The organism is Sporosarcina sp. 179-K 3D1 HS, assembly GCF_047228905.1.
Classification (GTDB): Bacteria; Bacillota; Bacilli; order Bacillales_A; family Planococcaceae; genus Sporosarcina.
The window spans coordinates 1-55509 of record NZ_JBFEGI010000017.1 but is presented as its reverse complement, the minus strand read 5'-3'; the positions used below and the strand labels follow the sequence as shown (position 1 = coordinate 55509).

Genomic DNA, 55509 nt, shown 5'->3' with positions numbered 1-55509 from the left:
ATCGGGAGACGTTATTTTAAGCGGAAAGTGTCCAAATTTAACGAGCAAAAAGTGTCCAAAACTACTTGACGGTTACAGTCGTTGGTAGGTTTACCTTTTATGATGTTCGATATATCCTCTTTCTCAAATGCTTTACCATCATTCGAATAACCCATTTCATTTACTTTTATTGCGACCTTTTCAATACTACCTATGTATGCGTATTCCTTGATAATTTGTTCTTCCAGTGTTTTAGGTTGGAAGGATTCAACTAAATCAACAAATCCCTGTAGAATCTCAATTTCTTTTTTTGCTTGATCTACAGTTTTTAAGTTCTTCATCATCTCTCGCCCCCCTTATTCGAGATATTCTATAAGTACCACTAAAAACCTCTTTATTAACTAACTGGGCAGTTATGTATACAATCGACGCAGTCAAACGAAGGAATCTTCCGACTTTTTTAATAGGATTCTGACTAGAGTAAGAAGAGCCCCAGTATAAACAACAATAATAAAATAAGGGAAAGGAAAGCAACCTCTTCCCTTAATTATTGGCATACACAATTTGACATTAGGGTATTTTCTTGATTGAGCAAACGTTAAGAAGAAGAACCATCTGGATATCCATGCTTAAAAAACAGGGAGCATCCATTCAATTTTTTCCGTTCTGAGCTCCATGAGTAGATACAAACTGCTTAATGAAATTGTTCACTGCCACGGGCGCCTTTGTTGGAAGCTGATGTTTTACGTCTCCTATGAGTATGCACTCGTTGACAGGGAGCTTTTCGTGTAATAATTGGGCATAGCGATGAAACGCCTTATTTTTTTCTCCATACAGCAACAAAACAGGGAATTTAATTTGATCTAAACGGTCCGTACAGTTATAGTGCAAACTGTATCGATAATATTGTTCAATATTTTGGGCTTTTCCTTTTTTTGCGTTGATATATAAATCTTTAAACAATTGTCCAGTATTGGAGTTAGTAAAGGAAACGGATAAAGCAAGAGCTTTATATGCCTTCCATTCCGCTAGCTTTACCCCTAAACTAATTTTATTTTTTAATGATGGATCTTTTACTTCTGACAGGGCTCCTATAAGAATGCCTCCTAAAGAGCGTTCGGGGTATGTCAGCAAAAAATCAAGAGCAATGGTCCCTCCAGTTGAGTAGCCGCATATAAAAGCTTTATCTACTTTTAAATGGTCCAATAGTTGTTTGATATCATGTGAAATTAATGGATAAGTCAATGCTTTTTCTGAAAAAGAGCTGTTTCCATGACCACGAATGTCAAAGACAATAACTTTGAAGCGATTTGATAATTCATTCACTTGGTAGATAAAATTCATGCTTGTGAGTAAGGGAGGATGGATAAACACGATAGGTATCCCTTTGCCTTGAACGTGATAATACAGGTCTATCCCATCAATTCTTGTAACTGGCAACGCATTTCACCTCCGATCTTAGGGGGTTATTTTTTGACAATTTTTCAGTCCCAGATTCTCCTTACAAAATAGGTATCCTTTTTTACTTTCACTTCGTAGACATCCGGGCGAGAAAACCCCGACCATTCTTTGAGCCCCTGCATGCCATCAATTTGCATCAATAAAAGCGCCATCGTATTACGATGAGTAACCAGCACGGTGCCGTCGGTTGCTGATTCAAGCACTTCCATTCCCCTTTTTGCTATTTCGCGGCTTGATTCTCCACCCGCCATTTTCAAATCCCTGTCCCGAACGGATTCTTCGAGGCGTTCTATCCAGTCTTTTAGGTTTTTTGAAATCAGCTTGTGCTCAGCCAGCCGACCATCAATTTCCACCTGCAGTCCTTGGCTTTCTGCTGTTGGCTGGATGGATTGTATCGCCCTCGTAAAAGGGCTGGAAATAATGTGTTTAATATTCCGCTTCTCAAAAAAGCGGTGCAATTCTTTAGCTTGTTCTTTTCCCTCTTCAGTCAGTTCTGCCTCCGGCTGTTGTCCTGTAGCTTGACAATGCTTGACCAGATATACTGTTTTTTCCATTTGTTTCGCTCCTAGTTTAACATTATTACTTTATTCGCATTTCCAATAAATGAGGAATTATTCAAACTCAGGACGCTCTGTATCAGAATACCTTCCTTTTACAGCTCATCATAGCCATTTTTTGACTTGCCTACACCGCTAAGGTTTCCTTTGTTAATCTCTCCTTCATCAATTAAATCTATACCTTTTTCATCTGTACCTGATTTCTATTAGGGATTCTTCCGCAAACCGCCAAGCTAAGTCTTTTTAAATGCACACTCCACAAAATTTGAACAATCGAAGCGTGCTCTTTGTTGAGCATACGGGTGCTTTGTGATTGATCATGAAGTCTACAAGACGGACTGCAAATGGTTTTTTGGTGAATTATATAATTTTTAAAAAAGCTGCCTCAAAGTTGGAATTGACTTTGAGGCAGCCCTTTATATTTCAAATGCAGCATAACTTCCCTTGTCTTCAAGATCTTTAACCATGACGACTTTATCGGAAAACTGTTCCACAGTATTTGTGCTATTACCTATAATAAAGGATAGGACATTAAAGGCTTTCTCTTTTTTCTTCTTATCGAACTCTTCAAGAAAGGAATCTTTTATCCTGTCCTCACCGTCTGTAACAAATACAACATCCGATTGTTTAAAGCGACTTTCGTTAATCATGCTTAATGATTTACTTAGTGGTAAAGAAAAATTTGTTCCTCCACTTAGGAAGGTTTGTGCCAGATTCATCATATCCGAGCCCTTAATTTTCCCTTTCTCATATTTAAAGACTTGTGTACGATTAGAGAACAGGATCAAGCAAAAATCCCTTCTCTGTCTTCTAGCAATTAACATAAGGGCTAAAGTGAAACCTTTGGATTGAGTATCAAGGTTTCGCATACTGCCCGACTGGTCCAAGCAAAGTATAATTGGACCTTTTCCTAACACCTCTTGCCCCTTCTGTTCATACATCATCGTCTGACCTTCTACAAACCGACGGAGAAAGTCGTTCTTGGTTGTTGAATTCGTGTACAATCCTAGCTCTATCGGCAGCAACCGTTCAATATCGTTGCCTATTGTGACTCCACTTCTTTCCATTGCATTATTATATTTAGTTTTCTGCTTTTTACATGCTACCTGTTTGAATCGACCAGCCCAGTCCGCGATTTCTTTCATTTTTTTATCAGAAGCAATTTTCTCTGCTAAAGAAATTTGGTCTCTTAAAGGAACCTTTTTAAGTTCTGCATCCCCACTGCCAGTTCGGGTACCAACAAGTAACGATTTCAGATCATCCTTCACCTGTTTTGTTTCTTGCCTGGCTTGTGCCATTGCTTCAGAAAAGCTGTAGCTATTGTTTTGTAGTGTCTGTTGTATATGACCATTCATGACTGCCATTGCTTTTCTAAGATCAGCTTGCAACTGCTCATTGCCATTTCCAACCCAGTCTTGCCGCTCTTGCTTTTGGAGTTGCCTCTGCATACCTTTGACTTCCTGCATCTTCTTTTGTAGCTCTTCATCCCGTTCCTTTTGCTCAATCAGCCATTGATTCGTTTTCTCTCCGAATTTCACTGTACCGATGGCCGACGATAAATCATCCAAACGAGTGAAGCTACGATAGTTTTCAAAGGATTCATCTGTCATAATTTTTTCCATCAATGATTTGTTGACTTGAAGATCATCTGCAACATTCTCTTCCATCATTTCTGGTTTCATTTTATATAGGGAAGCCCAAATGTCGCCAAGTAGTGGTTCAAACGTTGGTAACTCCCCCTCATCACTTATCTTCTGAAGTCCTTGTGACATTTCATAAATTTCTTTGAAACGTCTTTTATCAAATGCGTCTGTATTTAATACAGAACGATTTTCATTTTGAATTGTATATCTTCTCATGAAGAGCACTCCCTTTCATTTATTGAAAAAGAAATGCCGAAGGAAATCCCCTCGACATCTCGGTTCTCGAATATATTTTTTTAAAACGGTATCCCTGTAGTTTGATTTTCAAAGTCCATAGGCTCTAAAATACTATCCAGGATTTTTTGTTGCATAGACTTCACTTTATCGAGTATTGGATCGATATCCTTAATTTTACTTTCATTATGTTTTTTAAGCTTATTTAAATCAGCGATTAATGCCTTCATTTTCTGGGTAGCTTCCATCCCTGCATCTGTCGAGTTTTCCTTTAACATAGAGTTAAATATTTCATTTGCTTCGTTCTGTATTGAATCAATGGTCCGAGTCACAACGTCTTGGGCATGACTACGAACAATGAGAGATACCGTATCCTTTTGATCAACCGTTTCCCAAAGGGCATTTTCAAGAATGACAATATCATCGACCTTCACAACCTGCCTTTGGTTAATCAAAGCCTTCGCTTGTAGAACGCTAAGCGATTGCTTGAAACGTCGATCCGAAGGCCGAATCCCTTCATCCCGTAATTCCATACGTATTTTTGAAAGGGTCTCGTAAACTTCATCGGGAATCGCTACCATGTCCGCGAAAAACTGAAGTTGAATCAATTCTTCAATTGTCATTGATGGCATTGGCTGATGTTGTCCAGTCCCTTTCATCATGGATACAAAATTTGTTTCTTCTGCTATATAGTCGATTTCAAATCGTAATAAGAATCGATCAAATAACGCCTCCAAGCCTTCACCCTCTTCGGGATACTCATTTGAAGCGCCTATGACAGACATTAAAGGAACTTGTACAGGTGAACCGTTATTGTAGAATAACCTTTCATTGATAAGGGTTAGCAGACTGTTCAAGATAGCACTGTTCGACTTGAAGATTTCATCTAGGAACACCAGATTAGCTTCAGGCATCTTGCTAGCTGTATTTCGCTTGTATATACCTTTTTCGAGGTCCTTAAGTGATAATGGACCAAATAGCTCCTCCGGTGTACTGAACCTTGTCAGTAGCCACTGGAAGTAGGAAGTACCTTGAACGATTTTAGCGAGTTCAACAGATAATGCAGATTTCGCAGTACCTGCTGGACCAATCATCAACATGTGCTGCCTTGATAACAAAGCTATCAAGATGGCCTCCACCTCATTTTCACGCTCAAAGAATTTGGCATTCAAAGCGTTTTTAATTTCCTCTAATTTAAAAAAGTTGTTATTTGTCATTTATAAACCATCCCTTCAAATCTGCTTTTAAAAGAAAGTGGGAGCAATATTTACAATGCAATTCTGCTTCCTATCATTGAAATCCTATTTAGCCTCTGAGCGTGGAAAAATATGCTACCTCTATTTACGATAGATCCGTAACCATTCGTGTGATTTCCGAACGGATCTTCATAATCTTTTGTTCGAGTTGAACCGACTCTTCCTGAACGATTCCTCTATAGTTTTTATAGTTCAAGATGACAGAATTAGCATTTTCAATGATTTCTTTCACTTGCCCTTTTCTCAGGTTTCCACTTGTTTTACAGTCTTTTAAAATGGATTCCAAATGCTCATTCAGTTTGTTATTGACCATATTTCGATTGTCAAAATTATTGACAACTGGTATTTTGAACCCTTCGCTATTTTCAAGTGAAGATGTGAATTTTACCAACTTCGCCAAACCTTCTGTATGCGAATCAGGAACAAAATATATACCTCCATTTGGTCTAACAGGTGTCGGTGCAAGCGACTGTAGAATTTTATTGACCATTACCCTTAATTGCTGGGCAGAATAATTATCTTTGAAAACGTTAAATTTCTGCTTCGCTTCCATACAAAGCTCTTTAGCCGTTTCGATTTCAGATACGAACGTGATGGATTCATTCTTCTTATCCAACGTGATGACGCCGGCCTTGCTATTGTAATCCAGCCTTTTCCCTGCCTGATTCACGGATTCCACGACGATGTTTCGCTGTACATAGTCCTTATCTGCAAACACTTCCCGAATCAGATAGTTTTCAAATATCACTGAATTAGCAGTCGCCTTTCGGGTTTCAATCGCTTTTGTCGCCCGACGGAAAGCATCAGCAGGACGAATGGCATTTGGCATCCATGCTTCTTCCAAACCGGACTGAATAAGTTTGTTCTTTAGCTCCTCAGTTCTGACGAGCTGTTTCCCAATGCTGTACCACATTAGGTGACCAAGTATTCCCTCCTGGTTTTCATTTTGAACAGCTGTCATGTTATCAAGATTGATTGACATGCTATCAACTTCCTTCCTGTCTAGTTATTTTTTAAGAAACAGAAAAAGCTTCAACTTAGCTATCAGCCAAATATATTGCGTTTTGAAATAACCCCTATATATTTTTCATATTCCAGCCTGCCGACATACCCTCCCCTTTCATCCGACTAGCTAGTAAATCAAAAAAGCCGATTGCATCCATAAGGACTCAATCGACTTTTAAAATATATCTCGCATTATTGATAAACAACATATGGTATACTGTCTAATAGCAAATTATTGACGAACTGTCTGCCTAACTTCCTTCTTATTAATTGAAGGTATGAAGGCTAACAAATTTGTGCCGAGTCTCTTTTCGCAAATGCAAAAAGTGTAGCGGCTGTCACCAGTGGGTGGAACAGTGACTCAATCATTTGAAGAATATACATACAGACTAACAAAACCGTTTGCCTATCGCAAATATATAAAAATCATTTTAGTTAGTACTTGTCGGTGACTTTCAATCGATAACCAGGAAGACGGGTCCGTCGTCTGTGAAGACCTTGGTACTCGGTGCCTTGTTTGCCAGAAACCGCAGTCCGATCCGTCCACCTTAAGCAAGAAGGCAAATCGGTGAAAGAGATACGTCAATTTATTGATGACACTTACAAAGAAGGCTACGCAGAACCAACTGATACCCCGATGTCTGGTTAAAACACAAAGAGGGACTGTCCTATTAGTCATTGAAAGCTGACTTTCATGGACACCTCTTTTTTTTCAAATAACCGATTCCTCTAAAAAGCAGTAATATATAAGCAAATATTCAGGTAAGCATTCCGGTAATTGAATAAGCTGCATAAATTTTTTTTACTTCTTTAAATCATTATTTAGCGGAAAGTTCACTTTCCGTAACCCATTTATGATTTATCACTCGCTTTCCTCCTGTTGTCGGTGTATACGAAACAGAATAGGCCACGGTATCATAAGCACCTACGATAGTTGCTTCAGCATCTTTCATCCCTTTCATATGGTCTGCTTCAATAATTGCCTTGCTTCCAACCTTAAACGTTGGGTTTTCCGCCACTTTCAAGGTTGCAGGGACCTCACTTGAGCCAGAATGCTCCATGACCATTTTTTCATTATTGGATTCATTGTTGTTACCTGAAATTTTTTCGTTGCTGTTATTTTTACCACATCCACTAATCACGATCATTATTACGAAAGATAAAATTATTAATTACTTTTTCATTCATTAACACCTCTCAATTCTTTTATTGAACATATGAAATCATTTCTTCGTTTCACACTACCATCATTCCCCCGGTAAAGAAAAAGAGCTATTAGAAGATATTAAATCTCCTCAACAGCTCTATTGATGCGTATGTCTCTATTTAAGCAATCATTTGACGGCATGTCTCAGCACACTTTCGACAAACCTCAGCACATCGTTGACAATGATCATGTTCATGTTTAACGCACTCCTCTGCACAGCGTTCACAAATATCTGCGCAAAGCTCCAATATCTGTTTAGTAAATGGGCTATTGCGCGAGATTGCTTGCGCTGTAAAAGCACATATATCCGCGCATTCTCGATCCAATCGAATGCACTCGGCCATCATCTTAACATCTTCCTCTTTTAGACACGCATCAAAACATGTGTTGCATGCCTCCAGACATTCTAAACAAGCTTTAAGGCATTCTTCGAACTTTGAGTTCATGAAATAACCTCCTACCAATTTGTTTTCGGTAGTATTTTGCCCTTAAAAGCCGGTTTAAAACGTAAAAGAAAGAACTCCTTAAAAAATCCTTATTTAACCATCCTATATTAATTTTTTACTTTGATAAATATGCCTACATTAACTACTTGATTAATTTTCTCTGTGCCAATAATAATCGCTTAACACTTCTGCTAAAGCTTCGGTAGTCCGATGGAGCTCTTCGACTGTATTATCGACACCGCCTATTTCTACTATAACGGAGTTTGGGGAAATATCTTGATTATAGACTCCATTGCCTTGACTGCCATCTTTTTTGAGAATCCCTTTAGACAAACCGGGATACTCAGAAGAAAGAAGTTTGTCCAAGCCGTCCGTAAATGAAAGATTCTTTTCATAGTTTTCATGTCCCGTACCCACAACAAATAACAGACGAGCAAAACTATCTCCATTTATAACTTTAGTGGTAGAATTTTTACGCAATGAATCTCGATGTATATCCAAGAAAATTTCCAGATCTTTGTTTTCTTTACGTGCAGACCGAACCAGTTCCCCCGATACCTTATATGAATAGGTATAGTCTAACCCTTTTAAATTTAACTCTTGTACAATATCGGTAGAATCCACATTTGTTCCTACCCCTCTCCTCTCAAGTGCCCGTCCAAGCATTTCACCGACCAACGTAATATTCGCTTTCGAATGGTATGCATCCTCCGGTTTATCCGTGTTTCTAAAGTATGGTAAAAAAGATTCTCTACTATGAGTATGATAAATATAAATAACATCCTTACCAAAAGTAGAATGCCAAGAATCTTTCGGAATTATAGGCGACTTCATATTTTCAAATAGCGCATCGAACCTATCTTTATCAAAGCTCCTATCTTTTAATATATCTTTCATAGCAGGCCCGTATTCATCCCTATCTACATGTTCTAAAGGAATATCCGGCTCATTGATCCCATTGAATGCTTCATCATCTGGAGAATCAATAATTTTACCTGACGGATTCGGGAGACCTGACAAATCCTTTAACGGATCCATTTTGTAATTGGATATAGAAGATAGTTTCTCTGATAAAGAGTTTTCTTTCATTTTATCTCGCGGAAAAAAAACTGTTAGTAATAAGACTACTAGCAACCAAACAATAAAAAGAATAGATGCTATATAAAGTAAGATCAATAGTAAAGCTTTTTTCTTTTTAATTTTATTTTTTTCTTTATGTTCTGTTGGAAACATTATGTGATTCACCTTTAGTTAGCAGAATAGAGTTAAATTTAATACATATTTTAAAAAAGCCAGTGTAATCTAATCAACACTGGCTAATTACGGACTTTCACGCATTCTTTATTATTCTACCTTTATTTGTCCCATCATGCCATTGTCCTCATGTTCAAGAATATGACAATGGAACATATACACTCCTTTATGCTTAAATTGTATAGCTATTTTTACTCTCTCATCAGGTTTTATGGAGAAACTGTCCTTCCATCCACGTTCATTTTCCGGTGGTTCTTCACCGTCTCTGGAAAGTATTTTAAATTGCGTTCCGTGAATGTGGAATGGATGAATCATTCCACCCATCATGTCCGGTTTATTGTAAATTTCCCATACTTCAGTGACCCCTTGCTGTTGTGTAAAGTCAATTCTTTCCGGATCAAACTTCTTTCCATTTATCGTTACCATGTCCATCATCCCAAAGAGTTCCACTTTCTTTGTGACTGGCAAGTCTAATTCTTCTTCTGTCATTGAAAAGTCATTCATCTCTCCTGGAATCCTGCTAATCGATCCGCTTTGATCAGAAACCTCAAATGGTAAAAGAACTGACCCATCCTCATTTATTAACGCCAGGTCATTATCTGTATTGAGCTGTGAAAAGTCAACAATAATTTCTGCTCTCTCAGAAGGCGTCAGTGTAACTTCTTTTAATGTCACCGGTTTATTCAAGAAACCACCGTCCGTTGCGGTTTGAACAAAGGAATCTCCTGTATTCAATTTAAATGTAAAGTTCCTTGCATTCGATCCATTTAATAAACGTAGACGGACTTTCTCTTTATTTACAGTCAATTTAGGATTCAGAGTCCCATTTATCAATAACGTATTACCAATTGTGCCATCAACATTCATTGCAGCGTTATAATTCAATTGTTTCTGTTCATCAAATGTTCGATCTTGAAAAATCAAAGGAATGTCATTCTTGCCATAATCATCTGGTAGTCCAAGACTTTTCGAATTTTCATCATCAATATAAAATAATCCGGCAAGTCCATTATAAACCTGTTCAGCAGTTTTGCCTTCAGGATGGGGATGGAACCATAAAGTTGACGCCTCTTGAGCCACTTTGAATTCAATCACTTTTTCCTCTCCCGGTTTAAGAGCATCGTGAGGTCCTCCATCTATATCTCCAGCCACTTCCAGCCCATGCCAATGAAATGTTGTTTCCTCATCCAATTCATTTATTGTTCTAATTTTAACTGTTTCTCCTTTTTCGAAACGAAGCAACGGCCCTAAAAACGATCCATTGTATCCATACGTTACCGATTCAGTACCATCGAATATTTCAGTTTTTCCTTTTTGCGCTCGGACAGTGTAGACCACTCCTTCCTCATCATCGCGTTCAAGTACGGGAGGAATTTTTAATTCATTTTCACCTGTTGAGTCATTTAAACTTACCACCTGATCATGACTCATATGACCCTCCATCATGTCAGACATCATATTGGAATGATCCATTTGTTCCATAACTCCACCCATTGTTGAATTATCTATTGCCTCGTCAGGCTTAGAATTATTACTACTGCAACCGCTGATAACTAATATACTAATTGCAATTGCAGCTACCTTTATCTTTGTTCCCATCTATACATTCCCCTCTCTTCTAAAATTATTTCTTTTTTAGTGTAACAAGAAAATATGAAAAAATTATGCAAATAATGGAGGATATATATGAAGAAAATTGTCATAATAAATGCAGAGATTTTGCATACTTCATAGGAATCCTAAATGGGAGAGGTTGGTATTTATCCAATTTAAAGACACAAAGTCTGATTTCTGCTGGGGAATTTCAGGTCAAATAAAGCCGCATTTCTACAGCAAATGCGGCCGTTCTCTAAAGAAGATTGTCTACTTACAAAAATACTATAATATAAATTTCTACCACTTTATGTTAAATTAATTTTATGTCATCTGTGTTGTTTTCGCTGCCCGTACGGGGTAGTACCTCTCGGTTTGTACACAGACAATATTGTGATTACAAGCAACACTAGTAGGCCACCCCCAGCGTGAAGGAGTTCACTCCACAACCCGTCGAGTTCGGCATTTCCCGTTTTTTTCGCTACACCTGCTAGGAAGCTCACAGTCTGCATGTTGAGTAACAAGACAGCGATGGCTAGAATGGTTAGCAGGAGTTTAAAAAGGACCCAATAATGTTTAAACAAGCCCCACTTGGTGCCTAGAGACATCACCAGCCCGGTTAGTAGCGAGGTGAGGGCCAAGGGAACGATGGCAAACCATCCTATCAGTTCCATTGCTATCCATACAGCATGCACCGTCCGAACATCTTGACTTGAGAGAGCGGCAACGACAAGTGTTAGGAATCCAACGACCGCGCCGATCCAGCCCACCGAAGAAGTGATATGCGCAGTAAGTGCGAACTTTCGGAGGCCTGATGTCATAGTCATGGCTTTTTCACACCTTGTTCTATGCCGATGGAAGATGGCATGTGGCGACCTGGGCCGTGTTTACCACCGCTGACAAACATGATGATGACAACCAGTAAAACTAGAACTATTGTGACAATCCCAGACACTTTCACCCATCGTGGTGTACTGGTGGTCGAATCGCGGTCAAAAATATGTGTATCCTCCTCTGTTGCACGTCGTGATAATATTTTTTTCATTTACATGTCCCTCCCAAGTATTCTTGGTCTCCTGGTGCCAAATTAGTATAGCAATGTTTTATGAACGGATGATGAACGGAGAATTACCCTATTTCATGTTATTAGATTTGTTCAGGGTTAATGGGAGCGTAAAAGTGAAGGTTGTTCCTATGCCTACTTCACTTTCCACTTGAATGTCGGTTTGATGAAGAGCTAATATATGCTTAACAATGGATAAGCCAAGCCCCGTACCCGCCTTTTTAGTTCGGGCTATATCCGCTTTATAAAATCTTTCCCAAATAGATTGAATGTCTTCTTGACTGATTCCCGGTCCATAATCTCGAATCGAAACCACCGCTTGTTCTTCTCTCTTCAAAAACACTTCGATGGTACTATCATAGGTGGAAAATTGTACTGCATTTTGAATCAAATTAACGATTACTTGATCTATCCGATCATGATCAGCAAATACGTAGATGTCTTGTACTTCCCCAGATATCAATTCCACGTTCAGTTTTTTATTTACAAACTCAGTATCCATACGAGCCATGACTTGGCGAACCAGCTCTGACAAATTAAAGAGTTCCGGGCGAATTTCCAACTGCCCCGATTCGATTTGAGACATGTCCAGAAGATCATTTACCAGCTTAATCATTCGCTCAGTTTGTTCTTTCATGACGGTAAAATAATGACGTTTTTTATCATTGGGGATTTTATCATCCAGAAATGCCCGAGCAAACCCCTGAATCGAAGTAAGAGGGGAGCGTAAATCATGGGAAACATTGGCGATAAAATCCTTTCTCATCTGATCCAAGCTGGCCAACTCATGCGTCATATAATTGAACGTCTCGCCCAATTGCCCAAGCTCGTCACGTGTCTTGATGTTGACTCTCTGATGAAATTGTCCCCTAGCGACAAGAAGGGCAACCCGATTTATTTCCCGAAGTGGAGCGGTAATTCTTTTGGTAAGGTAAAATGTAAATAAACCTGTAATGGTTATCGAAATAATAGAAGATGGTATAAACAAGTATTTCAATTGGTTAAAACCTTCAAGATTTAAGTGCAATTCAGTCAGGTTGTTCTTAAATAACAAATATGAAGCGATAGCAAAAACGAGATGTGACAAAATTAATATAACGATATGAGTGATAAACAGCTTCAAAAAAATACTTTTTATTCGAATCACTGGTTGTCCACCTCAAATTTATATCCAACTCCTCTTATGGTTTTCACTCTCCAATATGGGTTAGGATCTCCCAATTTGTCTCGAATCCTTTTAATATGCACATCTACTGTTCTCGGATCCCCCTCAAAATCCAAACCCCATATTTGTTCCAACAATTGCTGACGAGTGAATACTTGATTTGTATATATTGCAAGAATATGAAGCAACTCCATTTCTTTAGGTGCCAAACCGATTTCTTTTTCATCATAGATTACCTTGTATTGTTGAAGATTAATCTCCAACAAAGGAAGTTCAATAATCTCATTTGTATGTAATGTCGGGTTGGCTCGCCGCAGTACCGCTTTGATCCGTGCCATTAATTCGTTCGGATCAAAAGGTTTCACCAAGTAATCATCTGTCCCTAGATCGAAACCTTTTAGCTTGTCGTAACTTTCGCCTTTCCCGGTCAACATGATGATGGGGGTTTTATCATATCTCCTTATTTCCTTGCAAACTTCCCAGCCGTCCATTTCAGGCATCATAATATCCAGAATGACTAGATCAGGGGGGCTATCATGATACATTTCTAACCCTGTCATTCCATCGTTTGCAATACTAACTTTATACCCGCCTTTTTCCGCGTATAAAATGATCAAATCACAAATGTAAGGATCATCTTCAATAACGAGAATTTTAATTTGTTTGTTCATTCCTCGGCCCCCTTTACGTCTTATAGTAGCATCTTTTCATGAACAGAACGTGAACGCAATCGGTTAGAAGACGAAAGGAACGACAAGTGGTTTAAGATGATAATCAAGGTAATATTGAGATGCCTTGAAGTATTCTTTATAAATACGCTTCAAAAAGCCCATACCAACTCTAAAAAAGGAGTTGGTATGGGCTTTTTTGGATATTTTTGTTTTGTTAATGCTTTACATTCACTTTTTGTAGACGCAAAGCATTCAACACCACAGATACCGAACTGAATGCCATCGCTGCACCCGCTACCCAAGGCGCTAATAAGCCGATTGCTGCAATCGGTATCCCGATCGTATTATAAATAAATGCGAAAAATAAGTTCTCCTTAATATTCCGCATTGTTTTTCGGCTCATGATAATCGCATCTGCAACACTGTTTAAATCTCCCCGCATTAATGTGATATCAGCTGCTTCTATGGCGATATCCGTTCCGGTACCAACCGCCATTCCGACATTTGCCATAGCAAGTGCTGGCGCATCATTGATACCGTCTCCGACCATCGCTACTTTCTTGCCTTGTTCCTGAAGTTTTTTAATCTCTTCACTTTTCTGTTCCGGCAGCACTTCTGCAATTACGTTAGTCAGGCCTACTTGACGCGCAATGGCCTCTGCAGTACGTTGATTGTCACCCGTTAGCATAATGACTTCCAGACCTAACTCCTGCATTCTGGCAATCGCTTCTTTTGAAGTATCTTTTACGGTATCGGCTACTGCGACAACACCAGCAAGTTTAGTATCAACAGCTATAAGCATCGCCGTTTTCCCTTCGCTTTCCAGCTCCTCCATCGATGCTTCTGAATCCAAAGTTGCAATGTTATGCTCTCTCATCAATTTTCTTGTTCCAACCAACACTTCCCTACCATTTACTTCAGCCCGAATCCCAAATCCTGGTAAAGCTTCAAAGTCAGTCGCCTCAAGAAGTGATAAACCTTTCTCCTTTACACCTTTAACGATTGCTTGTGCCAAAGGATGTTCGGATTGGTTTTCAGCCGTACCAATCAATTGGAGAACTTCCTCTTCATTAAAGCCTTCAGCCACCAAGATATCTGTTAAAGCAGGTTCGCCTTTTGTAACGGTTCCCGTTTTATCCAAGACTATAGTATTGATGGACTGCGTGTTCTCCAAATGCTCTCCGCCTTTAAAGAGAAGACCCATTTCAGCAGCTCTACCCGAACCTGCCATAATCGAAGTCGGTGTTGCCAAGCCAAGTGCACATGGGCAAGCAATGACCAAAATCGAGATGGTCGGAATAAGCGCCGAACGGAAATCATCCGGTGTCACTGCAAAATACCAAATGAAGAAAGTGGCAATCGCAATAACGACAACAACCGGTACGAAAACTCCGGAAATTCGGTCTGCCAAACGCTGAATATCCGCTTTTGATCCTTGTGCCTCTTCAACCACTTTTACAATTTGTGCTAACGCTGTATCTTTTCCTACTTTAGTTGCTTTGATTTGTAATGAACCATTTTTATTGATTGTTGCCCCGATTACTGCGTCACCGGCAATTTTATCAATCGGAATACTTTCCCCCGTAATCATTGACTCATCAATTGCAGAACGTCCTTCCAAAATTTCTCCGTCTACCGGAATCTTTTCACCCGGCTTGACTAAGATTATATCCCCTGCCACGACTTCCTCGATGAGAACTTCTTGCTCAACGCCGTCTTTCAGTACCCGCGCAGTTTTCGCTTGTAGGCCAAGCAGTTTTTGAATGGCCTGACTCGTTTTTCCTTTTGCACGAACCTCAAATAACTTACCAAGCACGATTAAAGTGATAATGACAGCGGCGGCTTCATAATAGAGCTCCGGATGTCCAACGCTTTCTGCATTCATCCATTCGAATGATAAATACAAACTGTAGAAGTAAGCCGCGCTCGTACCAAGTGCTACCAATACATCCATATTGGCACTTTTATTTCTTAAAGCATTAAAAGCACTTCTATAAAATGGACCACCAATGATGAATTGAACTGGTGTTGCAAGCGCCAGCTGTACCCATGGGTTCATCAGAATATCGGGCAAATAGATGAACGATAAAAATTCAAAATGCGCAACCATCGACCATAACAGTGGTAGTGTCAAAATGGACGAAAAAATGAACCTTCTCTGCTGTTTACTAATTTCCTGTTCTTTGTGATCCATCTTGTCTTTACCATCTTGCTGTGGAATCAAATCATAGCCCATTTTCTTAACAGCTGTGATCATGTCAGAAGTTTTAACTTGATTACTGTCATATTCGACTGCAATCGTTTCTAACGCAAAGTTGACATTTGCGGTCGCTACTCCATCCATCTTACTGATTCTTTTCTCAATCTTCGTCGCACATGCTGCACATGTCATACCCGAAATATCAAAAGTAGCTTTTTCTTGAACGACATGATAGCCGAGCTTTTCAACTCTTTCTTTAAACTCATTGACATTCGTTTTATCCGGGTCATAGACGATTGTTGAACTTTCCAATGCAAAGTTGACAGTTGCTCGTTCAACACCTTCAATTTTGGAAAGCCCTTTTTCAATTCGGTTGGCACATGCTGCACAAGTCATTCCATCAATTTGCAACGTTTGTTCTTGAATTGCCATTTAGCATCCCTCCTATACACAGTGGGGGTATATTTATTTGGAAATTAAAGATCATACCTGAAGGTACGATCTTAACTTCCGCCTTCTACCCCCACGTGGTATAAACGGAAGATTATTTATTTCCTAAACACTCTAACACATAATGCACGGAATCAGGCAATGTCATACCCTTGCTCTTCAATCGTTTTTTTAATCTGATCCAATGTTGTTTTCTGGTTGTCAAACTCTACAGAAACTTCCCCCCTGCCAAGATCCACCTTTACGGAAGAAACACCTGTAAGATTCCCAACGCTTTCCTCGATTGAATTGACGCAATGGTTACATGACATTCCTTGTACTTTCAATGTGTCTTTCATTTTGACGACCTCCTAGTCATTTATTGCTTTTAATTTACTATACCCCTGTATGGTATGTCAAGGGATAAATAAAAAGTTTTTTTCAGCTCTTTATTTCGTCATTGTTTTCATGACATCCATCAATTCCTTAATGGCATTTTCACCGTCTTGCCCTTTAATCGCATTCGCTACACAGTGGTGCGTGTGATCTTCCAGCAAGGCCAAAGAAACTTTATTCATTGCTGATTGAATGGCGCTGATTTGATGTAAAATATCAACACAGTAACGGTCATTCTCTATCATTTGATGAATTCCCCTCACTTGCCCTTCAATACGTTTCAAGCGGTTAAGAAGTTGTTGTTTATTGGGCTGGACCGTTTTTCTTGTTGATTCCTGCATGACTACCCCTCCTCGTAATTATTTTTCCAACTTTCCTGTCCATTTAGCAATACCACCATCGAGATTATAAACTTGCTTGTAACCGTTTTCTAACAAGAGATTCCCGCTTTCCATTCCCATTCGTCCTGTATGACAAACAAATACAACATTCTTATCATTAGGCAGTTCAGTATATCTCGACGGTATCTCCTCAAATGGGATGTTTATCGAGCCGGGTACCCTACTCTGTGAAAATAATTCCGGTTCCCTTAAATCGACAATAACCATATCTTCTTTACTGTTGATCTTTTTCATAAGCGTCTTCGTATCAACTACATGCAGTTCAGTAATATTTTCCGAAACTACTTTCGATGTTCCATTTAAGGAGGCCACTACCGTAATACCAATAGCTACAATCAATCCAGATAATATCACAAGCCTGTTTCTCCTATTCATATATATAGCTCCTCGCACGATAATATATACCCCGTACCCCTATATTATCATTCCTTTGTTACAAGGGCAAGCATTATTTGGTAGTCAATTCCATTTAATAAATTTGTTTCTATTTCGCTCAATGTAAAATGGGCAACCATCTATTAAATTAAGAAGGATGCCTAGTTTAATTCAAGAAATTACTTGTACGAAACTGCAGTAAATATTGCTGCGTCCGCTTCTTCTACTGCTAGAAACGATAAATTGGCGTGCATCTTTTATAAAAGATGCACGCCAATAATTTGCAAAAAATGTTTGTACGTAATTGTAATTATACTACAGCGACTCTGTAAGATTTGCTTCCACGGGGAATTTGATTTTCATGTCTAACACGTTGATTCATCTTAGAAGGATGAACCAAAATTTCTATTAATGCGGAGATTGCTTCAAAAACAAGATACTTTAATTTTTAGAAGCAATTTTGACGTTTGATATACGTTTGGCTCCCGCATATTTAGGAGCCCAATAAGAATCCGTCTTAAGATTGGCTTTTAGAACACCGCGACTCTTAGCTGAAATGAACTCATTATTCCCTATATAAATCCCTGTATGCGAAATACCTTTTTTATATGTATTTGCAAAAAACACAAGATCACCAGGTTGCAAATTGTCTTTATTTACTGAAGTTCCCACTCTAAATTGATCCGCTGATGTTCTTGGTAGGTTAATGTCAAAATTATCAAATACATACCTGATATAACCCGAACAGTCAAAACCGGCCGGGGTTGTCCCACCGAACTTATACGGTGTTCCATAAAACTTTTCAGCATAGGATGCAATCTCATTTGTCGTTGCCGCACTAGCTTTACTCTCTGTTAGAAATGGTATTGAACTAATAAGAAACACAGCCATTAGTACTTGGATAACACGATTCTTCATTTTCCACCCCACTGTTTTTTTTATGTCTGCTTTCGACATTTTTTCTATTGTCTAATTCTGTTTAACTTTAGCATAAAAAATATTATAACTGCTTTACGGTTACGTTACATTCTGGTAACTAATTTAAGGAGATTTTAAGGAGATTTTTCCAACGAACTGCTTTAACTACAAGCTATCTGCTATTCTGCAACATGAAACTACCTAAAAAAGAAAAAAATCGCCTAAAAGTATTTAGACGATTTCTTATATGTTGATAATATGTAATTTTTAATGGTTGATTTAGGGTGAAATATGCGATTTTCTAGGTATTTCCCCATAAATTATACCCTAACATTTAGTTTACAATCAGTTTACCAACCATACCAAATTCCTTGTGGCCCGGAACAGTACAAACATATTCATAAACTCCAGTCTCAGTTGGAGTAAATGTCAATTTTACCATACTATTTGGAGTCGCATGTAGATGTATCGCATTTTTTTTCATTTCATGTTTATGCTTGAATTCGTTAGTCATATTTTTGAAAGGCATTTCTATTTCAATGTCATGTTCGATATTATCTAGATTTTTAAGGGTGAGTGACACCGGTTTGTCTTTCTCCATAATAATTTTATTTTTTGAATACCTCATTTCACCTGTTTCTATAGCAACCTTTTGTATAGAGAGATTTTCAGTTGACTTAACTGTTGTTGAAGCATCACTTGATAATTCAGGCTTTGTTTGAAGGCCTAAATCTCCAGCTAATGAACTCCCTCCGATTAGATACACAGCAATGATACCCGAAAGTAGAAAAGGTTTTAATAGCCACTTTTTATTTTGTACTTTTGAATTATGAGGGGTTATTAAAATAGCAATAATAAAAATTGTACTAAATGATAGAAGTAAAAAAATCTGTATCAAACTATTCGATTGTTCCGCATCAATCATTTCTCCTACCATTGCCCCCATCATACCACCCATTATTCCAGCCATAAACCCTTCTAATACCGAAAGAATTCCAAAACATAATCCGCATATTGATCCTGCAAATACGCCAATAGCCATCGAAAGAATCGTTGTAAGGAATAGGTTTCCTTGATACGTTACACCTAATAGAACACCTGCAGTCAATCCCACATTCATCGCAAAAAACATAGAAATAATCATTCCTTGCATTGTTTGAAACTTTTTTTTCCAGATTAGAGCTAAAATAATTACTATAATTGTTAACAAAGCTAGTGACCCAAATACAAAATATAAATAGTTTTCCATTTATCCCCGTCCCTTTAAACTTAAAATATATACCTTATAAGGGTATGTTTTATATACAAACAAAATGAATGTTTGAGAATGGGGATACGAAGAAACATTTATAGAGGGTATTTGACCATTATGTGGAAGCTTGTGTATAATGCTATTTTTTTAACTACCAATTAGTTTATTTTAGTTAAGAAAGGACAAGAAAGGATGGACGTGATGGGTGAAAGTAAAATAATTCAAAGGCAATTGAAAGAATTAGAATGTATGGAGAACTGTGATCCGGAATTTCTGATTGCGGAATTAATGCGAAATCAAGATAAAATAAAAACAAACCACGAATTGTACTATGATGAAAAACAAGATAATTCATGGAAAGAACATTATTACTGTAATATCTCTTTTAACACCGCGACATCTAAACAGTTACTCATACTGTTACAAAGTTTAGTTGAAAAAACTCATAAATTTAAATATCCATACTATGTGAGTAAAGATCAGTATCTGTATACATGGGTAGATCTTCAGCCAAACGGACAACTAATAAGCATCTATTCCGGAAAACAGAAAAATCCTCATCAAGTTATTGAAGACGAATTCGCAACCATTCAGAAAAGGTTTGAAAGTTATCGAAAACTTATTATTAGCAAAAATGACTCTCCTAAGGATATTAAAAAGAAGGTTCAAGTAATTTCAAACCATCATAAATTTAATGCTGAGCACGTCGTGCCCCAATCCTGGTTTAGAGCTAAAGAGCCAATGAAAGGAGACTTACATAATTTATTTGCTTGTGAACCGCAATGTAATAGTATCCGATCAAACTTTCCATATTACGAATTTAAATTAAATGAAGACAAGAAAATAATTCGTAATCACTGTGGATCCTATGGAATAGGTCGCTTTGAACCGGAATCTGGAAAAGGAACTGTAGCCCGTGCCACTCTATATTTTTTATTACGTTATCCTAAAAATATTTTAAAAAGACATAGAAAAGCAATAAATATTCCGTTGTTATTTCGGTGGCATGAGCAATTTCCTGTGACCGACTATGAAAGACATAGAAATCTAGCGATTTACGAGATTCAAGGAAACCGAAATCCTTTTATCGACTTTCCCGATCTGATAAGAAAAATAGTATTTGTATAACAAATGACGCTCTAAATTCTCCAAAAGAAATCGCAGTTACTATAGCGTCCATTGACCGAATGACCAGAAGACACAATTTGGATAGTGCATAGTTTCTGCAAATTAAACAGCTATAATAAATTTATACCTAAACTGGCATAAACTAGAAAGGAGTTTTTTGTATGTCAAATCGTCATCACCACAACGACCATGGACTAGAAAACCATCATGAAAATGCAAGACACCCTATTCACGATGATAAACATTCCCATGAAGGCCATGGCCATCACGATCATCATAATCACGATGTACAACATTCTCATGGAAATCATCACGGACACCACGATCACCATGCGCATATGGTTGAGGATTTCAAGAAGCGATTTTACATATCTCTAATTGTTACAATTCCTATTTTGATTCTTTCACCGATGATTCAAATGTTCCTTGGCGTTGATTGGCGTTTTACAGGGGATAATTATATTCTCTTTGTTCTCTCCACTTTTGTATTCTTTTATGGAGGCTGGCCTTTTCTTGCAGGGACAAAGGATGAGCTGAAAGATAGAGCCCCCGGCATGATGACGCTGATTTCATTGGCCATTACCGTGGCATATGTGTATAGCACAGCTGCGGTATTTGGCTATGCAGAAAACGATTTCTTTTGGGAGCTTGCTACACTAGTTGATATTATGCTACTCGGACACTGGATTGAAATGCGTTCCGTTATGGGAGCTTCAAAAGCTTTGGAAGAGCTAGCCAAATTAATGCCTTCTGAAGCGCATCTCATCGATGAGGACGGAAATATTACAGAAGTGGACGTCACGGAGTTACAACAAGGAGATCATGTTCTCGTAAAACCTGGAGAAAAAGTACCTGTAGATGGGATGATACTTGAAGGTAAATCTACAATTGACGAATCAATGCTGACTGGTGAATCGGTCCCTGTCGAAAAAGGAGCAGGCCTAGAGGCGATTGGTGGGTCCATTAACGGCGAAGGATCACTTGTCATTTCCGTCATGAAAACTGGAAGTGAAACGTATCTATCTCAAGTTATTACTTTGGTTAAAGAAGCACAGGAATCCAAGTCAAAGGCACAAGACCTTGCCAACCGGGCTGCAAAGTGGCTGTTTTATGGGGCATTGGCAGCCGGTCTGATCACTTTCTTCATCTGGACTTCACTCGGTTATCCGGTTGCATTTGCGATGGAGAGAATGGTCACAGTACTGATTATTGCATGTCCCCACGCTTTAGGGCTGGCAGCCCCATTAGTAGTCGCCGTCTCAACATCCATTGCGGCTAAAAATGGCCTTCTCATACGAAATCGGGCCGCTTTTGAAGGCGCGCGAAATATTGAAGCAGTCGTTTTTGACAAAACAGGGACACTTACGAAAGGTGAGTTTGGTGTAACAAATATTTACACATCCCCAGATTTCAGTGAAGAAGATGTCATTTCCTATGCAGCCGCGGTCGAGGCTCAATCGCAACACCCTCTTGCAAAGGGTGTAACTAGGAAAGCGGAAGAAATGGGTATCCCTCTTCAAAGAGTAGAGAATTTCCAATCATTGACCGGTAAAGGTCTGGAAGGAACTGTTAATGGAAGGCAGGTCTTGGTCGTCAGCCCTGGATATGTGAAAGAGCAAAACCTTCAATTTGATGTAGTTCAATTTGATAAATGGTCCGCAGAAGGGAAAACTGTCGTCTTCACGTTGGTCGATGGAGTCTTTGCAGGAATGATTGCACTTGCGGATATCGTACGTGAAACAGCAATAGATGCCATCAATCAGTTAAAAGAAATGAATATCAAATCTATTATGCTGACCGGCGATAATGTAAAGGTGGCGCATTATATAGGTGAACAACTCAAAATGGAAGAAATTTTTGCTGAAGTCCTTCCACATGAGAAGTCCGAAAAGATTGAGCATATCCAACAAGTTGAACGACTTCGAACCGCTATGACTGGAGACGGAGTAAACGATGCCCCTGCTCTTGCAAAAGCAGATCTCGGCATTGCTGTAGGGGCAGGAACAGACGTTGCCATCGAAACTGCTGACGTAGTCCTTGTTAAAAGTAATCCACTCGATGTCGTCAATATTATAAAACTTTCGAGGGCTACCTACCGAAAAATGACACAAAACTTGTGGTGGGCTGCTGGCTATAATATTCTCGCAATTCCCTTGGCTGCGGGAGCTTTATATAAATTTGGCGTTGTTCTCAGCCCCGCAATAGGCGCAATATTGATGTCGCTAAGCACTATAATCGTAGCAATTAATGCAAGATTGTTGAAAATTTAAGATGTAACGATACTGTTCGAATGTCATATTTTCCATATAAAAAACTCCATGAAGATATTTTCTCATGGAGTTTTTATACGTTGTAAAGGAAAGGAGGAAGTACATCTGCTCATGCGTAGGAATGCAGCCCTGCAATAATCAAGTTAACCGCAATTAAATTAAACATGATGATGATAAAGCCAATAACTGCGAGCCATGCTGATTTTTCACCTTCCCATCCACGGGAGAGCCGTAAGTGAAGATATGCCGCATAGAATAGCCATGTAATGAGCGCCCAAACCTCTTTCGGGTCCCAACCCCAAAATCTGGACCATGCCTCATGTGCCCAAATCATAGCGAAAATTAGCGCTCCTAGTGTAAATACCGGGAAACCAATCAGGACCGATCTGTATCCAATCTCGTCCATAACTTGAGAATTCGCCTTTTTTGCGAAAGGCTGAAACAATGTAGCAATAGGACGACGTAAAATAAGCCTTAGCAACAAATAGAGCACTATCCCTGCTGCAACTGACCAGACGAACGTCGTTAGCGTTTTCGCATTGACGATTGCTGGCATTTCGGCAAGTGGTGTCATCTTGTCAGGCGTGAGTGATTCATACTCATTCATTCCGAATAATGGCGGGTAATTATAAACAATTTGAGCTGGTTGTTCATTTTTATCAATATAAGTAAATTTTGCTTCATACCCCATAATCGCAAATGTCGTAGAAGATAGGATAAATCCGACCACCAGAATGAGTGTAAACACTACTGATTCCAACCAAAAACGCTGCTTTGATTTTTTCGACAGATCAATGTTTTTCAATAGAAAGATTAGACCTGCTACCGCACTGATAGCGAGAATCGCCTCACCGATCGCAGCTGTAATCACATGAATCGTCAACCAGTAGCTTTTTAAAGCGGGAATCAATGGAGTAAGCTCCCTTGGGAACATACTCGCATACCCGATCATTACAACTGCTAACGGCAAAGCAAACAATCCGAGGGATGGTGTGCGATAAAGGAAAAATATTAAGATAAATGCCCCGATAATCATCATCGCAAATGCGGTTATAAATTCAAACATATTACTGACCGGCGCATGGGCAGAAGCAATCCATCTTGTAATGAAATAACCTAAATGGGTAATGAATCCAAGGATTGTAATAACAATTGCAATCTTTCCCCATCGATTATTTTCATAAGTATCTTTTGATTTCGCACCTTTTACCGCTCCCCCAAAGAATAACGTTGCGACAAGGTATGCGACGAAAGAAACGAACAATAAATTTCCACTCAAAGATGCTAATTGCATTATTTATTGGCTCCTTTCCTCTTGTTCATATCAAAGTCATTATCCTGTCTGTCTTCACATAGAGGCAAGTTAGCATAGACTTTCACTTTATCAAGCTCCTTTTTAAAGCCAAACCAGTTTTTATTTGTATGACCCGCTAGGAAAAGTTCATTTCCTTCTCCTTTTTGAATCCATATTCTCCGATGATTCCAATAAGAGCCCTGTGCAACCCCGATCATGAATATGATGCCTCCGAGGAGCAAGATATACAATGTCTTATCTTTCCGTACGACAAGTCCGGTAATATTACGAGTTTCGGCACTGACAAACGTTGCTTTATAGTCATTCACTTCCGGTTCAAACGTTTGACGAATCGCCACAAAACTCATTTCTCCGTCAGGCTTGGCCGGTGTTACCATTTTGAAAAAAAATGCGGGATTGTTCGGTATGGGTGACTTTGATTTTGGTTCACCATTCTCAAAGCCGTCATAATCTGGATAATAATCTTTCAGTTCCACATATGCTCCTTCATTTAGTTCATATAAACGCTTGGGATTGAGAAGATCAACCGTAAAATTGCCAAATGATTTATCGGTAGACTTTTCCGTTAATTGGAATGTCATCGATTTTAATTCGTCTAGTCGGTAGTCCATCTGAAAAACGTTGAATCCGTCAAAGTTTAGTGGATCATTGACGATAATTGAATAATCTTTCACAAATTCCATCTGCTCTGACTGACCCGGTAGCCCCCCCTCTGGGTCTTTATATAAGGTGACATCGGATTGATAATTTTTCACGATTGTCCCAACGCGGTCTATCGCCTGGCCAAACACGGCATCTTCTTCTTTCGAGTAAGTCTCGATATGGAACTGATTGTTCTTTAAATAATATCCGGGGGCACCTGGAATGGCACGCGTCTCTCCTTCCCGGAGCCAGAGCGCTTCATCGACATAAAAGCCAGGAAGTCCTCGTAATAAAACACCAAACAGGAAAATGATCAATCCCGTATGATTGACGTAAGGGCCCCATCTGGAAAAGCGGCCTTTCTCCGCAAGTAGCGCTCCTTCTTCTGTCTTCACATGGTAACGGAGCTCTTTTAGTTTCTCTGCTGCTTGAACCAGTGAACTATCAGCATCTTTTACTTGACCTTCACCGAAAATTCTTTGCTTCTTTAAGAAAGAAGAATGTCGTTTGGTGCGTTGTTTTTTTAACGATTTATAGAGTGGGACGACCCTATCAATACTAGCGATAATAATGGACGTACCAAGCATTCCAATCAGCGTTATGAACCACCAGCTATTGTACATATCATAAAAGCCGAGCTTGTAATAAAGGGTTCCTATAAAGCCATAATGTTTTTCGTAATATGCTAGGATATCGGCCTCAGTAACTGCCGGAACAAAAAATTTCTGTGGAAAAAGAGTTCCAATTGCGGATGTCGCAAGGACCGCGACAATGATAGAAATTCCAACCTTAACGCTTGAAAAGAAATTCCACACCTTGTCAATAATGGATCGCTTATAGGTTTGCGATCTTCTCGCCGATCCCTCATAGCGCATGTCGAAAAGATCGCTCTTTTTTGCCTCTTCTGTCTGTGGTCTTCCACATTGCTCACAAAGTACAGTACCGAATGGATTTTCATGACCACAAAGACATTTAATTTTACTCATTTTTTAATGTACTCCTCCACTATTTCTCATTTTTTTACGGATGAAAATATCAGGATTTATACCAAAACTCCATAAAGCATCTCCATATCATTGTACTTAGCAATTATGCAGTATTCATGGAAAGCATTAGACAACTGTGTGAACTACTATATTTCCTTTATATTTATTTGATTGTTTAAAAATAAAAAATGTCCACCCTATACGGCGGACATTAATATTGAAGCTTGACATCATTCTGTTGCCTCACATATTTTTTTATATTTTCATCATACTTCAAGAAATTTTCGAGCAGACATGAAGCAATCCTTAATTCTTTATTTTAAGCTTTTCATGCTTCTGTCAAATCAGAATCCCATAAAACCTCCAAAAAACGGACTCAACCACCTAATAATGTACGTTAATCCATCGAAGAATAGCAGTACGCCCAACGCAATCATAAGATATCCTCCGACTTTCGTTATTGTCCGATTGTGTTTTTGTATCCATGAAACACGAGTTATGAATAGGGAAAGTAGGAAAAACGGGATTGCAAATCCGAGAACATAGGCAGTCATATACCATACACCCGCCCCCGGATTTTGAGAAGCGATCATAAATACCGCGCCCGTAATTGGTCCGGTACATGGAGTCCATCCTGCTGCAAATGCAAGTCCTATTAGGAATGTACCCACATAGCCGGTCGGACGATTCTTAAATTGCAATTTTTTCTCCTGCATAAGAAACTTAGGCGTAAAGAATCCCAATATCATCAATCCAAAAATGACAATGAATATTGCCCCTACCTGACGAAGGAGGTCCTGGTGCTGATAAAAAAACGTACCTACAAGCGATGAGCTATATCCAAGAAAGATGAAGATGACTGAAAAACCGATTAGGAAGAAAATCGTATGGAGTATTCCACTTTTTCTAAACCGTTTTTTGTCAGACTTCAAATCATCAAGCGACATGCCTGTTATATATGATACAAACGCCGGATATAACGGTAACGTACATGGAGATATGAAATTCAAAAACCCCGCGCCAAATGCAAGAAACAGGTTCAAATCAGTAAACAACTAGCTTAGCTCCTTTTTTGTACAAACCAATACGACAATGTAGTCAATTTAACTCTCTGTTGACCAATCATCTTTTGAATTAAACTCCCCAATAAGTAATCGTATCCACGATACCAATAAAAACAAGAATAACGCCCGCCAAGCGTTGTACAATTCTTCCTGTCTTCATGCTAGTCTTCATAATAAGTCGCTTTCCATCAAAGAACCATATTAAAAGAAAAAGAAGAATAAGCGGAAGCGAAGTGGCTACTCCGAAAACAACGGGCAAAACGAAACCGTAAGATGTAGAGACAACCAAAGGCATTAACCAAAGGAAAAAAAGCACAAACATCGTTGGACAAAAAGCAAGAGAAAAACTTGCTCCCAATATAAAAGAACCAAGCTTTCCATCTCGCAGCCGCATAGGAATAAGCCCCGTTATTCGAATGAGGAATCGTAGCTTAAGAATCCCCAACAAAACAAGCCCTGTCATGATAATAAGTGGACCAATCGCTTTGCGGAAAAATGGAAAATATTCGGTTAGTGATGTTTCAAATGATTCCCCAAAGGACCACGTTAATAATCCGAGCAAACTGAATACTGCCACTTTGCCTGCAATAAAGGAAATAATTTCTCCTATGTCACTCTTCATTTGGATTGTCCGATTCCCATATAAAGTAATTGCACTCATATTCCCCGTAAGCTGGCAGGGCGCAACAGCCCCGACCAAGCCTAGTAGGAATGCGACCATCAGTGGATGTTGGTCAAATGAATTTATCAGGACTGTAACGGGTTCAGTAATTGTTGTACTGATTTTAGACATCCATCCATACATTTATGACACCGTCCAGTTTCATTTCACTAATTCACCATTTTTTGCAAGCCTATCCCAATTGAGCCCTTCATCTTTCGTCAAATAAATATCATTCGTATATGTTGCGAAGACCATCTCTTTTTCATTTTCTGGATTTACTGCTATAAATACTATTGGATCGACTTTCTCATGCGGTAGCTGAATTTCCAATTCTTGATCACTTCCGAATGTAAAGAACTTGAGTTGCACTGTTTCATTTTCAAAGCTCGAGTAGTATCCTCCATCGTCAGACAATGTCACATAAAGAACCATTTTTGTATCATTGAATGCTTCAAAGTTTTCACCATAATCCTTTGATAAATAGATTCCTTCTTTACTACCGATGGCAATCATCTCTTTCTGTGTCGGATGGGCAGCCAAGTTCGAGATGAAATCTGAATTGAATCCATTCATAGAAGCCTTATTCCAAGTTGCACCTTCATCCACTGTATAATGAAAACCTCTAGACATCTCATTGGTAGGCATTTCATTTATTACATAGACAGCATTTGAATCATAACCTGCTCCAAGGTAATGGAAATCGATTTCTCCATAGAACGCCAACTTTTCAAAGCTGGCGCCCCGATCTATACTTTTGATAAGACCTAGCGGATTTTTATAGTCGGATCCCGGTTCGGGGTGGCCGCTTGAGAAAAACCCTTCACGAATTGCTTGAAACCCCATATAATCATGCTTCTCGCTATTCGCTTCTTTCCATTCCTCATTGTCATATTCGTATAGTCCATCGTGTGTTGAAATTATAATTTCAGGTCCGCCATTTATATATCCTAATCCGTGTAAGTGTTCAAATTTATTGTTTTTTACTTTTTCAAATGAATAGGTTTCACTTTCTTTATTACAAGCCGACATGATAACGACCAAAGACATTAATCCTATAAGGATTTTAAAATTCTTGAACATACCAATTCTCCTTTAACTCCATTTATATCCAATTCCCCATACTGTCTTTAAAAATTCTTCAATAGGGAATCCGGTAGACTTTAATTTATCTCTCAAATTTCTAATATGGGAATCTATGGTTCGTATATCTGTGTATGTGTTATAATCCCAAGCAGCTTGTAATAACTCTTCCCTAGTGAAAGTTTTTTGAGGCCGGGTAATCATAGCTTCAATAATACAAAATTCTTTTAACGTCAATTGTACTTTCAGGTTATTATATTGTAATGAATAGGTTTCTCGATCCAGTGTAAATTCCCCATTAACAATCACATCCACTTCTTTTTCATTGTTTGGGAAACGGCGCAAAAGTGCATTCACCCTTGCTGTTAGCTCTCTCTCATCAAAGGGTTTCGTAATATAATCATCCGCTCCCGTATCTAGCCCTTTCACTAAATCGGGCTTGTCAGCCCTAGCCGTAAGCATAATGATTGGAACATCCGAAAACTCACGGATTCTTTCACACACTTCCCATCCATTCATCTTCGGCATCATCACATCCAATAGAACAAGACTGATCTTTTCCTTTTTTATTATTTCAATCGCTTTTTTACCGCTGGTTTCTTTGATGCAACTGAAACCGTGCGGTATTAAAAATAATTCAATGAGATCTAACATCCTTTGCTCATCATCAACTAATAAGATTGTACGCATATTATCCCTTGCCCTCCCCCGTTAAACTGTAACTGTAAAAGTGCTTCCTTGCCCCAATGCACTTTCGACTTCTATGCTCCCACCGTGCGCATCGACAAGCTCCTTCACAACTGCAAGTCCAATTCCAGATCCACCAAAAGAACGCGAGCGTGACTTTTCTACACGGTATAATTTCTCAAAAATAAATTCAGTCTCTTCGTATGGAATGCCAATTCCAACATCTGTTACTGAAATGACTGACCTATCCCCTTCTTTACGGGCTTCTAGTGTTACTGTTGTATTTTCATTTGAATATTTCAAAGCATTGTCCAATAAATTTAATACCACTTGTTCCAATCGTACAGAATCGGCATGGATTTCAAAATCCTCCTGGCAAATGAGGTCAAGTTTAAGATTCTTCAAATCAAATGATGGTCTCACAAGCTTATAAATATCTTCAAGAAATGGACGTGCCCAAAAATAATTCTTCGATACGGTGAAAGTATTCTCATCCATTTTCGCCAGATCCAATAAGTTTTTAACCAGATCTTTCATTCGATCTGATTCTTCTTCAATAATTTTCAGGTAATGCTCACGTTCTTTTTCATCCACGCCTTGTCTCATCGCCACTTTTGAATAACCAATCAAATATGTCAAAGGTGTGCTTAATTCATGAGCTATGGAGGCAAGAAATTCATTGCGTTCTTTTTTTAATCGTTGTAAGTCATTCGCAAGCTTTTGTATCGATACCGATAATTCACCAAGCTCATCCTTTCCTATGAACGGAAGGCTTACATCGAAATCTCCTTTACTCAATTTCTCGGTCGCCTCTTTCATTCGGATTAAAGGGCGTGTGAGAAACTTGGAAAGAATTGCATAGATAATAAATAGCGCAACCACACTGGTCACACCTGCCAATCCAAAATGCATATTCAATTTCCCAACCAATTGCTCAATCGACTTTGTACTTTGAAACATGATGACAAAACCAGAGTGTTGAGAATCCACATGATAAGGATGTGCACTAATGATATAGGGAGAATCTTCCCACTCCGAAACTAATACCTTGTCTGCTTGCAAATCGAACTCTTTTACTTGTGGAAGATACTTTGCGATATTTCCCTCAGAACTAAGAATAATACTACCTTGACTATCCGTAATGACGACCCCTCGATCACCGTCTTTTTCCATTAATACAATGTGTTTCATTGTTGTATCCGAATAATACTCTATTAGTACGTCCCGATGATTTGAACCGCTTGCCATCAATTGAGAGAACTCTTCATCAATCCTTGAATGAATGATGCTTTGATGGAGATAAAGCATTAATGAAGTTTCCATTATTAGTACAGAAATAAAAAAGTAGGATGTTAACTTTGTAGAGATTCTGTTCACTTGAACTTTCCCCTCTCTTCTTCTGAAAATTATTATAGAGAATAAATATGAAGTAAATATGCAGAGTCAAAGAAGCATGGTAAAAAATGTTATTTCCATATCTAATTATGACAGCTTTATGACTGCATAATTTTTTGACAGTCATTTAGTATAGTAATAATTAAAAAGCAGTCCATTCGCGTTCTGCAAGTTGTTGAAGGGAGTAGCTAACTGTTGAAAAATAATAAGAAGCAACGTTTAATAACGCGTATATTGGTTTTACTAGTATTGGCAATCGCTATTGTATTTACAATATACAACAGCTTAACAAAAGAAAAACAGAAAGTATTGAAAGTGGGAGATGAAGCTCCTGATTTTATGTTGGTTGATTTGAACGGAGAAAACCATCAATTATCTAATTACAAAGGCCAAGGCGTTTTCCTAAACTTTTGGGGAACTTGGTGCGCCCCCTGTAAGAAAGAAATGCCTGCGATGGGGAGACAATACGAAGTTTATAAAAATCAAGGAGTCCAGGTATTGGCTGTCAATATTGCAGAGTCCGACTTGAAAGTACAAACCTTCGCTGACCAATATGGGATGGTTTTTCCAACCTTAATTGATAAAACAAAAAGTGTCATGCAAGCTTATAATGTTAAACCACTGCCTACCACTTTTCTGATTGATCCCAATGGAGAAATAATAAAAATCATTACTGGTGAAATGAGTGAAAAGGACATTCAAGGATATATGGAAAGCATTAAACCTTGGTAAAGAATTTTAAAATATACATTACAAACAAAGCAATCCCTGTAGTTAGTAATTTTCGGTTTAACAGGATAAGATAGTCAAGAATTTCTTTCAATAATTCTCACAAACATTCAAATATATATATATTTTAAAGAGGCAGCCGAAAAGTTTATTAAATCACTTTTCAGACTGCCTCTTCTTAATTTTTATTGCTTCCGCTATTCATTTAACAACACGACACATTTTTCTTAGCACTAGTGACCTGCTTTTCCAAGAACTGCTGACGTCCTGTTTAGTTCGATGTAAGGGTCGGTGGTTTAGATTAATTAAAAAACGATTCCCTTTCTCAAAGGAATTCCAGCTTTATTTGTATTCATATTGCTATCCAGAACAACAAGATAATTTGGATACATCTTTATCAAACGTAAGGGCTGCTAATTTCAATCCTTCTGCCATTGTTAAATAGGGAGCAAGTGTTTCTCGTAGATCATCAACTGTCAATCCGAATTTTACAGCTAATGTTGCCGCATAGATTACCTCTCCTGCGTTTTCTGAAACGATGTGAACTCCTAACACTTTTAATGTTTTTGCATCTGCTACTAATTTAAAAACACCTGTTGTTTCCCGGTTAACGAGGGCTCTTGGTACTGCATCTAATGGCAAGACAGACGTTTTTACCTTAAGACCTTTTTCTTTTGCTTGCTGTTCAGTTAAACCAACCGTTGCAATCGATGGGTTAGTAAACGTAACGCCTGGAATAACTTCTAAATTTACTTTTTGATTTAGTCTCCCGATTGCATTACGCGCGGCAATTCCACCTTGATAAGCAGCCACATAAACAAATTGGGGACCAAGAGTTACATCTCCGGCTGCATAAATTCGGGAATTGGTCGTTTTAGAATATTCATCAACCACGATTTCACCACGAGAACCAACGTCAACACCTGCAGCATGTAAGTTCAAAGATTCAGTATTTGGTTTTCTTCCTGTTGCTACAAGCAATTGTTCTGCTTCAATGATTCGTTTTTCACCATTTATCTCTACATAAACTTTTTTAATATCGCCAACTTGTTCTACGCGTTCATATGTTGCTCCTGTAACTAAATTGATTCCCTGTTCTGATAAGGTATGAATAATAGCTTCTGAAATTTCAGGATCGTATTCTTTTAATAGACGCTCGCTCCTTTGTATCAAAGTTACTTCTGCGCCTAAATGATGAAGTAGTTGTCCTAATTCCAATCCGATATATCCAGAACCTAGAACTGTAAGACGCTTTGGAACCTTCTTTAATTCAAGTAATGAAGTGCTTGTTAAATAATCCACCTCATTCAATCCCAAAATATTTGGAACAGATGGAGAAGCGCCAGTTGCTATTAAAAATCGCTTAGCAGTTATTTGGTTGCCATTCACTTCAACTGTTTTCCCATTAACAAACTTCGCTTCACCATTTATTAGTTCAAAACCGTAATCGTCAATTAAATTTACATATTTTGCATTTCGAAGTGTGCTTACTAATTCATCTTTTTGTTTTACTAATGAAGCTAAATCAACACTTTGTGATATTGTGTGTAATCCTGTAAATGGATTATTTATTGCTGAATAATTGATTTCTCCTGCTCTTAACAAGGTCTTAGATGGAACGCATCCAATATTAACGCATGTTCCCCCAACTGTTCCGCGTTCAATCATCGCAACTTTTGCGCCGTACCCCACAGCTTCAATTGCAGATGAAAAGGCTGCTGCACCAGAACCAATGATGATGTAGTCATATTCATCATCAACATCCTCTTTTACATATGACTTAATAACTTCGACATTACCAGGTTGGTAGTTAGCTTCAGCAATCGCATTTTTCGCTGATTCAACTTCTATGTCATTTTGAAGCTCAAATACAGCTTCTCCACGAAAAAAATTGACTTCAATACAATTCGCACCTATATTTTTTAAGGCAACTGAAACATGACGTTCACAACTTGTACAAGTCATTCCTTGTACATTAATCCGATATCTTTTCAATACTATTCCTCCATCCTTAAATTTCTTATAAAGTTTCAATAATGGGGCATTCATAAATATCTTTGTTTTCGGGACATCTTTCTTTTAGGTCGATAAGCATTTGTTCGATTCTCATGAGATCTTGAATTTTCCGTTGAATGTCCTCTATCTTAGTAACAGTGAAATCATACATATCACGGCACTTTGTTTCATCATGATCTACCACTCCTAAAAGCTTATCAATTTCATTTAAAGTAAAACCTAATTCCTGGATGCGCTTAATGAAATTTAATCGGTCAACGGTTGGTTCTGTGTATATTCGATATCCTGACTCTGAACGAGAAGGCTTAGGAATTAATCCTAATCGTTCATAATATCGAATAGTTTCTTTGTTAACTTTACACTTCTCGGCCAGTTCTCCTATATAAAACTCCATTTGTTTCACCTCATACTTAGTATAAACCCTGTACCTAAGTACAAGGTCAACAATGCTTAATAATTTCTTTCCTAAGACAGTTTATAGTGTTCATAAAAGTACACTTTAACGAACACTGTGTTTGAAATAAATACATCGTGAAAATCAGTTCGTAAAAATATTAAAACACTTTTCAAACATTTACTCGTTTATTTGCGACTTTCCGAACGGAATTGTAAACTTGAAGAAACGGATGTTCGTAAAGGGTACACTGTGTTGGAAATAAATTCGGTTATGTCAGCGGTAGTGCAAAAGAAAACAATAAAAACCGACAAGTTGATCAATGAAAGGAATTGGAAATGAAGATCAAGATGTTTTCGTAACAGTGTCGTTTAATTAGCATTCAGTTTGATATAGCTTTACGAACGTAAGCTATTCAGAATAAGCATACATAAGAAAACTAACATTAATGCTATTCTACGATTGAACACTTAAAGAATGTATGGTAGTTACATTACAATTGGTAAAACCATACTACGAAAAAGGGGCGTTTTAAATGACGATATTTCATAAGCAGAACGTTAAAGGCGCGCTAGTTGATGTACAGCCATTACGTGAGCAGGCTGAAATAAAGCAGATGATCGAGGCGCTTGCAATGTCGCCAACAAATGGCCCACGCAACGTCCTATTATTCAAAACCGGCATATCAACGGGTTTGCGTGCGGGTGACATAGTTAAGTTGCGCATTGAAGACGTAAAGGGACGAACTCAATTCAAGGTACGCGAGGGCAAGACTCGTAAAGAGCGCACAGTACATATCAGCGCCATTATGCCGGATATTGCGGATTATATAGAATCTATCGGCAATCCGTCACAAGGTTGGCTCTTCCCCTCGCGCAAAGGTGATAAAAACATAACAACAACGCAATGTTACAGAATTTTAACAGAAGCAGGCGAATTGATCGGCAAACGAGACGTTGGAACACACTCAATGCGCAAGACATTCGGTTATCATTACTACAAGCGCACTAAAGACGTGGCAACGTTGATGGAAATATTCAATCACGAATCACAACGGACGACGCTGCGCTATATCGGAATCACCGAGGAAGAAGTCGGCAATAGTTTAAAAGATTTTCGATTGTTTTAATGCAATCTAAAACGTTTGAAAGGTGTATAATAAAGCGCTCTTTTATTATGTAATTTTACTTTTTACTTATTTCAATGAGCAACCCATGAAACCACTATTACTATTACCCAAAATACGTATGACCCATTTATTAGCACCTCACTTCTCTTAATCCTTCTTTTTAAACCAGAGATCCATGTTGAAATCACATACAAAAAACCCCACATAGGCTGCCTATAAAAGCACCACTATATGGTGTTTTAATTCGTTTATTAATCCTTACTTAATTAAATATTAAAAGAAGCTATGTCTCAAATAAAATTGTTTACTTATCTCGTTTCCTAGCACGGGCTTCTCCGCCTTGGCTAACATCACAACAGCCACCTTCCCTTTCGAGTTGGTGGCTGTTTTTCTTACTTCTTATTTTTTAACTTTTCAATAATATTGTCAACTTTCTCACGAGTGATTTCAGTTTCTTCTATTAATACTTCAATCTCATATCCTGATTCCGATCGACAAATTAACACGATGTCACCTTCCGAAATTTCGCCGGTGATATCATTCTCTGGAATGAGTAACTGATTCTCTTCTTTGGGATGTTTCAAAAAAACATATTGATCCTCTTCAATTCGATCCAATGTGTATTTACCTTTATTCACACGCATGTCCGTCACCATCGCGATCGTGTTTTCTTTCGTATGCTGGATGTCCTCTCATTACTCCTCCGGGATAATATTTCCTTAACTCAGTACAGTTTTTAAAACGTGAAGGAGTTTGAACGGGTTTTGGTTTCGTTACCTTCGGTGAAGGTTTAGGTGTTGCTTTTGGTGCAGGCTTTGCAGCAGGTGGCGTTACCGCCTTCCCATTTTTGCAAGCTGTCCCCACCGAATGTTTTATTCCATCGGTAGTAACTGTAATATCACAATCCAATGGAGTCTTGTATGTCTTAGCCCCAACTTTATTGAGTCTACTCTCTACTGCAAGGTCCGGGTGGCCATAACTGTTGTTTTTTCCGTATGACAGGATCGCCACGCTTGGCTTCACATTGCTGATAAAAGCCGCTGAACTGCTTGTATTAGAGCCGTGATGACCGTTTTTAAGGACCGTGGCAGTCACATCATATCTAGCTCTGATTTCATCCTCAATTTCTGTACTTGCGTCTGCCATTAATAAGAACGACACTTTATTGTAGGTTACTTTCAACACAATAGAAGCATCATTATTGTCTTGCGCATTTTCATCAGCATGCAAGACACGGATAATCATTTGTGGATCCAAAGTAAGCTTGTCCAGCTCTTTGGGTACCGTAAACTTGATGTCTTTCTTGTCGATCAGCTGAAGCATTTCATAGTAAGTCTGTGTTGTGTGAACCTGCCCGGAATCAATGAAATTCGTTACAGGGAACGCATTCAATACAGCGATTAGTCCACCGATGTGATCAGCATCAGGATGCGTTGCCACTACATAATCAAGACGCTTTACACCTTTTGACTTTAGAAACTGGACTACTTTATCTCCAGCAGACTTGGGACCCCCATCCACCAACATGTTTTTCCCGCCTGGCGCCTGGATTAATATTGCATCCCCTTGGCCAACGTCGATAAAATGAACCTTCAATTCCTTTGGTGCTGCGCCTGTTGCGGACGGCAGTAAGCCGATCGCCAAAACTAAAGCCATTAACAACGAGAGCAATTTCTTCAACATTCCCACCCCTTTTATTGATTCTATTTACCTAAATTAATAGTAGTGTAATAATACTGAATTGTCTAGACTAAACTGGCACAATAACCTAATATTGGATTATAAGTAAGGAGAATAAAGGCAGGGAATTAGCATCTCTACTTATGTAAGAGTGTTGGTGACAAAGAGTTTGCATAAACGATTCCATGCCGCTTTGACAGCGAACGGTGACTATGGAATCGAAATAATTGAGCGAGCAATAACTGAGTATGTTGAAAAACATGAAGAAAATGTAATCGCGTAGAAAATACACGAAGAAGCAAAAAAGTTAAATGAGGGGATTATAATGCGAAAATTGAGGTTCGATAAAGAAAATTACGAGGATGAGCCGATCGAGCTTTTGGACGCTAGCATCCGCCTTTATAATATCCTGAAGCGAAACCAGATACATACCATCGGGGATTTAATGAAGACAAAGAATCGATTGAACAAAGATGGATTCGGGCCCGTGAGTCAAAAAGAACTGGCTTATTTAAAGAAGGAAATCGAACTCATGACATTCATATGAAAGGACTAAACCATGAAATACTACCTTCAATCCCTAAACGGCACCATTTGCGTACTCAATGAAGAACGGTCGATGTATGCTCACCCGCATTTCTGCGATGTCTTGATCGACCACAGTAAGCGTATGGATGATGAGGAATTTGCGGAAGCCCTGAAAAACATCAAATTGCATTGGCTGCCGGTCCCGTGGGAAGCCCGATTTCCACACAAACCAATGGCAATTTTTGAAGACGGCTGCTAATGTGGTCGTTTTTTTATTTCAGTGCTAAAAATAAATAGACATCCAGCAACTCTATGGAGCGGTTTTTAAGACGGACGTTTAGGTAGCGTCTTGGATCCTCGTAGGAGCTGTGATACAATATGTATTCCGTGAACATGCCGTCGTTCTCCCCTTTTTCTAGACGCATTTTGTTTAACCTGAGAAACTGATTCGTTTCTTTCAACTCGGCTCGAATGGCTGCCAGCGCCCCATCAATCATTCGCAGATATGGAGCCTTTAATTTGTAAGGTCCTCTCTCGATCAAATGCCGATCCATTTCTAGGATGGTGATTAGCATTGGAAAATAAATCGCATTTTCAAAGTGCGGAAGTGCTTCGGACGGAATCAACCTCAACCCTTACACCCCCATCAGATGACCATACGTATCCTTCCGTTTCACGGGAACAAGCGCCAAAACATTGTCGATTTTAAATGTCCTTTGGACCCTCGAAGATAGCAATAGGCCCTAAAGGAAGCATCCCCCACTTGAATCACTCTGATCCTGCGCTTACTGACTTGGCCGTCTTTGGCTAAGGACATCATATCCAAATCTACTCCATGTTTTACCGACTTCTCCAACATTTTCAGTACACTCGTTCCCCTCCTCGCTTTTATTATAGGGAATGAACATTCGCATTTCAAGCAAATAAAAAAGCGACCAATCTAAAAACAGGCCGCTTGATCTAAATAAATATTCCTTATATTGATCATTTTTTATCTATACAATCGTTACTGCAAACCGTATCTTTTAGACAATCTCATTAATAAACTTCGCTCTTCTTCGTCATTCAGTAGTTCACACTTTTTGAAATGTTCAACCATCTGAAGTGTATACTTAATAAAATCTTCTTCCTCTAGAGGTATGCCTGAAGTGTTATCATCCACCTCATCTAATAAAGCATAATATTTTTCTTTTATCATAGTATAAAAGTTTCTTCCTTCTTTTATTTCTTTCAACTCATCCACAGTGAAAGAAATTAAAGGTAATTGATGACTATACATTATTTTCTTTCTCTTACCCTCACCAAATCTCCAAGATTGTCCTCCCATCCCTTTAATCGAAATGAATATTCCGAAATTAGAACCCCTTGTGGGAATAATCTCTGCTAATTTAGTAACCATCCCCACGTCAATCGTACTCGACTTTTTATTTTTACACTCACAAATTATTCTTTGTCCAATAATATTTTTTATAAAAGGTGGTAAGGCTTTTTCACTCATAATCGCTTCAATATCAGTTTCATTATCCCCAGGCCTTTTATTTTTAAACACTTGAACGTCTTGAAATCTGGAAAACAAAAACATAGCAAAATTCTCAAGAACTGCGCCTTTCTTGTGATTTTCCGCTTTACCCCAATCTTGGCTAGCTTCAATTAATTCAATATGTTCATCAAATTGTTCGATAGCTAACTTTTCACCTTTAACTGGTTTCCAGAATACGTCATCATCCAATTTACTTAAAAGTTTTTCTAGAGAGGTATAATCATTTAAATCAAGCATTAAAGTCTCCTCTCTTAAAACCTACAACTGCTCTTTTCCAGTCGTAGCTTAAACCACATTCTGGACACTTCAAATCCTTGTCTTGTAAATAATACTCTTCTAATGAGTTCAAAAATAAAAAGTGGGGTTCTTCATTTTGACAAGAAACCCTAATGAGAAGTTTTAATTTCTTTTCATTATAAAGCTCTATTAAGATTTCCTCGGCCGTATTCAACTGTATAGATGCAACCCTAGCTAATTTATTCTTTGTTAATACGTCACTCGTCCTAAGGGATAGCAGCTCCTTCTCCACTTTCTGGATTATCGGAGGTGGTAAGCCTAATTTGTTCTCTATACTCGTTAAGTTTACGGACAACAATGTTTACCACCTCCTCTTCGATAAATGTGTTTGTTCCTCTAATTAAATAGGCATCACTTCCTTGTTCTACAAGAAATTTATAAGTTCGATTATTGGTTTTTAAATTAACCCCGAGTAAATCGATGTCTCCATCTTGGCGAGAACGTTTAGCCGCTTGTGCAGCAGAACCGTACTTAAAACCTTCTTCTGTAGATTCTACACTAATAATATGTGACACGCCATCAGATCTTTGTTTAAAAATTGCAAAGGAATCTTGTGAATCTTCCACTGGAGCATATATCTCCATTAACTGCGATTCAAATGAAATTTGAATATCTTGAATAAATCGACTTAATAACGCAGGTTCATTATCGGTATCGATTTCCGACTTTTTCAACAAATCCTCTGCAAACTTCAAAATCTGACTTTCTGCATTAAAAGAATGTGCCGTTATTTCTGGGTTATTATGACCTGTAGCATCTTCTGCAAATTGGTATAACGCTTGTGGAATCCATAACGGTGCTTTTAAATAAACCTTCCCAATATATTGCTTTACTTTATTAAAAATCATATTGGAAATCGGTGTCCAGTCATAACGGTCCTTTTTTATCCCGTTAACGTTCAGTAGGTTACTTGTTGGATTAAAAATGATTTTAACGTCATTTGAATATTCAAAGAATACACAGTGACAGAAAAAAAGGTTTTTATATGTTCTACTTGATCCATCAGTTCTTGTCCCAGTCACCTCACAGGGCGATACAAATGAAAAAGTGTACGTTCCTAAATTTTTGTCTCGATGGATTTGTGTCAATTTAATATCGTTTAAACCCGGCATTACTGTTGCAAGATTTTCAGAATCATTGTCAATGTTAATATCGAAAAGGTTAATTTCAATTACACTATTTTTGTTCAAATAGGCGTTTTGCAATAATTCAGAATCAACTCTTTCTTCCAAGTTATAAACAAAGGTATAATTGTTACCGTTAATTTGATGCAAAGCTAACCACTCTTCAAAAACAACTGGGGACATTATAGGTCCTAAGAAACCTGTATCGGTAACTGTACGAACTAACTCCTTTCTCATTTCTTCACGTGATTGCTTTTTGGACAGCCTAAAACGGTCGAATAATAGTTGATAGTGCTTGTATTGAGTGTACTTATCTAATATTTTAAAAACGTTACTCCATTGCTTTTCATTCATTTCCCCCACTCCTTTTAGGTCCATAATACCGTAAGGAGAAGTAATAATCTACCAACTAAAATAAGTGGCATGATTTTAGTTCGAAAAAAGAACATGGATTCGATTTTCATTTATTTGCTCGAATCAGTGCGCCAAGTCCGAGCATTACAATGTCTCCATCTGCCGCTCTTCCCTCTCCCAGAACCTTGATCCACTTTTCCGAGTACCCGGCTTCCACGGCGGCTTTAACCGCTATTTCCCGTTGGGCCTTGCTGCCAAGAAACGTTTCAAATTCCTTTCGTAGTGTACCGGATGTAAATTTCAAATCCGATTTCTCATTTTTGCTTAAAGCTGATGTATCGGCGACCTGTCCGGCTAGTCGCGCCCGGACCAAGTTCATGTCAATGCCTGGGCAATTGGTAGACTGCCCAGGAAACTCTTTGTGCCCTTTGACGGCGCTTGCCGGTAACCCGAGCCGCTGCATCCAATACCGCGCCCGCTCGTCAAAGGTTCGTTCTTGCTCTTCAGTAAAAGAGCCATTCCCGACCAAGCAGATATTTATAAATGTAGGAGTTCTGGCCGCCCACCCCGTTCGTAATCTCTTCTGGGTCATAGCAGAGTTCAACAGATCCATCACGGAGGATGATCTCATGATAGCCGCCTGTACCCCATTTCAGTGTTCCGTTCCAATACTTCCAAAAAGAATCCCAGTTGCCTGACGTACCGGCAGAATGGTGACGAGCGATGTTTTTGATAGCGGACAGTTTCCGGGTGCCATTGGTACGAGGCGTCTTTTTGTGAATGTCGATGATTTTGGCCATATCACGCCACATCCTTTTTAGGACGTTCATATCTCAGTGCTTGGCGACTGTCAAGAAGCCAAAGAGTGCAACTGCAGCTTCTTTTGGCTTCTTTAATAATGTTCTTTATTCAATTGACTTCTTTGGTTTAACGAGAAACATACAGCAAACGATAATTACAAATGCCACTAACGCCAAAAATGGTATCGTAACAAAACCAAACCAATTTATATATTGGGCACTACAAGGGACACCACTCACACAAGGTTTGATCCCTCCAAAGCCGGGTATCTTCTGCTCTAAATAATGCATGAACGATATGCTTCCCCCGATAATTGATAATGGAAGCACGAACTTTTTAACGCTAATGTCATTCTGGAAAGTTCCAATCCCCAATATCAAAGTAAGGGGGTACATGAAGATACGCTGATACCAACATAACTCACAAGGAATATACCCTTTGATTTCACTGAAGTACAGGCTCCCGAACATGGCAACTAATGAGACAATCCATGCAATATATAATAGCAACCCTTGCTGTCTAGATTTACTACCCGTATTCTCCATCAGTTTTCATCCTTAATTTCTTGTTCTATTGCCGCCTTAATGGCTTCATAATCAAAAGGATCCTCCATCACTTTCCCGTTTATGACAATGGTCGGAGTCATCGAAACACCAGCTTCTCGCACTAATTCTTCATCGATTTTAACCTTCTCCATTGTCGCTTGCTGTTCCATGTCTTCTTATAAAAGGGTTTGATCAATCTCAGGAAACCCACTTGCAATTTCGAGGATTCTTTCGGGTGTTATCCATAGGGCATCATGATCTTCAACGGGTTGTGCATCAAACAGCGCCTGGTGGAAATCCCAATACACATCGGGATTCCGCTCAAAAACTGATTCAGCGGCAAGCGAGCCTAAAGTCGATTCTTCGCCGTGGAATAACACGTTGACAAAGGAAAATTTCATTTTACCTGTTTCGATATAATCCTTAACTAGCTCTGGATAAATCCTTTCACCCCAAGCTTTACATGCCGGGCATTTAAAATCACCAAATTCCACTACTGTCACAGGAGCATCTTCCTCTCCAAACGAGGGCTGTCCTGTAACATCAATTTGTTTTATTTCGGTTGGCAAGGATTCCTGTTTGTTGCTAAGTACAGCGATTGCCGCCAATAATACTACTACCACGAGTGTTATAATAACTGCAAATTTCATATTTGAACTTTTATTCTGTTTCATCAAATACCTCTTCTCTGTCATTTATTATTGAACGCTAGCCATTAATCCGAAATATAGAGAAAGGACACAGAACATTCCCATGAAAAAAGGAACTACTGCAGGTGTCTTTTTCCTAAAGCTATACATGATAAGCCACATGAAAATAATCGCTACGGTGAAAAACAATATATTTATTGTATTCAACCCGAATTGCAAACTCATTGAAGGATCAATGACCCCCGAATAGAAGTAATCGAAGAGAGCCGAAGGACCGCTGCCTTTGAGTGTTATTTCAATACTATGAGGAGGCTCCTGTTGTCCCAGGACACCGGTCGAAACAAACGTAAAGAAAAGGAGAATGCTTTCGAACTTCAACCAAGATATTGGGTTGATTTGCTCTTGTCGATTCAATTTGCGCCTGATCCAAAATCCATTTATAAAAGCAAAAAATAAAACTGGGATGATGGTCAGATGCTTCATCAATAAGGCTTGTCCATATGATACCATCCATGCGTCCGTATATTCATTTACATCAATCACCAATGTCATTAGAAATAATCCAGTTCCTGTAATTGTAAGGAAGCATGCGATTGCCAAAGAGGTAAACCACTTTAAATAAGAAAGCCAATTCTCTTGGTTTTTTGAACACCAACCGACAATAAGGAGAATACCGATCCATACCGTAACGGCTAGAAAGTGCAATGAATGGGAAACGAACCCACTCCATGCGGTAAGAGAAGCTCCGTGACTAGCCCAACCCAATGCTAAAAGCAGGACGAGAGTGAAAGCGAGAGCAATACCGGACAGCACTTTGCTTTTCAATACCGGGAACAGTGACACAAACAGGTAAAAGAAAATTGCAAGTATGACCGTAAGATTCCAAGCCTTCCCTACTTCAAAACCACTTAGGACGCTTTCCATCGTAGCAAATAGACCGATATCCTCATAAAGAAATAGGATAACTCTTATCACTGGGGCAACCGAAAAGAATACAACACCTAATACTGCCAATTGAATTAACCGTTTCGGTATATGAATAGTAGGTTTCAACCGGTCCGGTATGAATTGAATGATAAATGCGCCCATCAGTAGCGAAAAACAGAGATACAATAGACTTTCAGAAATATAGACCCAAACCATTTACTTTTGCCTTCTTCCTATGATCCAGCCAAAAAATCCACCAGCTATAGTAAATAAAACGACAAGGATTACAACAAGAACATCATTTGAAGCTATCGTTGAAGGAACTTCAACTGGCTGCTGCACTGATTTTTCTTCTGGATCTTCTATAGGTGCAACAGGTGTTTCTTCGGTTTCTTTAGAATCTACAGGAGCTTGTGATTCGTTTTGGCTTACCATGAATGAATATGTTCCTTGAATTGGGTGGCCATCCGCGCCAATAATCTTCCAGTCCACAGTATATGTACCATCACCTAACGGAGACATGAATCCCCCTGTCATCACATTATCATTCACTTGGGTATTACTGACGATTATTTCTTCATTATTCTCGTTAAAGACTTTCACTGTACTTGTTTTTTCAATTTTCGTATCAAATTCCAATACAATTTCATGGACGTCTTCAGCAATAATTTCACCATTAGCAGGTGCAGAACTAGTTAAGCTAGTATGTGCAGATACGGCATTGGCTGATATTATTAATAATAAAATAGTCATCATTATAATATTTTTCTTCATACATACCCTCTCACTTCATATCGTAATTACCAACTATCCCATTTCGTATCCATAACTCCTATCTGTTTCAGAAAACTTGTAAGCAATCGATCCTTTTCACTTTCTAAGGCATTCTCAGTACATGGAGAATCGGGGGCATAATGTAAACTTTTAGCTTTCTTTAATGTTGACTCTTCCAGAAAGTTCGTTGGATCTGACTCTTCAAAACAAACAGGAGCAATATAAGTTTTGTACGTGTGCTCTAAAATAATTCTTGTATCTGGAGAAGGATGGGTTTCTTTCGGTATGAACAGACCTATAAGTACAACGATGCCAACTAAGAGAATAGTCATTGTAAAAAGCAGTGCCTTATTCTTTAACATAACATAACTCCTTCAACGCCAATAATGACAAGTTTTTATACTTTAGCAGCCTGAATTAGTTTTTAACGACTACATCGCTCAAATTACATTATTCCCCGTATATTGCTAGTAACTTCCTCATCACCCTCTTCAAAGAATCACGGTTTCAGTAAAAAATATAAAATTGACACACATATTAGTAATTGCTAATATGATAATAACAAATCATATTAGTCATGTCTAATATGAAAGGAGCGATATTATGATATCAACTAATTTAGAACTCAAAGTGAAGTTTTTACGTGCATTCGGAGATAAAACAAGGGTTCAAATATTAGAGTGCATCAAATATGAAGAAAAGACTGTCTCACAGATTGTTGAAAGTGTAGAGGGAAATCAATCAAATATTTCACAACACCTAGCATGTCTCAGAGGTTGTGGAATCATTGTAGGGAGGCAAGAGGGAAAATACGTCTACTATGGCTTGCGAAATCAACAAATCAAAGAGTTGCTAGACACATTTGATAATGTACTGAGTCAGATTGAAGACACTGTTGCTTGTTGTAAGAATCATATTAGTTAAGGAAGTGTGAAGAATGGATAATAAGTGCTGTTCTACTGAAGCAGAACCCCAAAATCTAGGAAAACAAACATCCTGCTGTAGTAGCAATCAAGTAATTCAAACCGAAACAAAGCAAAGTGAACATATAGAGTGTTGCAGTAGTAACGCCATAAATACGGAAGTAAAAGATGAATGTTGCAGCATGACTCCGATGATCGAGGAAGAAACCATCAAAACAACGACCTGCTGCAGCAGTAAGGATCCCGATAAGCATTCTAGTATTCCAGTCGATTGTTGCAGTAGTTCAGGCAACACTATAGGCCCGGTTAATGTAAACCTTGATGGGGGAATAAAAGAGGAGTTTCGTGTTTATGGAATGGATTGCCCAGCTTGTGCGGTAACAATTGAAAAAAGTTTAAGCACTCAACAAAGCATCAATGGAGTGAACGTGAACTACAGTACAGGAAAAATGCAAGTTAGTTCGACTGAAGAACTTGAATTTGAATCCATCCAAAAACAAATGAAGAAGCTTGGTTTCGAAGTTGAACCTATACAAATTAATAACAACTTAAGGAATTACATTATTGAAGGAATGGATTGCGGTTCTTGTGCTTTGACAATAGAAAATCACTTAAATACTCTTCCTTCTGTCAAACACGTTCAGGTCAATTTTTCGACCGGTAAGATGAAAATTGAACATGAAAATAGTTCGGAAGAAATTATTAACGAAGTATCTAAAGCTGGATTTAAAGCGTCACTCATTACTACCAATAAACAAATACCCTCCTCCACACGTTCTAGTAATCAGAATGGCGCTGTCATTTTTTCAGGTATATTAATTGCACTAGGATTTTTCGGATCTTACACAGGAATCTCTCCTTATCTAACGACTACAATGTACGCAATTGCAATGATTGTAAGTGGGTATAAACCTGTAAAGAGTGCTTACTATGCGATTAGAAGTCGTTCGTTAGACATGAACGTCCTCATGTCAGCAGCAGCAATCGGTGCTGCATTTCTAGGAGAATGGCTTGAAGGGGCTACTGTTGTTTGGCTGTTTGCACTAGGGCTTAACTTACAGAACCGAGCCATCGAAAAAACACGTAAATCCATTCGGGGTCTAATGGAGTTAACCCCTCCAGAAGCTTGGGTTAAAATTGGAAACGAATTAATTAAAAAGCCCGTTGAAGAGGTATCCGTCAATGATGTAATTATAGTGAAGCCTGGAGATAGAATTCCATTGGATGGGGATGTAATAGAAGGCGAATCCAGTGTCAATCAAGCGGCTATAACAGGAGAATCCATCCCAGTTGATAAGGGGAAAGGTAGTTTCGTGTATGCCGGTTCAATAAATGAACACGGCTCACTCACCGTTAAAGTTACGAAGCTGGTGGAAGATACAACCATCTCTAAAATTATCCATTTGGTTGAAGAAGCCCAAGAAAAAAAGGCTCCCACAGAAGCATTTATAGATAAGTTCGCACGAATTTATACACCGATTGTATTCATCCTTGCTCTTTTGGTGATGGTCGTTCCCCCAGTATTTGCTTTTGGCACTTGGGAGGAATGGATTTATAAAGGATTAATGCTATTAGTGATTGCTTGTCCTTGTGCGCTCGTTATTTCAACTCCAGTTGCAATCGTTACAGCGCTTGGAAATGCCGCTAAAAATGGTGTTCTCATTAAAGGTGGTACATTCTTAGAAAATGCAGGATCTATTAATGCCATCGCCTTTGACAAAACAGGAACACTAACAGAAGGAAAACCAAATGTTACGGATCTAGTGGTCTTTAATGATTCCGAAGAAAACATGTTATCGATTGCTCGAACTTTAGAGGAATATTCCACACACCCTATTGCTAAAACAATAGTGAATTACGCAAAAGATAAAAGTGTTCAAGTGAAAGTTGGTACACAGTTTAAGAACCTTACCGGAAAAGGAATTCAAGCGACAATCAATGGTATTACCTACTTTGCAGGAAACGTAAAGTTGTTTGAAGAGGTCGGTACCCCTATCAATAATCATCTAGAAAAAATTCTAAGCCTGCAAGACGAAGGTAAAACCATTATCATCATAGGGACTGCTGACAACATCTTAGGTGTAATTTGTGTTTCAGACACGATCCGAAAGACAACTAAAACATCTTTAGAAAATCTGAAGAAAATAGGTGTCAAACAAGTTGTCATGCTGACAGGGGATAACGAAGGGACAGCCAAAGCTATTGCTTTAAAAGCTGGTGTGAAGCGATATTTCTCTGAACTATTACCAGAAGAAAAAGTAAAAGCTATCAAACAATTGCAAGAAGAAGGCTATCGTGTGGCCATGGTTGGTGATGGAATAAACGATGCCCCTGCATTAGCGACTGCTGATCTTGGAATAGCGATGGGCGGTGCTGGCACAGATACGGCAATGGAGACTGCTGATATTGTCTTAATGGCTGATAACTTAGAAAAACTGCCCCATACAATGAAGTTGAGTCGCAAGGCTTTAAAGATCATCAAACAAAATATATGGTTTTCGTTAATAGTGAAGGCCGTAGCTTTACTATTTATCTTCCCGGGCTGGTTAACATTATGGATTGCTGTTTTAAGTGATACTGGAGCTGCGTTGATCGTAATATTAAATGCACTTCGCCTATTAAAAGTCAAAGGGTAGTAATTACTTATTCCTAGACGAAAAAAATTACATTTAAATTCCCTTGGCACACGATACTAAGGCTTATAAAAATGATCCTTTTCATCAATCAAATACTTCCACTTAAATAGAAAAAAGCAGGAAGCATAATAATAACCGCTTCCTGCCTCGTGTTTATAAATACCCTTTTTCCTTTAAACTAATGAATCGATGATCTCCAATGATGAGGTGATCAATTAACTCGACTCCCATAACACTACCTGCCTCAGCCAATCTCTTCGTAACCTCGATGTCTTCAGGTGAAGGATCGGGCCGACCGCTAGGATGGTTATGAAGACAGATAATGGAGGCTGCACTATATTTTACAGCTTCCTTGTACACCTCCCTTGGATGTACTATCGATGAATTTAATGAGCCAATAAAAACGGTCTTTTTATGAAGCACTTCATTTTTCACATTCAGGTAAAGTACAACGAAATGCTCCTGCGTCAGAGCAGTCATTTCAGTCATTAGATAAGCCGCCGCATCTTCCGGTGATCGGATAACATAACGATCATTAGCCTTTCCGGCAGAACGCATCTTCCGAGCAATCAACATGCCTGAATGAACTTTAAGGGCCTGGTTATGAGTCATACCTTCCTCTTTTAATTCAGGAATAGTCATGTCGACTAACGCCCTAATTCCACGAGCAGCTAATCGCCCAGTGAATTCGGGTGTTGCCGAAGGGCCAATCAAAACAGCTAGAATGTCCTGCAATTCAATGACGCTTTCAGAACCAATAGCATTGTAAGTAGAAACTGCTTCACGAGCAGCCGTAATATATTTTTTATTAATCAATTTCTTGTCCTTTCTCACACAAAGCAAGTGCCAAGCGGCACAAGCATTCATGTGCCACTTTTCTTTGCCTGGTGGAAGGCTTTTTATGTTATGATGTATTTACAATTTAACGTTTTACTTTTTTCGAGATGCGAACCGTCGCGTCTCCTTTTTTTCGCCCATTTTTGCGATGACTGCATCATCCCAGCCCATCTTTTTCAGATTGGAAGCTGTGATATTCAGCATTTTCCATGGATTCACACCTTCGAGCACCATGTTTTGCGCTAACTCTTTCATTCCCTTTTCATCAAATTGCCACGAAGCAGAAATGGAATAATCCCAAATTACATCGCCTGTATCTACAGGTCCATTAACATCAACGAAAGCCTTCAATTCAGCCTTCATTGCTTTCAGAGCTGATTCTACACGTTCAATTTCCTTCCCAAGCTTTATTGCTTGTTCCATGTTTTCAATGACCTCCGACTTTGCAAGTACCATTTTAAATGCCCCCTTTAGATTCCTAAATTTCCGCTGCCAATTACCTTCACGTCTCCGTTTTCAATAGACAGGAAAATCTCTTCAATATCTGATAGCGAATTCAGCTTTTTAACCTTACCTTTACTGTCGAATAGGTAAATGCCACCAAACTTAAAGACCAGGAACTTCTTTTCCTTCTTTTCATCCACATAGCAGATGAATGACTTGTTCGCACTTCCCTTCTTACCGTTAGAAACTAGACGTTCTAATTGTTTACTAACCATTTGAATCTCTCCTATTCCTATTATTTTTATAAACAGAAAAAGCCGACCGTATCCCGAAGGATTCAATCGACTTTTAATATATTTAACGCAATTATGCGTAAATATCTCAAATGATTATGCTTTAAAGCAATTTTTCGATGCGCTATTACATCTGCCAGTTTTTTCTCTGAAAAGAGAATACAAGGGCAACATGATTTTTGTCAAATCTCCTTTAAAATCTAAAAAGGTATTTCGACATTCATCAAAACGATGACATAGAAACTTAAAGGTTATACATATTTTATCAAAGCGATATTCAGGTCGCAAATATTCTACAAAGAAAAGAAGTGAGGAGGCCGAGTCTGAAGTCTATCAGTATGATTTGTCTTGTGATGAGCAACCTTTACCAATACCTTATAGCTTCTTTTCGTGTCGGTGTAACCGCTCGTATTTTCTGGCAATGATACAACACGGTGGCTGGCATACCACACTGTAGGCAGACTTTTTTGTGTACCTACAAGGTACACACTATTAAAAATAGGTAAGCGCTTTATTAACGCTTACTTTTCTTTATTGAAAACCATCAATTTCCCAATAATTTTTAGCCCATTCTATTAAATGTTGAGTTCTACTTTCAATAGTTTTATAATTCCAATCATTATTCATATTTGCAACTTCTTTAGCTGTTAAGATATCTGTTTTTTTATATTCATTAGCCTTAGCAAAATAGCCTTGATTACTAACACGACTATTCAGTTTTCTAGGAAGTAAGATTAAATTACCTAGCCGATTACAATGAAATTGCTTTCTTTTAGTCACTTTTCCACGCCATGCATCACTTTCTATTTGAGGATAAATATGTTCAATTGTATCCTCGAGATTCATTGACCAAATTGTTTCCCAAACCTTTTTTGAGAAGGTTTCATTGTACTTTTCCGCTAAATCTTTTTCATAAGTGTAAAGGAAATATCGTAATTCTATTTTCCATTGAGAATATGAATCTTCTTCACCTAATGTTTTTTGAATATCTTTAAGCGGGAAATTTTTCGCTATTTCCAAAATATTATCAATTGCACTTTTGTATCTCATATTACTATATTTATTAGCTCGTTCCGCAGATTTAAAGCCCATTAAGAAACATGATAACCGAACAAACTCACCAACTTGATGCCTACTATCTTTCCTATGCAAACCAAAAACTCTAAACGTTACTTTTTCCCAGTATTCAAGTAATTTTTCGGTTTCTTTTTCCAATAGATGAGGTGATAGATTAATTGCTACAGCTAGTAAACGTGCCTGGATTATTTTAGTAACTGCTTTTTTCTTTTTATTTGTGTATAGGTTTTTCAATTCATTTGTTACTTCTGAAAGCCATTGTGAAATATCAATAACTCTTTCTGGATCTTGGTCGCATATTTCTTTAAAGTAATCAATGGCATCTTCAATTTTCATTACTTTACTGTGTTCTAGGGGATTATATAAAGTAGCTGTAAAACGTACAATTTCATCACCAGGAATATTCGTAATGCCTATTGTTTCATATATTTTTCCCCAATACTCATGAAGCCATTTTAATCTATCTTCAAAGACCAAAGGGTTCTTACTAAGTTTTTCAAAAGCTATCCCTAATAGCATACTTTTACATTTGTCTAACCAATCTACATCCAACCCTCGACTGTTTAGAACCTCAAAGACTGTATAAACAGAACCCTCATCATTTATAATATGTAAAATAAAATTTAGTCTATTTCTAATAAGCATTAATAAATCCAAAATTTCATATTTTTCGCACCAATGATCCACGAATTTTTCACATTCAATAAAGCCTGATTTTAGGGTCCTAATTGCATGCGTAGTTACCATATCATCACTTGGATGTTTTCCTGATAACAAATATTCTCTTAGAGTTAGTGAACTATTATGATTTGTTTGTATTAAAATCAATTTTTGATTTTCGTCTTTAACCAATAGCTCTTCTAAATAATAAATAGATCTTCTATACTTAGCATTGTTCAATTCTCGCATTTTTAGGTGAATGGCTTTTAAAAGAATAATTAAAGATGTTATTCGTTGTTGTCCGTCTACTATATTTAATACACTATATACATCCGTATCGTATGCTTCTTCTCTCATTTGACTATGGCAAACCACTGTTGCCATGAAATGAGCCCGTCCTTCTTTATACTCTGGACTTTCATACAGTTTTGTAATATCACTAAAAAGATCATTTCTTTGCTTAGTATTCCAACTATAAGCCCTTTGATATGTAGGTATTTCAAAAAGTCGTTTTTGTAATAATTCGTCAAATGATAAATACATTGGATTTAATTGTTTTTGCATTATACCCCTCCTGCATTTCGTTCAATATACCTGACATTATACACTTTCCATCAATGTTATAGATACTATATTCCTATTTATCAGGAAAGTTTTCCACCAATTCATTGAATTAATGAACAGCCATATATTTTACCCCCATTATAAGAGGGCATTTCTTATTCTCGAAATACGCCCGATTGTTAAATAACGTTTTTGTTTTAAATGAATTTATTATCCCGAAACACCTAACACTGTCCACTGATTACTTTCTTTAAGTTAATGCTGTCTTCCTTGATTAAACCCAATCAGAAACGAGACGGCTGCTAAAGCTCCTGTCACAAACATAAATGCATAAGCTTCAAATATTGTAATCGTTGTCATGTAGATCACTCCCCTTTATTTATTTCAAATAAAAACACCGACAAGTATTCCCGTCGGTGCATGCTGTACTTACATATTAATAGTTGCTGAACTTTTTATAACATTCAATAGCAAAAGAACAATGCCTACAGTGACTAGATGGGGTAGATTGAAATAATTCCTCTGTCTTTTCAGGTAGTCTGTCTATAATTTCTTGTTTAGAATTGATTTCATTTGCTACACTCAAAGCCCACTTTCTGGACTTTTCCATATCAGCCTGATTGAAAATGAGTTTACTCTCCCTTTTGAATCGAAGAAAGAACAATTTGCCCTCAACATTGGATTGGTTCCTTAATTGACCAATGGCCCACGCATAGAGGCCGACTTGATGATTGTCTCGAACATCGTATCGAGCTCGGTTCGTCTTCCAATCGACTATTCTACTTCCATCTGATGAAACCAGATCAATATAGCCTTGAATCATCGGGGCTGAATCCTTACCAGATAGAGGTAGTTGAAAATGTACTTCTGTGTCACCCATGTTCGCTTGTATAGGGGCATGGCTGACTAAATCGGACATCTCCTCCAATGTAACTTCGGGGTGAAAGTCAGCTTCTATCATCCCGTTTAACACAGCTTCTGTATGACTAACCCCATTGATTTTTTCCTCAATGGCTTTATGAACCCCTTTACCCAACGCCAACGGGTAAGTCACCGGCTCCTGATATCCCTGAATGTATTTTTTATAAAACCGGTACGGACAAGTTTCGTACAAGCTTAATCGTGAAAAAGAGAATATCATGCTGCTATCTCCTTTCTTTATTGAAAAAAGGAAAAGAGGCCTGGCAGACCAATCCCCCTTCCCTTTTCTTTAATAATTTATCAGAACGGCAGATCCTCATCCTTTACTTCAAATGAACCTCCGCCTACTCCATATTGATCGGCATTTTGACCGTGAGCATTTGCGTTACCTGCATAGGGATTCGGTTGCGGTTGATAGCCACCTTTACCTTGCGGTTGCTGAAAACCCTGTCCCTGCTGATTTCCCTGTCCTTGGGGTTTCGGGTCAAGGAATTGGACAAAATCAGCAACAACCTCTGTAACGTACACTCGGTTGCCTTTGTCGTTTTCATAATGGCGAGTATTAATGCGACCATTCACCGCAGCTTGACTACCTTTTTTAAGAAAGTTAGCCGCATTTTCGGCAGGCTTCCTCCAAACTTGAACCATAATGAAATCTGCTTCATTTTCACCATTGGCATTTTTAAATGGACGGTTCACCGCAAGAGTGAAATTGCAAACAGCGACACCACTCTGCGTGTATTTCATCTCCGGATCTTTTGTTAAACGACCTACCAAACTAACGTTATTCATAAAGTTCTCCTTTTCTCGTAACTGTTTATCAGCCACGTCCCTATTTCTTTTCCGTATAGGGTGACGGATATTTTAATTAGCTAAAGACATTTTGTCGTTTTCAACGGAATTCATTTTTCTCGTTTCTACTTCTAACTTCTGGACTTTGTCCATTTTCAACATGTGATATAGAATTGCAACATTCAGGACGACTTTATCCATTTCAAAATCATAAGTGGAGAAAGCAACCTTCCATGCAGCCCTTCCGATTTTTGTACCTTCCATCGCCCAATCGGCACGATCAGCTTCTTCCTTCACATATTCAGCCAGCAGTCGATTAAACAATAAATGAATTTGTGTGCCACGACATGATTGCATGACATACTGAAGAAGATCGTTTTGACGTTCATCCTGATTTTCAATATGAGCGATCACGATGAACATAGCGAAATGTTTTACAAGTTCTTCGTATTCGTAACTCTTCCAATCACGTAGAACAATCTCACGACTCTTATTAAAGGCAATACGATTCTTCCGTTTATATTCAGCCCAACCGATAGTACGAAGTTGACGTGCATTCAATTTTTCAGCCGGATGAACGGGTTTCTTCCTTATCCCGAAATACTTTGTACGTATTTCAGAGTAAGGCAGTCCCGATAACTTAGCTTCAAAGTCTAATACGCCACCTGACACGCCACAATACCAACACTTAAATACTTGGTCATGGGTGTTTAGCGAGATATAATATTTATGTCCTTTACCTGGCTTGGAGTCCTCTTCGCAAAAAACACATTTGCAAAGAGTCTCCTTTTTACCATGTGTACGGGGATTGAACGTAAGACCATATTCCTCCGCAACTTTCAGTATTTCAGGAAGCATGATCAAGCTACCCCCTTATCCGCATCTCCCAACTTCTCAAAGAACGTAAACCCGTTTTCTGTACGAGTCTGCATTGTAAACTTCTCACCTTCAGAAAGATGTTTTGTTTGTTGAACAGCGTCTTCACCTTGTGCAAACACCATCGTTTGGGCGTTGCTAACCACATTCCTCACATACATTTTTGCGAAAGATATGCCAGCCGGAGTTGTACCCTGTTCATACTTTTCCATGATGAACGTATTGAGTGATTCAGAAGCCGTTTCATCTTCCTGTCCATCAGGCACTTGAATGGGTTCTTTTTGTTCAGATTTAACAGGTTGTTCATTTTCTTGCAGATGAGAATACTCTACAAGGAAATTGAAACCATTCTCTTTCTTAATAACCATAGCCAACTCATGGCCCATTTGAACATGACTGAGAGAATCGATTACATCCTCTTTTTCTTTCACTAGAACAAGACTTACTTCGTTAGTAGCCTTGTCCAACACATTCAATTTTGCAAACGGTACGTTTTGAGGGCTTAGCCCTTTTTCAAAGCTTTGCAGGATGAAAACTCCTTTAACACCGTTATCGTTCGATTCCTGAAAAGATGTTTCGGCAGTTTGTTGATTTCCATCAACCATGTTTTGTCCGTTAGGGGCTGGATAAGACTTCATCGGTACATCCATATTTCCACTATTTCCGTTATCGTTCTCTTCAAGCGACATTTCCTCACGAGTGTACAAACCACCCAATGGGAACTGACGACGGAGGACAAAGACTTCCGCTATTTTCTGGATCATAGCGGAAGGCATCTTATCCCAAACGTTTTTATTGCCGTATCGGTTATTCAACTCTCCGGAATTTGCTTGAAAGTATTCCTGGAAGTCAACGAATACGGCCACAGGTCTAAACCACTTATGATGCATGACCGCATAAGCACCGAGAATCTGACCGCGTTTTTGACCGAACTCATGCCTTACGCTTCCCTCGGAAGGTATGAACTCGAAAGTATCACCTTCTCGAACCACGTTAGCGTTGGGAGGTCCTACATAGCCATCTTGTGAAGTAGCTACACGTAGAAGACCGTCCCGAGTTGTGATGAAACTTGTCACGGGACCATTTTTACTTTCGTAACGTTGGAACACGATATCGCCAAGTAAAGGATTCAATCCGAAGGTTTCACACACTTCAATAAAGTGGTTTGCCTCTTCTTGTGTCCCATTGTAACTGCTAAACTAAAATGGACAGTTTTTGCTCGATAGAACTGAACAGTTTCCAGCCACAATCCCTCCTACCAG

Annotated in this window: 55 protein-coding genes and 2 pseudogenes; 9 read left to right on the top strand and 48 right to left on the bottom strand. The window is 38.5% G+C overall.

The window, feature by feature from the left end; translation table 11 throughout:
- Window positions 1-11 precede the first annotated feature (11 nt).
- The 6 genes from AB1K83_RS17010 to AB1K83_RS16985 all read right to left on the bottom strand — a co-directional run bounded on the left by AB1K83_RS17010 (window position 12) and on the right by AB1K83_RS16985 (window position 6112).
- Window positions 12-323 (bottom strand): hypothetical protein, encoded by a 312-nt coding sequence (locus AB1K83_RS17010; protein WP_413059400.1) that lies wholly within the window; start codon window positions 321-323, stop codon window positions 12-14.
- A gap of 307 nt (window positions 324-630) precedes the next feature.
- Entirely contained in the window at window positions 631-1419 is a 789-nt protein-coding gene (locus AB1K83_RS17005; protein ID WP_413059399.1) for an alpha/beta fold hydrolase, read from the bottom strand.
- Between the two features lie 44 nt (window positions 1420-1463).
- Window positions 1464-1994 (bottom strand): histidine phosphatase family protein, encoded by a 531-nt coding sequence (locus AB1K83_RS17000; protein ID WP_413059398.1) that lies wholly within the window; start codon window positions 1992-1994, stop codon window positions 1464-1466.
- Window positions 1995-2413: 419 nt separating this feature from the next.
- A complete protein-coding gene (locus AB1K83_RS16995; protein ID WP_413059397.1) occupies window positions 2414-3856 on the bottom strand; it encodes a VWA domain-containing protein in 1443 nt (480 codons plus the stop codon).
- A gap of 80 nt (window positions 3857-3936) precedes the next feature.
- On the bottom strand, window positions 3937-5091 hold the full coding sequence (locus AB1K83_RS16990; RefSeq protein WP_413059396.1) for an AAA family ATPase: 1155 nt from the start codon (window positions 5089-5091) through the stop codon (window positions 3937-3939).
- A 124-nt stretch (window positions 5092-5215) separates the two neighbouring features.
- Window positions 5216-6112, bottom strand: coding sequence for a DUF6744 family protein (locus AB1K83_RS16985; RefSeq protein WP_413059395.1), 897 nt, complete (start codon window positions 6110-6112; stop codon window positions 5216-5218).
- Between the two features lie 531 nt (window positions 6113-6643).
- Between AB1K83_RS16985 and AB1K83_RS16980 the strand changes: the two genes are divergently transcribed.
- Complete coding sequence (locus AB1K83_RS16980; RefSeq protein WP_413059394.1) at window positions 6644-6784, top strand: PCYCGC motif-containing (lipo)protein; 141 nt, start codon at window positions 6644-6646, stop codon at window positions 6782-6784.
- 169 nt (window positions 6785-6953) lie between these two features.
- Here AB1K83_RS16980 and AB1K83_RS16975 read toward each other — a convergent pair whose 3' ends face one another.
- The 13 genes from AB1K83_RS16975 to AB1K83_RS16915 form a co-directional block, all read right to left on the bottom strand.
- A complete protein-coding gene (locus tag AB1K83_RS16975) occupies window positions 6954-7283 on the bottom strand; it encodes a YdhK family protein (protein ID WP_413059393.1) in 330 nt (109 codons plus the stop codon).
- A 178-nt stretch (window positions 7284-7461) separates the two neighbouring features.
- A complete protein-coding gene (locus AB1K83_RS16970; protein WP_413059392.1) occupies window positions 7462-7788 on the bottom strand; it encodes a four-helix bundle copper-binding protein in 327 nt (108 codons plus the stop codon).
- A 150-nt stretch (window positions 7789-7938) separates the two neighbouring features.
- A complete protein-coding gene (locus AB1K83_RS16965) occupies window positions 7939-9021 on the bottom strand; it encodes a stage II sporulation protein P (RefSeq protein ID WP_413059391.1) in 1083 nt (360 codons plus the stop codon).
- Between the two features lie 111 nt (window positions 9022-9132).
- Entirely contained in the window at window positions 9133-10641 is a 1509-nt protein-coding gene (locus tag AB1K83_RS16960; RefSeq protein ID WP_413059390.1) for a multicopper oxidase family protein, read from the bottom strand.
- An 817-nt stretch (window positions 10642-11458) separates the two neighbouring features.
- Window positions 11459-11680 (bottom strand): hypothetical protein, encoded by a 222-nt coding sequence (locus AB1K83_RS16955; protein ID WP_413059389.1) that lies wholly within the window; start codon window positions 11678-11680, stop codon window positions 11459-11461.
- A gap of 88 nt (window positions 11681-11768) precedes the next feature.
- Entirely contained in the window at window positions 11769-12845 is a 1077-nt protein-coding gene (locus tag AB1K83_RS16950) for a sensor histidine kinase (RefSeq protein WP_413059388.1), read from the bottom strand.
- Window positions 12842-13534, bottom strand: coding sequence for a response regulator transcription factor (locus AB1K83_RS16945; RefSeq protein ID WP_413059387.1), 693 nt, complete (start codon window positions 13532-13534; stop codon window positions 12842-12844). Before AB1K83_RS16945 ends, AB1K83_RS16950 begins: the two co-directional genes overlap by 4 nt.
- A gap of 214 nt (window positions 13535-13748) precedes the next feature.
- Window positions 13749-16166 carry a heavy metal translocating P-type ATPase gene (locus AB1K83_RS16940; RefSeq protein ID WP_413059386.1) on the bottom strand — a complete coding sequence of 806 codons (2418 nt, stop codon included), beginning with the start codon at window positions 16164-16166 and terminating at the stop codon, window positions 13749-13751.
- Between the two features lie 152 nt (window positions 16167-16318).
- The gene (gene copZ, locus AB1K83_RS16935) at window positions 16319-16522 is read right to left on the bottom strand and encodes a copper chaperone CopZ (RefSeq protein ID WP_413059385.1); all 204 of its coding nucleotides are present in this window, start codon (window positions 16520-16522) and stop codon (window positions 16319-16321) included.
- 90 nt (window positions 16523-16612) lie between these two features.
- On the bottom strand, window positions 16613-16900 hold the full coding sequence (locus AB1K83_RS16930) for a metal-sensitive transcriptional regulator (RefSeq protein WP_413059384.1): 288 nt from the start codon (window positions 16898-16900) through the stop codon (window positions 16613-16615).
- 18 nt (window positions 16901-16918) lie between these two features.
- Window positions 16919-17335: a rhodanese-like domain-containing protein gene (locus tag AB1K83_RS16925; protein WP_413059383.1), complete on the bottom strand. Its 417-nt coding sequence runs from the start codon at window positions 17333-17335 to the stop codon at window positions 16919-16921.
- A 441-nt stretch (window positions 17336-17776) separates the two neighbouring features.
- On the bottom strand, window positions 17777-18253 hold the full coding sequence (locus AB1K83_RS16920) for a C40 family peptidase (RefSeq protein ID WP_413059382.1): 477 nt from the start codon (window positions 18251-18253) through the stop codon (window positions 17777-17779).
- A gap of 334 nt (window positions 18254-18587) precedes the next feature.
- Window positions 18588-19502: a plastocyanin/azurin family copper-binding protein gene (locus tag AB1K83_RS16915; protein WP_413059381.1), complete on the bottom strand. Its 915-nt coding sequence runs from the start codon at window positions 19500-19502 to the stop codon at window positions 18588-18590.
- Window positions 19503-19706: 204 nt separating this feature from the next.
- Here AB1K83_RS16915 and AB1K83_RS16910 point away from each other — a divergent pair, with 204 nt between their 5' ends.
- Together AB1K83_RS16910 and AB1K83_RS16905 are read left to right on the top strand one after the other, a co-directional pair.
- The gene (locus AB1K83_RS16910; protein ID WP_413059380.1) at window positions 19707-20633 is read left to right on the top strand and encodes an endonuclease I family protein; all 927 of its coding nucleotides are present in this window, start codon (window positions 19707-19709) and stop codon (window positions 20631-20633) included.
- A 161-nt stretch (window positions 20634-20794) separates the two neighbouring features.
- Window positions 20795-22903 carry a copper-translocating P-type ATPase gene (locus AB1K83_RS16905; protein ID WP_413059379.1) on the top strand — a complete coding sequence of 703 codons (2109 nt, stop codon included), beginning with the start codon at window positions 20795-20797 and terminating at the stop codon, window positions 22901-22903.
- A gap of 109 nt (window positions 22904-23012) precedes the next feature.
- On the opposite strand, the gene ccsB is transcribed toward AB1K83_RS16905, so the two are convergent.
- The 7 genes from ccsB to AB1K83_RS16870 form a co-directional block, all read right to left on the bottom strand.
- Window positions 23013-24197 (bottom strand): c-type cytochrome biogenesis protein CcsB, encoded by a 1185-nt coding sequence (gene ccsB, locus AB1K83_RS16900; RefSeq protein ID WP_413059378.1) that lies wholly within the window; start codon window positions 24195-24197, stop codon window positions 23013-23015.
- Window positions 24197-25846: a cytochrome c biogenesis protein ResB gene (locus AB1K83_RS16895; protein WP_413059377.1), complete on the bottom strand. Its 1650-nt coding sequence runs from the start codon at window positions 25844-25846 to the stop codon at window positions 24197-24199. Before AB1K83_RS16895 ends, ccsB begins: the two co-directional genes overlap by 1 nt.
- 344 nt (window positions 25847-26190) lie before the next feature.
- The gene (locus AB1K83_RS16890; RefSeq protein ID WP_413059376.1) at window positions 26191-26901 is read right to left on the bottom strand and encodes a cytochrome c biogenesis CcdA family protein; all 711 of its coding nucleotides are present in this window, start codon (window positions 26899-26901) and stop codon (window positions 26191-26193) included.
- 79 nt (window positions 26902-26980) lie between these two features.
- Entirely contained in the window at window positions 26981-27715 is a 735-nt protein-coding gene (locus tag AB1K83_RS16885; RefSeq protein ID WP_413059375.1) for a sulfite exporter TauE/SafE family protein, read from the bottom strand.
- Between the two features lie 18 nt (window positions 27716-27733).
- Window positions 27734-28654: a F510_1955 family glycosylhydrolase gene (locus AB1K83_RS16880; protein ID WP_413059374.1), complete on the bottom strand. Its 921-nt coding sequence runs from the start codon at window positions 28652-28654 to the stop codon at window positions 27734-27736.
- Window positions 28655-28666: 12 nt separating this feature from the next.
- The gene (locus tag AB1K83_RS16875; protein WP_413059373.1) at window positions 28667-29344 is read right to left on the bottom strand and encodes a response regulator transcription factor; all 678 of its coding nucleotides are present in this window, start codon (window positions 29342-29344) and stop codon (window positions 28667-28669) included.
- A 21-nt stretch (window positions 29345-29365) separates the two neighbouring features.
- On the bottom strand, window positions 29366-30718 hold the full coding sequence (locus tag AB1K83_RS16870) for an ATP-binding protein (RefSeq protein ID WP_413059372.1): 1353 nt from the start codon (window positions 30716-30718) through the stop codon (window positions 29366-29368).
- Between the two features lie 213 nt (window positions 30719-30931).
- Between AB1K83_RS16870 and resA the strand changes: the two genes are divergently transcribed.
- On the top strand, window positions 30932-31468 hold the full coding sequence (resA, locus tag AB1K83_RS16865) for a thiol-disulfide oxidoreductase ResA (RefSeq protein WP_413059371.1): 537 nt from the start codon (window positions 30932-30934) through the stop codon (window positions 31466-31468).
- 357 nt (window positions 31469-31825) lie between these two features.
- Here the strand turns inward: resA and merA are convergent, their stop codons facing one another.
- Both merA and merR1 read right to left on the bottom strand, forming a co-directional pair.
- Window positions 31826-33460, bottom strand: coding sequence for a mercury(II) reductase (merA, locus tag AB1K83_RS16860; RefSeq protein WP_413059370.1), 1635 nt, complete (start codon window positions 33458-33460; stop codon window positions 31826-31828).
- Window positions 33461-33485: 25 nt separating this feature from the next.
- Window positions 33486-33875 carry a mercury resistance transcriptional regulator MerR1 gene (gene merR1, locus AB1K83_RS16855; RefSeq protein WP_413059369.1) on the bottom strand — a complete coding sequence of 130 codons (390 nt, stop codon included), beginning with the start codon at window positions 33873-33875 and terminating at the stop codon, window positions 33486-33488.
- Between the two features lie 535 nt (window positions 33876-34410).
- Here merR1 and AB1K83_RS16850 point away from each other — a divergent pair.
- Window positions 34411-35004 (top strand): tyrosine-type recombinase/integrase, encoded by a 594-nt coding sequence (locus tag AB1K83_RS16850; protein ID WP_413059368.1) that lies wholly within the window; start codon window positions 34411-34413, stop codon window positions 35002-35004.
- A 392-nt stretch (window positions 35005-35396) separates the two neighbouring features.
- On the opposite strand, the gene AB1K83_RS16845 is transcribed toward AB1K83_RS16850, so the two are convergent.
- Complete coding sequence (locus AB1K83_RS16845; RefSeq protein ID WP_413059367.1) at window positions 35397-35648, bottom strand: DUF3006 family protein; 252 nt, start codon at window positions 35646-35648, stop codon at window positions 35397-35399.
- The gene (locus AB1K83_RS16840; protein ID WP_413059366.1) at window positions 35635-36687 is read right to left on the bottom strand and encodes an MBL fold metallo-hydrolase; all 1053 of its coding nucleotides are present in this window, start codon (window positions 36685-36687) and stop codon (window positions 35635-35637) included. Before AB1K83_RS16840 ends, AB1K83_RS16845 begins: the two co-directional genes overlap by 14 nt.
- Before the next feature lie 322 nt (window positions 36688-37009).
- Between AB1K83_RS16840 and AB1K83_RS16835 the strand changes: the two genes are divergently transcribed.
- Window positions 37010-37231 (top strand): DNA-directed RNA polymerase subunit alpha C-terminal domain-containing protein, encoded by a 222-nt coding sequence (locus AB1K83_RS16835; protein ID WP_413059365.1) that lies wholly within the window; start codon window positions 37010-37012, stop codon window positions 37229-37231.
- Between the two features lie 12 nt (window positions 37232-37243).
- Complete coding sequence (locus tag AB1K83_RS16830) at window positions 37244-37471, top strand: hypothetical protein (RefSeq protein ID WP_413059364.1); 228 nt, start codon at window positions 37244-37246, stop codon at window positions 37469-37471.
- Between the two features lie 13 nt (window positions 37472-37484).
- Here the strand turns inward: AB1K83_RS16830 and AB1K83_RS16825 are convergent, their stop codons facing one another.
- The 10 genes and pseudogenes from AB1K83_RS16825 to AB1K83_RS16780 all read right to left on the bottom strand — a co-directional run bounded on the left by AB1K83_RS16825 (window position 37485) and on the right by AB1K83_RS16780 (window position 44586).
- Entirely contained in the window at window positions 37485-37844 is a 360-nt protein-coding gene (locus AB1K83_RS16825) for a hypothetical protein (protein WP_413059363.1), read from the bottom strand.
- A 374-nt stretch (window positions 37845-38218) separates the two neighbouring features.
- The gene (locus AB1K83_RS16820) at window positions 38219-38989 is read right to left on the bottom strand and encodes a restriction endonuclease (protein WP_413059362.1); all 771 of its coding nucleotides are present in this window, start codon (window positions 38987-38989) and stop codon (window positions 38219-38221) included.
- A gap of 266 nt (window positions 38990-39255) precedes the next feature.
- Entirely contained in the window at window positions 39256-40527 is a 1272-nt protein-coding gene (locus AB1K83_RS16815; protein ID WP_413059361.1) for a hypothetical protein, read from the bottom strand.
- 106 nt (window positions 40528-40633) lie between these two features.
- Window positions 40634-41119, bottom strand: a complete 486-nt coding sequence (locus AB1K83_RS16810) for an N-acetylmuramoyl-L-alanine amidase (RefSeq protein WP_413059360.1) — start codon at window positions 41117-41119, stop codon at window positions 40634-40636.
- Window positions 41031-41327, bottom strand: a complete 297-nt coding sequence (locus tag AB1K83_RS16805; protein ID WP_413059359.1) for a hypothetical protein — start codon at window positions 41325-41327, stop codon at window positions 41031-41033. The genes AB1K83_RS16810 and AB1K83_RS16805 overlap by 89 nt, the downstream gene beginning before the upstream one ends.
- 105 nt (window positions 41328-41432) lie before the next feature.
- A complete protein-coding gene (locus AB1K83_RS16800; RefSeq protein ID WP_413059358.1) occupies window positions 41433-41873 on the bottom strand; it encodes a disulfide oxidoreductase in 441 nt (146 codons plus the stop codon).
- Window positions 41873-42547, bottom strand: a pseudogene (locus tag AB1K83_RS16795) (DsbA family protein). The gene AB1K83_RS16800 and the pseudogene AB1K83_RS16795 overlap by 1 nt, the downstream one beginning before the upstream one ends.
- Window positions 42548-42571: 24 nt before the next feature.
- Entirely contained in the window at window positions 42572-43666 is a 1095-nt protein-coding gene (locus AB1K83_RS16790; protein WP_413059357.1) for a copper resistance D family protein, read from the bottom strand.
- Complete coding sequence (locus AB1K83_RS16785) at window positions 43667-44224, bottom strand: copper resistance protein CopC (RefSeq protein WP_413059356.1); 558 nt, start codon at window positions 44222-44224, stop codon at window positions 43667-43669.
- A gap of 26 nt (window positions 44225-44250) precedes the next feature.
- Window positions 44251-44586, bottom strand: a complete 336-nt coding sequence (locus AB1K83_RS16780; protein WP_413059355.1) for a hypothetical protein — start codon at window positions 44584-44586, stop codon at window positions 44251-44253.
- A 241-nt stretch (window positions 44587-44827) separates the two neighbouring features.
- Here AB1K83_RS16780 and AB1K83_RS16775 point away from each other — a divergent pair, with 241 nt between their 5' ends.
- A complete protein-coding gene (locus AB1K83_RS16775) occupies window positions 44828-45148 on the top strand; it encodes an ArsR/SmtB family transcription factor (RefSeq protein ID WP_413059354.1) in 321 nt (106 codons plus the stop codon).
- Between the two features lie 13 nt (window positions 45149-45161).
- Complete coding sequence (locus AB1K83_RS16770; protein WP_413059353.1) at window positions 45162-47783, top strand: heavy metal translocating P-type ATPase; 2622 nt, start codon at window positions 45162-45164, stop codon at window positions 47781-47783.
- A gap of 153 nt (window positions 47784-47936) precedes the next feature.
- On the opposite strand, the gene radC is transcribed toward AB1K83_RS16770, so the two are convergent.
- From radC to AB1K83_RS16730, 8 genes and pseudogenes are all read right to left on the bottom strand, one after another.
- Window positions 47937-48599 carry a RadC family protein gene (radC, locus tag AB1K83_RS16765; protein ID WP_413059352.1) on the bottom strand — a complete coding sequence of 221 codons (663 nt, stop codon included), beginning with the start codon at window positions 48597-48599 and terminating at the stop codon, window positions 47937-47939.
- A gap of 114 nt (window positions 48600-48713) precedes the next feature.
- Window positions 48714-49076, bottom strand: coding sequence for a hypothetical protein (locus AB1K83_RS16760; RefSeq protein WP_413059351.1), 363 nt, complete (start codon window positions 49074-49076; stop codon window positions 48714-48716).
- Between the two features lie 14 nt (window positions 49077-49090).
- Window positions 49091-49339, bottom strand: a complete 249-nt coding sequence (locus AB1K83_RS16755) for a hypothetical protein (protein WP_413059350.1) — start codon at window positions 49337-49339, stop codon at window positions 49091-49093.
- A gap of 549 nt (window positions 49340-49888) precedes the next feature.
- A complete protein-coding gene (locus AB1K83_RS16750) occupies window positions 49889-51658 on the bottom strand; it encodes a DUF262 domain-containing protein (protein ID WP_413059349.1) in 1770 nt (589 codons plus the stop codon).
- 436 nt (window positions 51659-52094) lie between these two features.
- The gene (locus AB1K83_RS16745) at window positions 52095-52799 is read right to left on the bottom strand and encodes a PD-(D/E)XK nuclease family protein (RefSeq protein WP_413059348.1); all 705 of its coding nucleotides are present in this window, start codon (window positions 52797-52799) and stop codon (window positions 52095-52097) included.
- An 80-nt stretch (window positions 52800-52879) separates the two neighbouring features.
- On the bottom strand, window positions 52880-53371 hold the full coding sequence (locus AB1K83_RS16740) for a single-stranded DNA-binding protein (protein ID WP_413059401.1): 492 nt from the start codon (window positions 53369-53371) through the stop codon (window positions 52880-52882).
- A gap of 72 nt (window positions 53372-53443) precedes the next feature.
- Complete coding sequence (locus tag AB1K83_RS16735; RefSeq protein ID WP_413059347.1) at window positions 53444-54229, bottom strand: hypothetical protein; 786 nt, start codon at window positions 54227-54229, stop codon at window positions 53444-53446.
- Between the two features lie 2 nt (window positions 54230-54231).
- Window positions 54232-55419: pseudogene (locus tag AB1K83_RS16730) on the bottom strand (RecT family recombinase); the annotation flags it as partial.
- Window positions 55420-55509: the final 90 nt, after the last annotated feature.

Bases quoted from the DNA above. Each gene is read 5' to 3' on its own strand.
- AB1K83_RS17000 (WP_413059398.1), bottom strand. From the start codon at position 1,994: ATGGAAAAAACAGTATATCTGGTCAAGCATTGTCAAGCTACAGGACAA.
- AB1K83_RS16920 (WP_413059382.1), bottom strand. From the start codon at position 18,253: ATGAAGAATCGTGTTATCCAAGTACTAATGGCTGTGTTTCTTATTAGT.
- AB1K83_RS16970 (WP_413059392.1), bottom strand. From the start codon at position 7,788: ATGAACTCAAAGTTCGAAGAATGCCTTAAAGCTTGTTTAGAATGTCTG.
- AB1K83_RS16895 (WP_413059377.1), bottom strand. From the start codon at position 25,846: ATGAGTAAAATTAAATGTCTTTGTGGTCATGAAAATCCATTCGGTACT.
- AB1K83_RS16810 (WP_413059360.1), bottom strand. From the start codon at position 41,119: ATGACCCAGAAGAGATTACGAACGGGGTGGGCGGCCAGAACTCCTACA.
- merR1 (WP_413059369.1), bottom strand. From the start codon at position 33,875: ATGGAGTTTTATATAGGAGAACTGGCCGAGAAGTGTAAAGTTAACAAA.
- AB1K83_RS16875 (WP_413059373.1), bottom strand. From the start codon at position 29,344: ATGCGTACAATCTTATTAGTTGATGATGAGCAAAGGATGTTAGATCTC.
- AB1K83_RS16910 (WP_413059380.1), top strand. From the start codon at position 19,707: ATGGGTGAAAGTAAAATAATTCAAAGGCAATTGAAAGAATTAGAATGT.
- AB1K83_RS16975 (WP_413059393.1), bottom strand. From the start codon at position 7,283: ATGATCGTGATTAGTGGATGTGGTAAAAATAACAGCAACGAAAAAATT.
- AB1K83_RS16785 (WP_413059356.1), bottom strand. From the start codon at position 44,224: ATGAAGAAAAATATTATAATGATGACTATTTTATTATTAATAATATCA.
- AB1K83_RS17010 (WP_413059400.1), bottom strand. From the start codon at position 323: ATGATGAAGAACTTAAAAACTGTAGATCAAGCAAAAAAAGAAATTGAG.
- AB1K83_RS16965 (WP_413059391.1), bottom strand. From the start codon at position 9,021: ATGTTTCCAACAGAACATAAAGAAAAAAATAAAATTAAAAAGAAAAAA.
- AB1K83_RS16960 (WP_413059390.1), bottom strand. From the start codon at position 10,641: ATGGGAACAAAGATAAAGGTAGCTGCAATTGCAATTAGTATATTAGTT.
- AB1K83_RS16745 (WP_413059348.1), bottom strand. From the start codon at position 52,799: ATGATATTCTCTTTTTCACGATTAAGCTTGTACGAAACTTGTCCGTAC.
- AB1K83_RS16780 (WP_413059355.1), bottom strand. From the start codon at position 44,586: ATGTTAAAGAATAAGGCACTGCTTTTTACAATGACTATTCTCTTAGTT.
- AB1K83_RS16905 (WP_413059379.1), top strand. From the start codon at position 20,795: ATGTCAAATCGTCATCACCACAACGACCATGGACTAGAAAACCATCAT.
- AB1K83_RS16800 (WP_413059358.1), bottom strand. From the start codon at position 41,873: ATGGAGAATACGGGTAGTAAATCTAGACAGCAAGGGTTGCTATTATAT.
- AB1K83_RS16940 (WP_413059386.1), bottom strand. From the start codon at position 16,166: ATGGCAATTCAAGAACAAACGTTGCAAATTGATGGAATGACTTGTGCA.
- AB1K83_RS16770 (WP_413059353.1), top strand. From the start codon at position 45,162: ATGGATAATAAGTGCTGTTCTACTGAAGCAGAACCCCAAAATCTAGGA.
- AB1K83_RS16760 (WP_413059351.1), bottom strand. From the start codon at position 49,076: ATGGTACTTGCAAAGTCGGAGGTCATTGAAAACATGGAACAAGCAATA.
- AB1K83_RS16735 (WP_413059347.1), bottom strand. From the start codon at position 54,229: ATGCTTCCTGAAATACTGAAAGTTGCGGAGGAATATGGTCTTACGTTC.
- AB1K83_RS16885 (WP_413059375.1), bottom strand. From the start codon at position 27,715: ATGTATGGATGGATGTCTAAAATCAGTACAACAATTACTGAACCCGTT.
- AB1K83_RS16835 (WP_413059365.1), top strand. From the start codon at position 37,010: ATGCGAAAATTGAGGTTCGATAAAGAAAATTACGAGGATGAGCCGATC.
- AB1K83_RS16750 (WP_413059349.1), bottom strand. From the start codon at position 51,658: ATGCAAAAACAATTAAATCCAATGTATTTATCATTTGACGAATTATTA.
- AB1K83_RS16915 (WP_413059381.1), bottom strand. From the start codon at position 19,502: ATGGAAAACTATTTATATTTTGTATTTGGGTCACTAGCTTTGTTAACA.
- AB1K83_RS16830 (WP_413059364.1), top strand. From the start codon at position 37,244: ATGAAATACTACCTTCAATCCCTAAACGGCACCATTTGCGTACTCAAT.
- AB1K83_RS16775 (WP_413059354.1), top strand. From the start codon at position 44,828: ATGATATCAACTAATTTAGAACTCAAAGTGAAGTTTTTACGTGCATTC.
- AB1K83_RS16845 (WP_413059367.1), bottom strand. From the start codon at position 35,648: ATGCGTGTGAATAAAGGTAAATACACATTGGATCGAATTGAAGAGGAT.
- AB1K83_RS16850 (WP_413059368.1), top strand. From the start codon at position 34,411: ATGACGATATTTCATAAGCAGAACGTTAAAGGCGCGCTAGTTGATGTA.
- AB1K83_RS16945 (WP_413059387.1), bottom strand. From the start codon at position 13,534: ATGAACAAACAAATTAAAATTCTCGTTATTGAAGATGATCCTTACATT.
- AB1K83_RS16755 (WP_413059350.1), bottom strand. From the start codon at position 49,339: ATGGTTAGTAAACAATTAGAACGTCTAGTTTCTAACGGTAAGAAGGGA.
- AB1K83_RS16740 (WP_413059401.1), bottom strand. From the start codon at position 53,371: ATGAATAACGTTAGTTTGGTAGGTCGTTTAACAAAAGATCCGGAGATG.
- AB1K83_RS16790 (WP_413059357.1), bottom strand. From the start codon at position 43,666: ATGGTTTGGGTCTATATTTCTGAAAGTCTATTGTATCTCTGTTTTTCG.
- AB1K83_RS16805 (WP_413059359.1), bottom strand. From the start codon at position 41,327: ATGGCCAAAATCATCGACATTCACAAAAAGACGCCTCGTACCAATGGC.
- AB1K83_RS16925 (WP_413059383.1), bottom strand. From the start codon at position 17,335: ATGAATAGGAGAAACAGGCTTGTGATATTATCTGGATTGATTGTAGCT.
- AB1K83_RS16820 (WP_413059362.1), bottom strand. From the start codon at position 38,989: ATGCTTGATTTAAATGATTATACCTCTCTAGAAAAACTTTTAAGTAAA.
- AB1K83_RS16880 (WP_413059374.1), bottom strand. From the start codon at position 28,654: ATGTTCAAGAATTTTAAAATCCTTATAGGATTAATGTCTTTGGTCGTT.
- copZ (WP_413059385.1), bottom strand. From the start codon at position 16,522: ATGAAAGACACATTGAAAGTACAAGGAATGTCATGTAACCATTGCGTC.
- AB1K83_RS16995 (WP_413059397.1), bottom strand. From the start codon at position 3,856: ATGAGAAGATATACAATTCAAAATGAAAATCGTTCTGTATTAAATACA.
- AB1K83_RS16955 (WP_413059389.1), bottom strand. From the start codon at position 11,680: ATGAAAAAAATATTATCACGACGTGCAACAGAGGAGGATACACATATT.
- AB1K83_RS16930 (WP_413059384.1), bottom strand. From the start codon at position 16,900: ATGCAGGAATCAACAAGAAAAACGGTCCAGCCCAATAAACAACAACTT.
- AB1K83_RS16815 (WP_413059361.1), bottom strand. From the start codon at position 40,527: ATGAATGAAAAGCAATGGAGTAACGTTTTTAAAATATTAGATAAGTAC.
- ccsB (WP_413059378.1), bottom strand. From the start codon at position 24,197: ATGCAATTAGCATCTTTGAGTGGAAATTTATTGTTCGTTTCTTTCGTC.
- AB1K83_RS16840 (WP_413059366.1), bottom strand. From the start codon at position 36,687: ATGTTGAAGAAATTGCTCTCGTTGTTAATGGCTTTAGTTTTGGCGATC.
- AB1K83_RS16990 (WP_413059396.1), bottom strand. From the start codon at position 5,091: ATGACAAATAACAACTTTTTTAAATTAGAGGAAATTAAAAACGCTTTG.
- AB1K83_RS16985 (WP_413059395.1), bottom strand. From the start codon at position 6,112: ATGTCAATCAATCTTGATAACATGACAGCTGTTCAAAATGAAAACCAG.